At 49.5% G+C, this 52201-nt stretch carries 52 protein-coding genes; 26 read left to right on the top strand and 26 right to left on the bottom strand.

Features of this window, described 5'->3' with window-relative positions:
* Positions 1-701, top strand: a 701-nt coding sequence (locus AB7C91_RS09750) for a TRAP transporter large permease (RefSeq protein ID WP_428591030.1), incomplete at its 5' end; no start/stop codon positions are given.
* Between the two features lie 450 nt (positions 702-1151).
* Here the strand turns inward: AB7C91_RS09750 and AB7C91_RS09745 are convergent.
* From AB7C91_RS09745 to AB7C91_RS09730, 4 genes are all read right to left on the bottom strand, one after another.
* Positions 1152-1649 (bottom strand): RNA polymerase sigma factor, encoded by a 498-nt coding sequence (locus tag AB7C91_RS09745; RefSeq protein ID WP_428591027.1) that lies wholly within the window; start codon positions 1647-1649, stop codon positions 1152-1154.
* Between the two features lie 417 nt (positions 1650-2066).
* Positions 2067-2261, bottom strand: a complete 195-nt coding sequence (locus AB7C91_RS09740; RefSeq protein ID WP_428591024.1) for a hypothetical protein — start codon at positions 2259-2261, stop codon at positions 2067-2069.
* 147 nt (positions 2262-2408) lie between these two features.
* Positions 2409-3125, bottom strand: coding sequence for an ImmA/IrrE family metallo-endopeptidase (locus AB7C91_RS09735; protein ID WP_428591021.1), 717 nt, complete (start codon positions 3123-3125; stop codon positions 2409-2411).
* A 6-nt stretch (positions 3126-3131) separates the two neighbouring features.
* A complete protein-coding gene (locus AB7C91_RS09730; protein WP_428591018.1) occupies positions 3132-3515 on the bottom strand; it encodes a helix-turn-helix domain-containing protein in 384 nt (127 codons plus the stop codon).
* 487 nt (positions 3516-4002) lie between these two features.
* Here AB7C91_RS09730 and AB7C91_RS09725 point away from each other — a divergent pair, with 487 nt between their 5' ends.
* The 4 genes from AB7C91_RS09725 to AB7C91_RS09710 all read left to right on the top strand — a co-directional run bounded on the left by AB7C91_RS09725 (position 4003) and on the right by AB7C91_RS09710 (position 10173).
* A complete protein-coding gene (locus tag AB7C91_RS09725) occupies positions 4003-6210 on the top strand; it encodes an N-6 DNA methylase (protein ID WP_428591015.1) in 2208 nt (735 codons plus the stop codon).
* The gene (locus AB7C91_RS09720; RefSeq protein WP_428591012.1) at positions 6210-7595 is read left to right on the top strand and encodes a restriction endonuclease subunit S; all 1386 of its coding nucleotides are present in this window, start codon (positions 6210-6212) and stop codon (positions 7593-7595) included. The genes AB7C91_RS09725 and AB7C91_RS09720 overlap by 1 nt, the downstream gene beginning before the upstream one ends.
* Before the next feature lies 1 nt (position 7596).
* Entirely contained in the window at positions 7597-9210 is a 1614-nt protein-coding gene (locus AB7C91_RS09715) for a hypothetical protein (protein WP_428591009.1), read from the top strand.
* A 165-nt stretch (positions 9211-9375) separates the two neighbouring features.
* Positions 9376-10173 carry a hypothetical protein gene (locus tag AB7C91_RS09710; RefSeq protein WP_428591006.1) on the top strand — a complete coding sequence of 266 codons (798 nt, stop codon included), beginning with the start codon at positions 9376-9378 and terminating at the stop codon, positions 10171-10173.
* Positions 10174-10424: 251 nt separating this feature from the next.
* Here AB7C91_RS09710 and AB7C91_RS09705 read toward each other — a convergent pair whose 3' ends face one another.
* On the bottom strand, positions 10425-10934 hold the full coding sequence (locus AB7C91_RS09705) for a JAB domain-containing protein (protein WP_428591003.1): 510 nt from the start codon (positions 10932-10934) through the stop codon (positions 10425-10427).
* 56 nt (positions 10935-10990) lie between these two features.
* On the opposite strand from AB7C91_RS09705, the gene AB7C91_RS09700 reads away from it, so the two are divergent.
* Positions 10991-11440 carry a MerR family transcriptional regulator gene (locus AB7C91_RS09700; protein WP_332446994.1) on the top strand — a complete coding sequence of 150 codons (450 nt, stop codon included), beginning with the start codon at positions 10991-10993 and terminating at the stop codon, positions 11438-11440.
* Here the strand turns inward: AB7C91_RS09700 and AB7C91_RS09695 are convergent.
* From AB7C91_RS09695 to AB7C91_RS09675, 5 genes are all read right to left on the bottom strand, one after another.
* Positions 11424-12236: a sugar phosphate isomerase/epimerase family protein gene (locus AB7C91_RS09695; RefSeq protein ID WP_332446995.1), complete on the bottom strand. Its 813-nt coding sequence runs from the start codon at positions 12234-12236 to the stop codon at positions 11424-11426. The two genes, AB7C91_RS09700 and AB7C91_RS09695, sit on opposite strands and share 17 nt — an antisense overlap.
* Positions 12233-13573, bottom strand: coding sequence for an ABC transporter substrate-binding protein (locus AB7C91_RS09690; protein WP_428590999.1), 1341 nt, complete (start codon positions 13571-13573; stop codon positions 12233-12235). The genes AB7C91_RS09695 and AB7C91_RS09690 overlap by 4 nt, the downstream gene beginning before the upstream one ends.
* A gap of 3 nt (positions 13574-13576) precedes the next feature.
* On the bottom strand, positions 13577-14383 hold the full coding sequence (locus AB7C91_RS09685; RefSeq protein ID WP_428590996.1) for a carbohydrate ABC transporter permease: 807 nt from the start codon (positions 14381-14383) through the stop codon (positions 13577-13579).
* The gene (locus tag AB7C91_RS09680) at positions 14380-15246 is read right to left on the bottom strand and encodes a sugar ABC transporter permease (protein ID WP_332446998.1); all 867 of its coding nucleotides are present in this window, start codon (positions 15244-15246) and stop codon (positions 14380-14382) included. Before AB7C91_RS09680 ends, AB7C91_RS09685 begins: the two co-directional genes overlap by 4 nt.
* A 175-nt stretch (positions 15247-15421) precedes the next feature.
* Positions 15422-17083, bottom strand: a complete 1662-nt coding sequence (locus AB7C91_RS09675; protein ID WP_428590992.1) for a hypothetical protein — start codon at positions 17081-17083, stop codon at positions 15422-15424.
* Between the two features lie 114 nt (positions 17084-17197).
* Between AB7C91_RS09675 and AB7C91_RS09670 the strand changes: the two genes are divergently transcribed.
* Positions 17198-18952, top strand: coding sequence for a hypothetical protein (locus AB7C91_RS09670; RefSeq protein WP_332447000.1), 1755 nt, complete (start codon positions 17198-17200; stop codon positions 18950-18952).
* On the opposite strand, the gene AB7C91_RS09665 is transcribed toward AB7C91_RS09670, so the two are convergent.
* From AB7C91_RS09665 to AB7C91_RS09640, 6 genes are all read right to left on the bottom strand, one after another.
* Entirely contained in the window at positions 18940-20358 is a 1419-nt protein-coding gene (locus AB7C91_RS09665) for a sodium:glutamate symporter (RefSeq protein WP_332447001.1), read from the bottom strand. The two genes, AB7C91_RS09670 and AB7C91_RS09665, sit on opposite strands and share 13 nt — an antisense overlap.
* Positions 20355-21545 carry a lysophospholipid acyltransferase family protein gene (locus tag AB7C91_RS09660; protein ID WP_428590988.1) on the bottom strand — a complete coding sequence of 397 codons (1191 nt, stop codon included), beginning with the start codon at positions 21543-21545 and terminating at the stop codon, positions 20355-20357. The genes AB7C91_RS09665 and AB7C91_RS09660 overlap by 4 nt, the downstream gene beginning before the upstream one ends.
* 136 nt (positions 21546-21681) lie before the next feature.
* A complete protein-coding gene (locus tag AB7C91_RS09655) occupies positions 21682-22413 on the bottom strand; it encodes a glycerophosphodiester phosphodiesterase (protein WP_428590985.1) in 732 nt (243 codons plus the stop codon).
* A 21-nt stretch (positions 22414-22434) separates the two neighbouring features.
* The gene (locus AB7C91_RS09650) at positions 22435-23730 is read right to left on the bottom strand and encodes a TRAP transporter large permease (RefSeq protein ID WP_428590983.1); all 1296 of its coding nucleotides are present in this window, start codon (positions 23728-23730) and stop codon (positions 22435-22437) included.
* Positions 23727-24266: a TRAP transporter small permease gene (locus tag AB7C91_RS09645; protein WP_428590980.1), complete on the bottom strand. Its 540-nt coding sequence runs from the start codon at positions 24264-24266 to the stop codon at positions 23727-23729. The genes AB7C91_RS09650 and AB7C91_RS09645 overlap by 4 nt, the downstream gene beginning before the upstream one ends.
* Positions 24267-24302: 36 nt before the next feature.
* The gene (locus AB7C91_RS09640; protein WP_332447006.1) at positions 24303-25319 is read right to left on the bottom strand and encodes a C4-dicarboxylate TRAP transporter substrate-binding protein; all 1017 of its coding nucleotides are present in this window, start codon (positions 25317-25319) and stop codon (positions 24303-24305) included.
* A 243-nt stretch (positions 25320-25562) separates the two neighbouring features.
* Here AB7C91_RS09640 and AB7C91_RS09635 point away from each other — a divergent pair, with 243 nt between their 5' ends.
* A complete protein-coding gene (locus AB7C91_RS09635; protein WP_332447007.1) occupies positions 25563-26624 on the top strand; it encodes a LacI family DNA-binding transcriptional regulator in 1062 nt (353 codons plus the stop codon).
* A 45-nt stretch (positions 26625-26669) separates the two neighbouring features.
* Complete coding sequence (locus AB7C91_RS09630; protein WP_428590977.1) at positions 26670-27932, top strand: MFS transporter; 1263 nt, start codon at positions 26670-26672, stop codon at positions 27930-27932.
* On the opposite strand, the gene AB7C91_RS09625 is transcribed toward AB7C91_RS09630, so the two are convergent.
* Positions 27892-28224, bottom strand: a complete 333-nt coding sequence (locus tag AB7C91_RS09625) for a P-II family nitrogen regulator (protein WP_332447009.1) — start codon at positions 28222-28224, stop codon at positions 27892-27894. The genes AB7C91_RS09630 and AB7C91_RS09625 overlap by 41 nt on opposite strands.
* 141 nt (positions 28225-28365) lie before the next feature.
* Between AB7C91_RS09625 and AB7C91_RS09620 the strand changes: the two genes are divergently transcribed.
* Entirely contained in the window at positions 28366-28629 is a 264-nt protein-coding gene (locus AB7C91_RS09620) for a hypothetical protein (RefSeq protein WP_332447010.1), read from the top strand.
* A 173-nt stretch (positions 28630-28802) separates the two neighbouring features.
* Here AB7C91_RS09620 and AB7C91_RS09615 read toward each other — a convergent pair whose 3' ends face one another.
* Complete coding sequence (locus AB7C91_RS09615; protein ID WP_428590974.1) at positions 28803-29564, bottom strand: helix-turn-helix transcriptional regulator; 762 nt, start codon at positions 29562-29564, stop codon at positions 28803-28805.
* Between the two features lie 58 nt (positions 29565-29622).
* Between AB7C91_RS09615 and AB7C91_RS09610 the strand changes: the two genes are divergently transcribed.
* Together AB7C91_RS09610 and AB7C91_RS09605 are read left to right on the top strand one after the other, a co-directional pair.
* Positions 29623-30078 carry a hypothetical protein gene (locus AB7C91_RS09610; RefSeq protein ID WP_332447012.1) on the top strand — a complete coding sequence of 152 codons (456 nt, stop codon included), beginning with the start codon at positions 29623-29625 and terminating at the stop codon, positions 30076-30078.
* 71 nt (positions 30079-30149) lie between these two features.
* Positions 30150-31070 (top strand): DMT family transporter, encoded by a 921-nt coding sequence (locus AB7C91_RS09605; RefSeq protein ID WP_428590970.1) that lies wholly within the window; start codon positions 30150-30152, stop codon positions 31068-31070.
* Here the strand turns inward: AB7C91_RS09605 and AB7C91_RS09600 are convergent.
* Entirely contained in the window at positions 31015-31365 is a 351-nt protein-coding gene (locus AB7C91_RS09600) for a DUF3147 family protein (RefSeq protein WP_332447014.1), read from the bottom strand. The genes AB7C91_RS09605 and AB7C91_RS09600 overlap by 56 nt on opposite strands.
* A gap of 333 nt (positions 31366-31698) precedes the next feature.
* Here AB7C91_RS09600 and AB7C91_RS09595 point away from each other — a divergent pair, with 333 nt between their 5' ends.
* The gene (locus AB7C91_RS09595; RefSeq protein WP_332447015.1) at positions 31699-32262 is read left to right on the top strand and encodes a DNA-3-methyladenine glycosylase I; all 564 of its coding nucleotides are present in this window, start codon (positions 31699-31701) and stop codon (positions 32260-32262) included.
* Here the strand turns inward: AB7C91_RS09595 and AB7C91_RS09590 are convergent.
* The 6 genes from AB7C91_RS09590 to AB7C91_RS09565 are packed head-to-tail and all read right to left on the bottom strand — an operon-like array spanning position 32256 to position 37530.
* On the bottom strand, positions 32256-32978 hold the full coding sequence (locus AB7C91_RS09590) for an ABC transporter permease (RefSeq protein ID WP_428590967.1): 723 nt from the start codon (positions 32976-32978) through the stop codon (positions 32256-32258). The two genes, AB7C91_RS09595 and AB7C91_RS09590, sit on opposite strands and share 7 nt — an antisense overlap.
* Positions 32975-33724 carry an ABC transporter ATP-binding protein gene (locus AB7C91_RS09585; RefSeq protein WP_332447017.1) on the bottom strand — a complete coding sequence of 250 codons (750 nt, stop codon included), beginning with the start codon at positions 33722-33724 and terminating at the stop codon, positions 32975-32977. Before AB7C91_RS09585 ends, AB7C91_RS09590 begins: the two co-directional genes overlap by 4 nt.
* Positions 33724-34641, bottom strand: a complete 918-nt coding sequence (locus AB7C91_RS09580) for an ABC transporter substrate-binding protein (RefSeq protein WP_332447018.1) — start codon at positions 34639-34641, stop codon at positions 33724-33726. Before AB7C91_RS09580 ends, AB7C91_RS09585 begins: the two co-directional genes overlap by 1 nt.
* Complete coding sequence (locus tag AB7C91_RS09575) at positions 34638-35213, bottom strand: UbiX family flavin prenyltransferase (RefSeq protein WP_332447019.1); 576 nt, start codon at positions 35211-35213, stop codon at positions 34638-34640. The genes AB7C91_RS09580 and AB7C91_RS09575 overlap by 4 nt, the downstream gene beginning before the upstream one ends.
* Positions 35210-36073: a 4-hydroxybenzoate octaprenyltransferase gene (locus tag AB7C91_RS09570; RefSeq protein ID WP_332447020.1), complete on the bottom strand. Its 864-nt coding sequence runs from the start codon at positions 36071-36073 to the stop codon at positions 35210-35212. Before AB7C91_RS09570 ends, AB7C91_RS09575 begins: the two co-directional genes overlap by 4 nt.
* Positions 36070-37530, bottom strand: coding sequence for a menaquinone biosynthesis decarboxylase (locus AB7C91_RS09565; protein WP_332447021.1), 1461 nt, complete (start codon positions 37528-37530; stop codon positions 36070-36072). The genes AB7C91_RS09570 and AB7C91_RS09565 overlap by 4 nt, the downstream gene beginning before the upstream one ends.
* Before the next feature lie 143 nt (positions 37531-37673).
* On the opposite strand from AB7C91_RS09565, the gene AB7C91_RS09560 reads away from it, so the two are divergent.
* The 8 genes from AB7C91_RS09560 (at position 37674) to AB7C91_RS09525 (ending at position 45561) form a co-directional block, all read left to right on the top strand.
* Complete coding sequence (locus AB7C91_RS09560; RefSeq protein WP_332447022.1) at positions 37674-38066, top strand: MGMT family protein; 393 nt, start codon at positions 37674-37676, stop codon at positions 38064-38066.
* A 103-nt stretch (positions 38067-38169) separates the two neighbouring features.
* Positions 38170-38718 (top strand): DUF2975 domain-containing protein, encoded by a 549-nt coding sequence (locus AB7C91_RS09555; protein ID WP_332447023.1) that lies wholly within the window; start codon positions 38170-38172, stop codon positions 38716-38718.
* A 9-nt stretch (positions 38719-38727) separates the two neighbouring features.
* Positions 38728-38937, top strand: a complete 210-nt coding sequence (locus tag AB7C91_RS09550; RefSeq protein ID WP_332447024.1) for a helix-turn-helix transcriptional regulator — start codon at positions 38728-38730, stop codon at positions 38935-38937.
* A 481-nt stretch (positions 38938-39418) separates the two neighbouring features.
* Positions 39419-41209 (top strand): adenine deaminase, encoded by a 1791-nt coding sequence (locus AB7C91_RS09545; RefSeq protein ID WP_428590959.1) that lies wholly within the window; start codon positions 39419-39421, stop codon positions 41207-41209.
* 158 nt (positions 41210-41367) lie between these two features.
* Positions 41368-42774, top strand: coding sequence for a xanthine/uracil/vitamin C permease (locus AB7C91_RS09540; RefSeq protein ID WP_332447026.1), 1407 nt, complete (start codon positions 41368-41370; stop codon positions 42772-42774).
* A 12-nt stretch (positions 42775-42786) separates the two neighbouring features.
* The gene (locus AB7C91_RS09535; protein ID WP_428590956.1) at positions 42787-43050 is read left to right on the top strand and encodes a hypothetical protein; all 264 of its coding nucleotides are present in this window, start codon (positions 42787-42789) and stop codon (positions 43048-43050) included.
* Entirely contained in the window at positions 43047-44780 is a 1734-nt protein-coding gene (gene ade / locus AB7C91_RS09530) for an adenine deaminase (RefSeq protein ID WP_428590953.1), read from the top strand. The genes AB7C91_RS09535 and ade overlap by 4 nt, the downstream gene beginning before the upstream one ends.
* Before the next feature lie 148 nt (positions 44781-44928).
* Positions 44929-45561: a GyrI-like domain-containing protein gene (locus tag AB7C91_RS09525; protein ID WP_332447029.1), complete on the top strand. Its 633-nt coding sequence runs from the start codon at positions 44929-44931 to the stop codon at positions 45559-45561.
* Positions 45562-45569: 8 nt separating this feature from the next.
* On the opposite strand, the gene AB7C91_RS09520 is transcribed toward AB7C91_RS09525, so the two are convergent.
* Positions 45570-45959, bottom strand: coding sequence for a VOC family protein (locus AB7C91_RS09520; protein ID WP_332447030.1), 390 nt, complete (start codon positions 45957-45959; stop codon positions 45570-45572).
* A 192-nt stretch (positions 45960-46151) separates the two neighbouring features.
* Here AB7C91_RS09520 and AB7C91_RS09515 point away from each other — a divergent pair, with 192 nt between their 5' ends.
* From AB7C91_RS09515 to AB7C91_RS09495, 5 genes are all read left to right on the top strand, one after another.
* Positions 46152-47156 (top strand): LacI family DNA-binding transcriptional regulator, encoded by a 1005-nt coding sequence (locus tag AB7C91_RS09515; protein WP_332447031.1) that lies wholly within the window; start codon positions 46152-46154, stop codon positions 47154-47156.
* A 278-nt stretch (positions 47157-47434) separates the two neighbouring features.
* Positions 47435-48751 carry an ABC transporter substrate-binding protein gene (locus AB7C91_RS09510; RefSeq protein WP_428590949.1) on the top strand — a complete coding sequence of 439 codons (1317 nt, stop codon included), beginning with the start codon at positions 47435-47437 and terminating at the stop codon, positions 48749-48751.
* Between the two features lie 72 nt (positions 48752-48823).
* Entirely contained in the window at positions 48824-49717 is an 894-nt protein-coding gene (locus AB7C91_RS09505) for a carbohydrate ABC transporter permease (protein ID WP_428590946.1), read from the top strand.
* The gene (locus AB7C91_RS09500; RefSeq protein WP_332447034.1) at positions 49707-50540 is read left to right on the top strand and encodes a carbohydrate ABC transporter permease; all 834 of its coding nucleotides are present in this window, start codon (positions 49707-49709) and stop codon (positions 50538-50540) included. The genes AB7C91_RS09505 and AB7C91_RS09500 overlap by 11 nt, the downstream gene beginning before the upstream one ends.
* 41 nt (positions 50541-50581) lie before the next feature.
* A partial coding sequence (locus AB7C91_RS09495) for a TIM-barrel domain-containing protein (RefSeq protein ID WP_428590943.1) occupies positions 50582-52201 on the top strand: 1620 nt, incomplete at its 3' end.

The raw sequence follows: 52201 nt of genomic DNA, 5'->3' as shown, positions 1-52201 counted from the left end.
TCAAACACAACATAATTGTTAAGAAAGAAAAAAAATCAAGAAAGGAGATAATCCATATCTTCATTGACAGCCTCTGGGCGATCTTGATGCCTGTAATAATACTTGGGGGAATTTATTCCGGTATCTTCACTCCTACAGAATCCGCAGCTGTTGCTGTTGTTTATGGTGTCATAGTAGGGAAATTCATTTACAAAGATTTGGATATCAAATCTTTGGTGAAAATTCTTGCGACTTCTGCTGCAGGAACTGCAGTTATCATGCTCATCATGGCTACCGCTGGCTCGTTCAGCTGGGTACTAACTAGCCAGAGGATTCCTCAGCTTATCGCATCTACGCTACTTGGATTGACAACAAACAAATTCATATTATTGTTTCTTTTCAACATCGTGCTCCTAATTGCAGGTTGCTTCCTGAATCCCTCTGCAGCAGTCATTTTGCTTACACCAATCCTTCTTCCGGTACTTACTCAGGTCGGTGTTAGCCCTTATCTTGTAGGCATCATAATGATTGTAAATCTTGCAGTAGGCCAGGTGACGCCACCAGTGGGTTCTTGCCTCTATGTAGCGTGCAATATCGCGCATATAAAGCTGGAGCCTTTGGTAAAAGCAATCGTTCCCTACATAGTGATATTGATTCTTGTGATTCTAGCGATCACTTATATTGAGCCTATTTCTCTGTTGCTTCCAAATCTCTTGGGATAACCCAACTTGAAAACAGTATACCTGCATCGTAATTAATCGGTGCAGGGCTTTTACATTTGCGCAGACTCCCAATACCAATACTGTTGCTGGTATCCCTGCTAATTAAAACGTTTTAATCATGGCCATTCATATTGCTGATGATTAAGATTGTTGGCGTCGGGCGGAAACAACCAGGTTCAATCCGCCCGACCCTAACAAGATTATTAATATGAATCTAAATAATCGCGTTCCTTACCTAATTCTTCTGAACCCGGCAGAACCCTGAATACATGGATAGTACCCAGAATAAATATGTTCCCTGGTAATTCTCTGTAATTCTTTCATACTGTCCTCAGTGGGATAAAGCATCTGAAGCTCTGAAACTCGGTCATGTCGTTTGATATGTAAAATATCCGGCCATTGGCGGAAGAGTGGTTCTTCACACCAATGCCAAAATTGAAATCTCGCTTCTCAACCCTCATAGAAGGATCGGAAGTCCTCCTTGATCTTCTTGAGCCTCCGATGAATCGTATCTTGTGATACTCCCATCACAGCTGCAATCTCATCCTGCGACTTGCCTTCCTCATGGAGGTCATAGATCCTTCTCAGCTCCCCAGTAAGCAAATGAAGGAATGCCTCGGCTTTCTCCCTGAATTCATTTCGCTCTGCGGCAGCCTGGGGTTCATGAGTCTCATACCTGCTGCTGTTCATAATCTCAAGGTCATAGTATAGCTGGGCTAGGGTATCCTGCTCCGGATCGCGTGCCCAGTCGCAAACATTGCAATCGCCGCCGCACAGCCACCATTTGCGGCAGGCGCATTGGTGGTGACGCTTTGCGAATGCATAGACGCGGTGGATGGGACGGTAGTACTCCCTGAACTGGCCCTCGGTGACGATGATCTTCTTCTCGGTGATCGGATCGAAGATGTAGAATTCCCTGGTTTGCTCGTGATTGTCTGATTTTGCCATGTGCCCCTCCTCGGGGTTCGGGCAAAACGGAGACGGGAATTCGGGTATGCAGCGACGAGGGCATGCTGGCCGAAATCAAAACGCATCTCCGTTTTGACCTTCGGCCGGCGCATTCCCTGCTGCCGGCTTTCAATGTTTGATGTAGTGCATCCTGGTGGGGAATCCCGGCCTGGCACGAGGATGCTGTCGTTCGGATCCAAAGGAGCCGATGGGCTGTGACCATCCTGCCTCGGCCTAGGAGGCGGACGGTCCTGGTTGTTCTGTAAGAGAGAACCTCCGGGCAAAAAGAAAGCCGGATGATTACAAGACGTGTGTCCTGTGAATCATCCGGCCATTCGGTGGCTCGCCATGCGGCCCCATTGCTCGGTATGTCCAAGTAGCAGTGTGGATATTCAGGGAAGGGGAGTTCCCTTCCGGCTATCTGTTCATGCTTTGAGCACGGCTTCCTCCTTTCCTAACCGGCAGGCGCATGTCCTGTGCAATCGGGACTTCCACGAACCGGCCGCACTGCGGGCACTTGAGTGTTATCACGATCGGCTGGTTTCCTTGGTGGAAGCCGGAAGTATCGAATGCCCGCTTTCCACAGGTGGGGCATCTCATGGGAATACTCATCGCAACTCCTTTTTGTGTTCAATGTTAACCAAATGGTAAACATGCAAAAGAAAAAGAAACCTGCTGGCAAATGCAGTCAGGCAATCTTTGAGATATACGATTCACAGGCAGCTGTTTTTAAGCGCCTGGTGAATAAGGTTCCAGAAATCAGGTGGGGAGAAACCCCAGTGAGGCTAGTCGGACCCTTGCTGCCTCCTCGGACACATTGAATACCTCGACCATCTTGCAAATCAGTTCAATGTGCCAATAGCGGCTGCCTTTTGGCTCGATCTGGTCTTTGAGCATCTTGACGGCAGATTTGGGCATCAGCAGGACTGCAGCCAGGTAGTTTGCCTGCCATTCGAGCCAGGCTTCACCCTGGAGCCGTCTGCCGCTTGCATCAACACCGCTCAGGTCAGGGACACTGGGTCTAGAGTAGATGCCCACGCTGGTATCACTATACCCGGCAAATTCGGCCTTGCGTCTGTAATACTCAGCGTGTATCAGCCCGTGTGCCGCTTCATGACCCAGCGTGAAGCGTTCACGATGCTCATAGGCGGGATTCTCTGCAAGCGTCCCCTCGATGATGATGGTGTTCTTCTTCACCGAAATGAACTCAGCCCTGTTGAGTACTGGATTGTACACGGGCAGCATATCCGTATCATCGAATACCGTCAGCCCCAGGTACACCCCGTTGTGGGAAAGATACTGGTACTCCTGATTGAATCCCATTTCTCTGATGAGTCCATCCAGATCCGTGGGTTGCGGATTTACCAGTACTGCAGGGGAGAAGGCGTGAAGAATCCTCTCCCCGTGCCTATCAAGCTGCTCCTTGCTCAAAAGCGGAATCCCATTTGAGTCCAATTTACTTGCACATTTTACCATGCTGCCCTAGTTATCCCCGCTTTTCCTCTTGATCAGTTCCTCAATGAACATCTTCCAATCATCCTCGTTTGCTTCCAGGTTCCTTGCGGTCCTCAGGGCAGCGTTCACATAGGGTCTGTCATTGACATACGGATTCAGATCAGGTGCAAGCAAGCCTTTCTGATGCCCCACGATGTCATACATCTCGGCTTTCTCAGCCTCACTCAGGTTCAGCACATCAGCCAGCGTTGCCAGACGTTCCTCCGTCAAAGGAGCGCGTCGGTTGTTTTCAACGTCGCTTAGGAAAGGTGCTGATACTTCCAATCTTCGCGCCAGTTCCCTCAGGCTAATTTGCTTTTCCTCTCTCTTCCTTTTCAGGAACTCCCCAAAATTCGCGGTAGTCTTGTACATGGTGGTTTTATCCTTTCAGTCTGTTTACTAAAAGACTGACAAGCTAACGATACATAGAAAGGATAATGTTGGTCAATGGGGTTTTTGTAAAAAATGCCAAACAAGTGTGTAGTTGTTGTAAAGCATTTGCTGAAAATATCGCAACGTAGGAATACTGTCAATGACATCTGCCTAACCAGCTTGCTACACAAAGTAAGGGAAATTGCAGAGAGTCAATTTTTACAGAGTTTGTAATAAAATAGGTACTGAGATTCATACAGAAACATGTAATTTGGTCATTTTTCTTGCAATTTCTCTTAGGAAAGAGGTATCCTACATAAGTATATGCATACAAATATCTCACCACGAGGAACTCTTTTGATCATTAAGTTGTTAAATTCAATTTGATATGTTGCATAACCGTGCAAAGTAGATTTTCACTGGAAAATTGGAACGGGAATAATCGTAGAGAAAATTTGAATGGATATACAAGAGGGAGCTCCGAATTATGGACAGACTTGAATTAAAGAGGGATGAGAAGAGAGGAAGAATCTGGAGCCATGTTCGAAACAAATGGCTATTGGAGACACCCGAGGAAACAGTTCGTCAAGAATATTTGCTGACATTGGTCAACGAATACACTTTTTCAATTGATCAGATATCCGAAGAGATGGATTTAACGGGTCGAGGTTCTGCTTCCGCCCGTGCAGATTTTGTCATCTGGCGCACACCTCAGGACAAATCTGATGACAACGCACCTTTTATAATTGTCGAATGCAAATCCGATAGTGTGACTATCAAGCCACCTGATTATGGGCAGGGTGAAAATTACGCTCGTATTTGCGGAGCCCCATTTTTTGTTACTCATAACACACGAGAAACTAAATACTGGCGGGTTATTAAGGACAAGGTACCTGGTTATACTGAAGAACTTGAGAATATTCCTCATGGTAATGCCTCTGATCAGGACATTGAAGAACTACTTTCAAAACTTCGCGTCTTCAAAGAAAAGGAATTCGCAGACCTTTTGCACAAATGCCATAACATTATTCGTAATAGGGAAAAAAAGGATCCAGCAGCAGCTTTCGATGAAATAGCAAAAGTGTTGTTCATCAAGGTATATGTGGAACGTTCCTTGCTCACACGACGCAATAAGACTAATCTCTTCACTGTCGATGTGCTGAAAAACCAGATCGCTGAAAATCCGCTAGACAACCTGTTTCAGGAGACAAAAAGGGCCTATGTAACTGACAATATTTTTGAGGATGATGATCGTATCAATCTCAAACCAGCTACTGGTGAGGCTATCGTCAAGGAACTAGAGAAGTATAATCTTTCAGACACCAGCGAAGATATAAAAGGCGTTGCCTTTGAAAGTTTTCTTGGCCGTACTTTCCGCGGAGAGATCGGCCAGTTCTTTACTCCACGTACTATCGTCGAATTCATGGTGCATATGGTTGATCCTAAGGAGGGTGAGATTGTCTGCGATCCGGCCAGTGGCTCAGGTGGATTTCTGATCCGGGTATTTGAAATCATGCGAGAAAAGATCCTCGCCGATGCCGACCGCGAGTACAACGACTTTAAAGCTGAGGTTGAAAAAGACAATTCGCTCACCGATGAGCAGCGGGCGAAAAAGCTCCAGGACAAGTTTATAGGAGTACAGGCACTCATCGACCAGAAACGCGAGGGTTCCCGTCTATGGAAGCTCTCCAACCGATGTATCTATGGCACCGACGCTAATGATCGCATGGCACGTACCAGTAAAATGAACATGATCATGCATGGTGACGGCCACGGTGGCGTTCACCACCATGATGGCTTTTTAAACGTTAATGGTATCTTTGAGGGGCGGTTCGATATAGTTCTGACCAATCCTCCTTTTGGATCCAATGTTGAACCCTCCGATAAAGTACTTGAGGTTGATATACAGGTAAATCCGGCAGCTGAAGAGCGCTATCTCATGGAATACGGCAATCTCTATCGTGAAGCTCAATACCGAGTAAAGGCTGCAATCAACAAGCCTATTGCCAGCCTATTCGACCTACCGAAGAGCGACAAGGCAAAGATAAAGACTGAGGTTCTCTTTATTGAGCGTTGCCTCGATCTACTCAAACCAGGCGGTCGCCTTGGCATCGTATTGCCCGAAGGTATTTTCAATAATCCCTCACTTTCCTACGTACGCGAGTTCACTGAAGACCGAGCCTTTCTCCGCGCTGTGGTCAGCTTACCCCAAGAGACTTTCGTCAGTTCCGGGGCCAGTGTGAAATGCTCATTGCTCTTTTTACAAAAGTTTACCGAAGTGGAACAGCAAGAGTTTGAAAAAACCTACGCGAAGACCCGCATGGAGATCGAAACCCGGTATGCCGATAAACTCAAAATGGAACAAGATCGAATAGAAAGCGAAATCATGGCTGCCAAGCAAGACAAGGACTCAGAACGGCTCAAAGCTCTGCAGAAGGAGCTCAAAGAGTATCTTAAGATGATGGAGGTTCGGCAAGTCAGCGAGACCCGACAGCTGCTCAAGGAGCGCTTCGACTACCCTATCTTTATGTACGAGGCTGATAAAGTCGGAATTACTGCCACCGGCGAGGAAGACCAGAACGAGCTGTACCCAAACGCCAACCAGCCCGCCGGCTGTGAAAAGACGTGTTTGGAGTGGTATCAGGAGTTCCTGGCCTTCCCAAACGCTTTTGTTGTGGCGGGAGGGGGGAAGTGATGGATGAAATAGCTCAAGCCAGACTAAGGGCGTTTAGAGTAAATTTCAGACGATTGCAGACCTGGAGCGTTGCAGCTCAATTCACTGTTGATTGGAACTGGCCCGATGAGGTCATCAGACCTTTAGCCAGTATCCTCAGACGACGGAACGAAACCGCTCTGGAGTCACTAACGCCGGATTCTAAGGTTACCCTGCTGACTATCCGGTTTGATGGATCGATTGAGCCTCGCGAGCCAGTCCGTATAAAGGATATAAAAGGAAGGCTGTTTAGAGTTTACCCTGGTGATGTGGTTTTTTCAAAAATTGATGTGCGTAATGGGGCAATCGGGCTTGCTCCAGATGGCATTGACTGTATGTGCGTCACCTCTGAATTTCCTGTATATTCTGTCAATTTCCAAAAAACAGATTCAGGCTACGTGAAACTACTGTTCCGAACAATCACGTTCAAGAAACAATTAAATTCAATGATCAGCGGCACATCGGGCCGTAAACGGATTCAGCCAACCCAGCTTGAGGGTGTAAAAGTGCCTGTTCCGCCGTTGTTGATTCAGCAGAAAATTGTTGCACATTGGGAAGCGGCGCAAGCCTCCTCGGTTGCAGCCAAGGTACGTGCTGCTAAGATAGAAGAGGAGATGCAGAAGCAGTTTCTAGCAGACTTGGAATTGTCAAACCCAAAGCGTTCTATCCCCCCCAAATACTTTGCAGTAAATTGGAAAGGTTTCGAACGTTGGAGTGTGAGTTACAACCAGGCAGCAATGTCGGTGATTGATTTGACGCTTGGCAGGTATTCGGTTGTGGAATTGGGTTCCATACTTGAGATGGTCCAATATGGAACCAGTGAAAAGGCTAACACGACTGAAAAAGGTATACTGGTATTAAGAATGAATAACATTAAGAATGGCTACCTAGATTATACAAATTTAAAACATGTACTCCTTTCTGAAAAAAGCCGAGAATCTCTTTTACTTATGGATGGTGATATTCTCTTTAACCGGACCAATAGCAAGGAACTGGTCGGAAAGTGTGCTGTTTTTCATAGTTCTGATGAATATGTTTTTGCCTCTTATCTTATTCGAATTCGATTGGAAAAAGATCAAGCGATTCCTGATTACGTTGCTTATTGCATAAATTCTGTAATTGGTCGTAAACAGATTGATGTATTAAGTCGCCAGATAATTGGACAAGCTAATATTAATAGTCAGGAATTGTGTAGTCTGCACATTCCTCTTCCGCCGATTGATATCCAAAAAAAAATCATGGAGCGTATCGAGTCAGACCGAATTAAGATTGTTAAGCAGATGGAAACGGCTAACCATTTACATAACAATACTCAGAATGAAGTCGAAAAAATGATACTCGGTACTCTACCGGTTGAGGAGGATTGATATGTCTCGAGGGCGACAATATTTTGAATTTGAAGGTCTTTTTTCAGAAAGTGTTTTAGGAATTTTTCGTATAATAAGGGGCTTTGCAGATCTTCGTGATTTGGCTGCCATCTCAGTTCCATACAAAATGGAAAATGGTGATCAGGAATATCGGGTTGTTGGACATCAACGACCGGAGTCTGTAAAACATGCAGAAGATATTAAAAGATATTTAGAACAGAGTGAAAATCGCTTTATTCCGGAAGTTATCCTTTCGGTTCGTTCTCCAGTACATTTATTTGTTAATCGCGGAGTAATTGAGCCAGACGACCTTGGTTTTGGAGAGACTGTCTTCGGAGTTGAAAGCACAGATAGAACTCTTTTAAATATCTCTCGTCGTTACTCTAGCTCGACGATGCGAATGCAACGGATACGTATTCGGCGAGATAATCTTGAACAAATCAAACAAGGCAAAATCATCCGTAGAATAGATGGAAATCATCGATTATTTCTTGCAGAACAACTTATTGATGATCCAAATACACCGACAAAATATAATGCGCCTTTTTGTATGGTATTACTTGGTTCATCAGATAACGATGCAGACAACTATGCTGAATCATTGATTTTTCACACAATCAATAGTACTGCTTTACCGCTAGAATCCGAGCATAGTCTACAGCTTCTACTTAGGCAGGATCCGATACATACCATGACACCTGATAATGAATTTTCTTATAATCCCGTATTACACCTTACTCGATTGTTATCAGATCGTTTGCAAGGACTCCCATCCCCAGCACGACAACGTTTTGGAAGTCAACCGTTGACAGCTTTATGGAATACTGCTCGGAATTTGATCAACATGGATGTCTCTATTTCACAAGATAGACAGACTTTAACAATGTTTGCTGATAATCTCTTTGCAGCATTAACAGATATATCAACTAGATTAACTGTAAATTGCCCTTCGCTTTGTGGCACTTATGGATTTATTGAGCTGGCATCGAGAGTCTGGCGTGAAGCAGTTGGTGAAAACCACGAGCAAAAAGCTTGTTGGTCTGTGAATTACCTTGATCGTCTTGGTCACTGGCTTGGCGAGCAAGGGATTACAAACTTGCTAAACCCTCTTTCTCCAGCCGAACAGTTGCTTCAGACTTTTAAAGCATCACAATTACGCATACCCAAAAGGGTGTTTCTTGCTCGATGGTATCCCCCACTGAATGCACCGGATCAGGCATCTTTGAAGGCAAATCTTCGATTGCAACAACTCCGTCAAACTCTGATGAATATTAAGCAAAATCATGAGATTGATTTGGAACTAATCGACATGGGGACAGAAGAAGGTGGGACCTTTCCAATTCATACAAAGATGTATGAAGCTATTGCTTCATCAGACATTATCATCTGTGACCTGACAGGCCAACGCCCAAATGTCTTTGTTGAGGCTGGTTATGCTCTGAAACACCATGAGGGTAATCGGTTAATATTTCTATTTGAGCCGAAAGATTCTGAAGATAAAGTTCCCTTTGACCTAAATACATTTAAATATGTGGCTGTTACTCAAGCTGCAGAGATACCGAACCGTTTAATGCCCGAACTTGAGTCAATACTACGTGATGCTGGAGCTTTTTAGCATATTAGAAAGGCAAACTAGATACTTTTATATGGTTTATGGAGTCAAAGGATTTAACAGAGATCTATAAAGTGTAATCACTAGGTAGTATTTCTTGAAACTGAAACAGAATTGCAAAGCACCACTGATACATTTTACATAGAATATTATTAGGAGCTTACACATATGAATCCAATTTTGAATTTATGCTTATCAGGGATAATTTCATTTATTGTCGCAATCATAACTGTAAAAATCGAGATAGCTTTCGAAAGAAATAGTCGGTTACCGAAATTAATATTGGCTCAATCAGAAATTGGTTTTAATCCATCCTTGAAGAAAAAATCTCAAGATGCGGCAGAGCTTGATGGGTATTTCAGATTCCAGCGTAAACTGGATGACGAGTTCTATAAGTTCTTACAGATAAATGGTGTTGAAATTGAGGTTAAACAGCAGCACTTCTTAGAAAGTGTGATGAATAGTCTCAGAGAAAAAACTTATATTTCTGGAGATTCAGGTACGAATAAGTTAGTAAAAAACTTTATTAATAACCCGGAGTTTCTGCGACTTGTTAAAATATTTCAGGCCTACTATGAGCGTTCTTTATGGGAAATAACGATAGAAAATGTGGGAGAATCAGTAGCTAATCATATGCGAATTGATTTTTTTAAAGAGAATAATTCCGGAGGAGCCAATATCCCAATCAGAAAGAATCTTCATCCAGGAGAGAAACAGGAAGTTGCTTTGATTTATTTAGATACATCAAAGAAAATTGGTATGTATAAGAGTCGGCAGAACGGGGTTTCCTACTCACTTGGACCTTCAAAGAAGTGGATGACCTTTTATCTGGTAGAGAAACCTCGATATAATCATATTGATGAAAGGTTGTTTTGTATAAGCTATACAGACTTGTATGGGAAAAAGCACCAAATATATTGTTGCTCAAAACCTAAAAAGAAGAAGGACTTTTTTGGCCTGGACTGATACATAGTGGTATGAATGGCTTATGTTGGTGTCGAGGGAAACTGAGCAATAAATATCACTTATGAGAAAACGATAATATTAACTGTCGCACAATTGGATTATTCCTTGTGTGCCAATCCAAAGGTTTCAATTTACACATTAGCTTTGGCTCTACAACTTTTCGCAGCTAATAAATATCAGATTACAGCCCCTTCTACGCTGAGCAAACCTCAAAATGCTGCATTCCAGTGCGTTTTTTGGCCCTTTTTGCCCTAATACGATTGTATCAAAGTTGAGGCTAAGACATCCCGGGGATGAACCAAGGTACGGTTCACCAATCCAATCGAGCATACATTGACCGAGAGTACTTCATGTGCCCCGTTGAGACAAACTGAAAGAAAGTGTTCCTGCATCCTGGTGGCATAGTGCCTGATCAAGGGAAAGATGTCCGAAGGGGTGGAGATCTGCCTCCGTTTTGCCGGAAGCCTTCTCCTTCCCAGTTCCAAGGATGCTGCAATGAGGGTTGCCTTGGCCATTCCCAACCCGGGGATGCCCAACAGATCCTCGTTGGAGATTGATGCTTTGGTATCCAGGATTTCCATCAGGTCCTTGGCAATTGCATTGACCGACCGCTCCCGATTCCCGCTGCCGATGAGAATGGCAAGGAGTTCCTGGTCGGACAATGATTCCGCTCCCCGGCTGAGCATGCGTTCCCTTGGTCGGTCGCAGACCGCCATTTCCTTGATCCGTTGTTCCGTTGGTTGGGTAATGAGGTATTTCATACTCAGCTAAGATGGGAACATTGGCACTTTGCTTGTGATATGGTACAACCTTGACTATGCAGGAACAAACCTACCGCATCGGAGAATTGGCAAGAAAATGCAACGTGACGGTTCGTACCATTCGGTACTACGAATCGCTCGGACTTTTGAAGACCAATCATCGCTCCGAAGGAGGCCAACGCTATTATACCGACGCTGATGTCGTGTATCTGAACCGCATTGCGGAACTCAAGGAACTCGATTTCACCTTGCAGGAAATCCGGACCATCATCCTGATGGGAAGCGAGGATTCCACCGGAGAGAAACGGCGCAATGAATTGCTCAGACAATACCGAAGCAAGCTCAGCACCGCCTTGGAACGGCAGACCTCCCTGCAAAAGCGGATCGATGATCTTTCCTGGCATGTCCAGCAACTGGAGACCAACGATGACTTCCAGCAATGCCCTGGTCTCATGTGCAAAAGCTGTACCTTCAAAAACCGCTGTCGTTTCAGGGAACTAGGCTGAGCAGGTGCTTGCCCACCGCCTGGGCAAGATCAAGTGCCTGACTTTTCAACTCCAGGGGAAGATGGCGGTTGAAGAACATGCATTCGAAGGTCAGATATCCTGCATAGTTGGCCGTAGCGAATGCTTGTACCACTGCCTTCCAATCGATGGTACCGAAGAAAGGAAGCAGATGTTCATCCGTTTTCCCGTGGTTGTCTGCAATATGGGTTGCCTTGATGCGTTTCCCCAGACACAGGATATCCTGTACCAAATCATGGCCGAGCATATGGGCGTGTCCGGTATCGTAGCATACACCGGCCGATGGGGCATTGAAACCATCGACCAACTCACATAATTGATTTGTCGTCGTAAGTTCATCACTGTCGGTCAGGTTTTCGAAAGCGAGTATCAGCTTCTGCTGTTCCGCCTGCCGGATGTATGGTGTAAAACAGGCAATATTCTCCGCAATCGTCCCCTTGATCGGGTGCACGACAAGCACCGCAATATCCAACATTTGACAAAGCTCCATGGACCGGGAAAGGAAGTCCCCCAATACATGCCCATCCTTTGCATAGGGAGCATGTGCCTGGTGAAACACCAGCTCATGTGCCTGCTTCAGCTCCAACAGCCGGCGCCCATACTCCCGATAGGCATTGCCGGCCAACTTGCTTCCTGGATTCAGCATCTCGCACAAATTGACATCAAGCGTCCTAAAGCCCTTCCTTGCATAGAAGGGCAACAGGTCGATCAATGTCATCTTGCTGCCGTCGGCATTGAAACTGATCAAATTCGTATTGGTGGCAAGATGCATGCTCATTGCATTCTCAGATAGTCCGCCAGATATCCATCGATCTCAGCAGCCAAAGCCTTGCTGGTCTCTTCTGGGCTCTTGTCCTCACTGAGCATTTTGAGAATCCCGCTTTGGAATGCATAATAAATCTGATATGAGGATGGGATCCACAGCCCCTGCAACTTCGGATTGCTTTGCATCAGTTGCTCGATCGCAACCCCATACAGCGGATTGTTCTTCATATGTTCCTGGAACGACGGCAGGTCATAGGTTCCCGTATTAACCGGAAAATACCCGGTAGCGATGTGCCAGGCAAGCTGTTGCTCAGCCTGGGTCGCATATTTGACGAATTGCCAAGCCGCTTCACTATGCTGCGAACCATTGTCCAACGCATACAATGCTCCGCCTCCTACGTTCACCCCTCCGGTAGCCTCGGCGTTCACCATCGGGAAGTTCGCCACCCCGACCTCGAATCGGTCCCCGACCAGATTGAGGATGGTGGTGAGATTACTGGTCGAAGCAACGATCATGGCAACCCTTCCGCTGGCGAATGCTCCGTTGAGATCGCTGGTAAGATTCTCTACAGCTCCACTCGCATAGAGTTGCTTCCACTGCTTGAGGAAGGTGACCATTGTCCCATTCTCATCGAACAAAACCTTGGTGGGGATTCCCGTATGCCCGTTTTCTTCATCGGTGATGTAACTCAGACCATGTTGCTGTCCCAACCATACGATCAACTCATAAGTCGTCGGTACATTGGCAAACCCGTACCGAGTCACCTTATGATTTGCATCCTGCTTGACCAAGGCTTTCGCGGTATCGGCAAGTTCGGTGAGTGTCTTGGGCGGAGTTTTGATACCCGCCTCCTCGAATGCAGTCTTGTTGTAATACAGCATAATGGTTGAGCTGTTGAAGGGCATGCCGATCATCTTTTGTTTGTAAGTGACCGAAAGCCTTGCCGCTTCCAGGATCTGACTCAAATCATATCCGTCATTGACGGCAAGTGTTTCCATCGGGATCAACTGGGGAATATCCCGAATATCCAACACAGCCTGAGCATCGAGCTGCACCAGATCAGGAAGGTCGGTATTGACCGATGACTGCCAAATGCCCTTTGCCTTGGTCAACACATCATTTGCCTTGCCTTGGTACACCGCCTCCACACGGATGTTTTTCTGTGTACCGATGGTGGCGTTGAATCCCTCGACCAACGCATCGGCGGCTTTGCCTGCCATCCCACTGTTGGAATGCCACCACGTGATGACTACTGGTTGTATCGCTTCGTTCGATTCCACACGAGCTTGTGCGAACAAACCATTTCCTGCCAGAAGGGCAGCCACTGTGAACAAAAGAATGCGTTTCATATCTTATCTCCCTGCAAAGCGTGTACTCACGCTGGTTTGGATCGGTTTATGCATCGCGATAAAGGCGATGAGTATCGGGGTGAGCAAGACGGTAATAGCCGCAAACTGCGGACCGTAGTCGAGATTCTCTGAAAAACCAAGCATTGTCAGTCCGACCTGGACGGTACGCATCGATTCCTTGTTGGTCACCAAGAGCGGCCAAAGATAGTCGTTGAACAATGTGCTGAAACTGTGAATGGCAAGGGTGATGATCACCGCCTTGCTGATCGGAATCAGTAAGGTTGTGAGGAAACGGGTATCCGAACACCCTTCCAGGACTGCAGCTTCCCGGTACTCGGTGCTCACCGTCTTGAAGTATTGCCTGAGCATGAAAATGTGGGTGGGTACCAGCAACGAGGTACTGATGATGCCTATATAGCTGTCAGTAAGCCTGAGCGCACGGATGGTGGTGTAGTTTGCGAGCAACAGGGCGTCTGAGGGCAGCAGCATGGTTGCAATGATACAAAGCAGCAATGCATCCCTTCCCTTGAAGTTGAAAAAGGTGAACGTATATGCGGTGACGATGCTGATGCTCATCCGTAGGACGGTACCCAGCAGAGAAACCATGAATGAATTGAAAAGAAACCGTTGGAGATTCGATTCACTGAAGGCCCGAAAATAATTCTCCAAGGTGGGAATGGAGGGAAACAGGCGGGCAGGAATACTGGTGAAGTCGGAGGCAGGAAAGAACGAGGCACTCAGACTGTAGATAATGGGGAAGATTACCACCAGGGATAGCAGGGTCGCGAATAGGGCGGTCAGCTTTTTCATGAGTAGTAGACCCTCCTTCGTTCCAGATGCAGCAAGGCAAGCAGAATGAGGAAGGTCAACAGGAATACGATCGTGGCAATTGCCGAACCAACGGCGTAGTTGCCGCTTTTGAATCCTTCCAGATACATCTGATACACCAACGTCTGGGTCGATCGGAACGGGCCCCCTTCGGTAAGAATCAAGACAGGAGAGCTGATGAGCATTGCATCCTTGATGCTGGTGACCAAGATGAAGACCACTGTGGGGGCGATCAAGGGAGCCTGAAGCATGCTGAATGTCTGATACCAGCCGGCTCCCTCCAATTTGGCAACTTCCACCAATTCCTTGGGGATGTTGCGAAGGGCGGCATGCAACAACAGAAAATCGAACCCAAGGTCGAGGTACACCCCCGCCATGACCAACAATGCCATGGCAGCCTTACCGTCATTGAACCATTGGACGTCCAGGGAGAAGAGCTGGTTGATGATTCCGATGGAAGGGTTGAACATCATCTTGAAGATCATCATGGTGCTGGAAAGGCCGACCGCCATCGGAAGGAAAAAAAATACTTGGTTGAGGGTGGCCAATTTGCCTTCCCGGTTGGAGAGCAACGCTGCTGAAAGACAGAAGACCAGGTTGACGGGCACAAAGAACAGCGTGAAACGAAGGGTATTGGAGAGGCTGGCCTGAAAACTCTGGCTGGCAAATAACCGCCCATAGGTTTCGAGCCCGACGAAGTTCATGCGCGTTCCCGCCATATTGACGGTGTACAGGCTGTTGAGCAGCGTAACCAAGAATGGACGATACGAGAACACCACTGCCAAGGCAAGGGCGGGTAAGATGAGAAGGTAGGGTTTGAGTTTCTGTGTGTTTCGTATCTGCATCGGTTGTCTATCCTCTGCTGATACTACCGTCTGGTGGGGAAGGAACTCAAGAGCAATTTGGTATGTAATTGTTGTATTTAGAAAGAAATACCTAACGTACGCAAGCCGAACGTTAGGTTTCCTTCCCCAAAAGCTTACCTTGGAAAAACGTGGGTAAGGTTTTTGCCTGTTCGCCTCAGAAGGTCAGACTCATCCCCACTACGAGTTGCAGATCCTGTGCATATTGGTCACTTGTCGCAGTCTCAGGATAGTAGTGCCGTCTTCCGATCCAGTTCGCCTGGCTGTAGATGGTCAACCCGGCGAGTGTCGTGTCATACGATGCCTTCACCCCGAAGATGAGCCGTTCGGTGATGTCATCTCCGGAAGGAGAGGGACCCTTGATCGTTGAATTGTATTGATTCCCATCAGGATTATGAAGTCCGAACCGGTCGACAGCGCCTTGTCGATGGACCAAGGCGGACAGGTCGAGTTGCAACCCTTTCAGGGATTGGTAGGAGAGCTTGAGCGCATATACCTTGCTGTCCGAACCGTATTGGTAGCCGAGGTAATCGATGATGACCGGCGGCCAATTGTTGTTCAGTCCCCGGGCAAGCATGAAGTCAATGTTGTTGCGCCGGTAGAAGGATGGGTCGGTACTGACATACTCTCCCAAAAGCGTCCAATATCCATCTCCCTGTTTCCAGGAGTAGGCGCTCTGCAACAACATACCCGTTGCATTCGCCTCTGATCCTGTCTCATTGGCCAGTTGGAATTGGTCGAGGGCGAATTGGGCGTGCAAGGAAACCGAGGGAACGACGACAACATCAAACTCGATGCTGGCGATGGAGTTCAACCTGCTCCCATCGTACAGATTGTGGTAGATATAGGTGGGGTTGAAGTAGAGCAGCAGCAGGGAATCATTCTTGTACATGACATTCTCGGTGACGGTGAAGCGTGCCCAGGAAACGGGGTGCGTTTCCAACCGGTGTCCGAGAAAGATGCGTTGGTCCCCCGACTCAGAGGGATCCGGCATGAACAGATACATGAATTGCAGTTTGGCTGCATCGCTGATGACCGACCCCATCAAGTAGGTATGCCCGTTGATATGGTCACCGATGACCAAATTCCCGGTACTTCCGTTGCCCCAGCGAATTCGGCTTCGTCCCACCGAAAGATACCACCAGGGACCTCCCAAGGAAAGTTGGGCCTCCTTCGGCCAGTCGGCCTGCATATTGTCCAGGGAAGGCAGGATCAGATTGGTGATGAATGCATTCTGGTACCGATAGGCGGTTTCAAGTTGAGAGATTCCATCCGCTACGGTGAACAACGCGCCGATATCGGTGGTAAAATCCGTTGTTTTTCCCTTATCTTTCAACGAATACGAAGCAGTTCCAACCTCCACCCCGGTGGCAAAGTAGAAATGATTGGAGAAAAGAAGCTCCATATTGGCTTGTACCAAAGGTCTGCGGTCGTCATAGCTGTAGATCCAGTCATAGGTGTTTACAAAGTCAGTGGTATTGGTATGGGTGTAGGCCTCCAGATCTACGGTGGTGGAAAGCAGGTAGGAAAAGTCCTGCGACTTTTCCTTGAGCCGGCTGGTTTCGACCAATGCTTTGGTCGCATCCAGAAGCTTTTGATGGGCCGTATGAGCTGGAACCGCATCCAGAATGGCTGCAGCCTCGGCGGTGCTCCATGGCTTGGATCCGGAAGGAAGGGCAAGACCGTTCAGTCTATAGAGCAGCTCGGCCTGCGCGTAGACAGGCGAGGAGAGGGGGATCATTCGGGGAGGATACTGTACCTGGGCCGAGAGAAGCGGGGAAACAAGCAGAACGAGCAACAACCAAACACGAATCTTCATACCTTCATCCTACAACGGGTTTTTCTTCATTGTGGAATAAGTTTGGCGTGTTGTAAAGCAAGTTTCGAGGGAACGATACGTGCTCGAATACGGATTTTATGACATAATGGATCCATGAATACTCATCATGACCTCAAAGCACGAACCACGCTGTACAGCACCCAATTTGCCAGCATAGCAAAGCTTTTGGAACCATATTTGGCTTCTGATGCCCAGATCCAAAAAACCTTGCGCTCCTTGTCCTCATTTTTGGGTAAGAAGATGCCTGATCGGGATGATTACCGAGAAACGATCATTCAACAATATCTTCTTCATTCCGGCCTTTCCCATCCGAACATGCTATCACGCCTTCTCGACGAGCGGCAGGCCTCGTTAGGCGATCCCACGAAGGAAGTACTTGCCTACTGGGTCTCTCACCCTGCATTCTATGCGTTCTTTACCATTACCAAAACCTTTTCAGACGATATGTTTGAAATTCATGACCTGGTGACAAAAGAGCATCATTTGCTGCTTTCCCCTGCGCTTAGAACCATGCAAAAGCGAGGCGAATCAAGGAATGTGACGTATCTGGCCCTGCTTTTGGACAACGGGGAATGCCTGCAAACTGCAGGCATGCTGCATTACAACCATCTGGTTGGGGATGATATCGCCTACTTCGCCCGAACGGTGGATGCCGCTCAGTTTACCGACGGCGGCCTGGATGCTGTCCTGCATTCCCACCCCCAGGCCTTGTATGTACTGGATCAACTCTCCAACATCCCGGCCATACAGAACAATCAATCTGAGATGCGGCTGCATACCGCTGAGGTGAAAACCGTCTCGTATACCTTCGATCCTGCATATTGGGATACAGATAAACGGGGCGACGTTGCGTGCTACATCCTGCGTGAGGCTTCCTCGGCAATGCAGCAGAAGCTTGGATCATCTCCTGTTTGGCAGGAGCTCGGCATGGCCAACCTCCGGGTTTTCAAACTCCGCGATCGTTGGATGTTGGCAGCCTTTTCCAAGGAAGCCTTTCACGTGTTGGTCTCTCTGATGGGATTCCCTTCCCTGCAACCACAGCAGGCAGTCAATCTGGCTTTGGTCTTCTTTCTTGAGAAGGAAGGCTATCGTGCTCCTTGGTTCCCTATCACCTTCGTACCCGAAAAACCACAGGAAGAGCCGGCTGACATGAAATCGCTCAATGCTTTCATGCAGGAATTCCAACAAGCGTACAACACGGGGAAGACCTTTGATGTTGAGCGAGCTGCTGCGAAGCATGGCATCGGGGTGGAAACAGCCCGACAAATCATGGAAAGCCTGCAGAAGACCGTGCAAAAGCGTGATTTTGTTGTTCCTGAACAAGAAAAGGTGTATGAACGTGCAGACTGGCCTGTTCCTCCTCCTTCCTTGAGACGGTCGTTCTCGAACGATCTCTATGAATCAGGACTATTCTTCATACAGGAATCTGATGCGATTGAGAACACGTTCAATGCCCTCAGCGGCAATCTGTTTGTAAAGGAAGTGGAACAACTGGGCATCATAGGCTTCATGGAAGAAACCTTTGAGGATGTATTCGAGGATGAAAGTCTTGCCTACCTAAGTCTGAATACGTGTCTTTGGATTCTGCTCCATCTTCGCGATACACCGGTATTGGTACGTTCCCTTGCTCTGGAAACGATGCGGCTCTTCCCCTTGCTGGCCGAGGATTTTACCGTGGATAGCTATGCAGAGTTGCTCAGTGAAGCGGTGTTCACCGTATTCTGCAGATCCGGGTTGTGTGCGATACCAGCCCGCCCGAAAGCCGAGGTCCGACGACGTGCACTCTATACTATTCAACCGTCGCTTTTGCTGCAGACCATCTTCGTAGTCAGACCTTACTCCGTGTAGAACAGACTTCCCGCCTTGGCGAACGATCGTTTCTTCGCGATCAGGAGGTAGCTGACAAACGAGGCGAGCATATAGAAGCCGCTGATCAGGATTGCCAGGGTGAACAGGGCGGGGTTGTGCTTGGACACGCTGAACGCTGGAAGGTTGACGCTGAGAATGATCGGAATGGCCAGGAAGAATACGATACCCACCGAATAGAGGTAATCGGTCGCGACCGGAGTTTCGAATTCGCGGTCGACGACCCTCAGCAGGGCAAGCCCGGTGGGAAGCGTTCCGGTCGCCGTGCCGTAGATGACCAGCATCCTGAAGAACTGATGGTCATCGTAGATGCGCGAACAATACCAGGGCAGTACGATGACGGTAATGAACAGACCGGTCAACGTAAGGATGAGGATTGGCAGCCAGTATCCCTGGACGGTAACCAAGGAGATGGCTCCCAGAGAGGACGCTACCGTCAGATCGACGGCCAAGCCTCCGAGACGGTTGCAGGTTGCATTGTCTATGGTGGTTTCCACCTTGAACTTGCGCATGACCAATTTCACGGCGATGGCACAGAATGCACTGAAGATGAAGTTGATCCCCCACAGGCTTTCGGCCAATTCGACGCCCAAGGGACCGATGAGGGCCAGTAGAGCGGTTAGGCCGGTAAGGAATCCCCAGCTGATCAAGTAGGTTCCCATAATCAAGGCGACATGATAGGTCAACGAATCAAGGGCTTCCCCATCGGTGGAAAGATAGGCACCGACCGGCCGTTCGGTCTCCAGACGGCTGAAGAAACCGGTACGGACGCTGCGGTTGTTGATGCGGTTCGCATGATCCTTGCTTATCCAACCGCGTTTGAGCCCTTGGTTGATCAAAACCACTCCGCCGAAGCTACCGATCAAAAATCCGATGGCCGCCATGGTTAATCCGACCGATGAAGCTCCCCGAAATCCCATGGGTTCCCAGAGAATGGCAATCGAGTATGCCTGGCCTGGTCCAAGTTCAAAGCCCAAAGGAAGGGTGAAGCCGAACGCAGGAAATAGATCCGGTTTGAAGGTATGGATTATAAGTGCAGTCACGACCAATCCAAAAAAGCATTGCAGGCCGTACTGTCCCATGACTGCAGTCACATTGGCTGCCAAGGTCCGTTTCCCTTTACCGTCCTGCTTCTCCTTGGGAGTCACCCGAAGCAACATGGCAATGAAGGACAAGTTGAGCAGATGGTAGACGATTTCTCCGAGGAAATCATTTCTCAAACCCCAATGGGGGGCGATGAAGTTGTAGAACAGGAGAAGCAGGATGCCAGAGATGATGGAGACGGGGATCAGAAAGCGTTGGAAGAACCGGATTCGGGCCCGAAGCAGAGCCGCGATGAGGATTGCGAACGAGATAATGCCGATGTGGAAGAAGAAATTCCAGTTCATAAAGTACCTCCTTGTAGTGTTTTTCGTTTAGCCTGATACATCTCCACATATTTGAGAATGGACCCTCGCTTTTGAATCCGTATCCGGTACAACGTATTGTTGTGATAGAGTTCCACGGTGTTCTTTGCGTTGATGATCATCGATTGTATTGCATCGAAGGGGAAATACTGGAACGTGTTGTCCGGCAGCGTAACCTGCATACCCCCTTTTTCCATGCTCAGCCGAAAGCGTTTTGCCAGAACGATGAGCTTGGTGTAGTCGCCGGTTTGGAACAGTACCCCTTCATCAGGGGGGAACGTCAATGTGGTGCCTTCCGGCCCGGTCATGTATGATTGTTCCCATGCATGCCAGTTCGCCACATCTTCCAATGGATGCTTTCCATGTAAAAGGTGCAACCGGTCATACTGGTCAAGCTCCATCGTGAAATTGCAGGAGGAACACGTGATCTTTGTGCCTTGGGTTTTCATGGTGCTCACCCCATGGCAGTCGGGACACAGATAAAGCACCTGCTCCAACCCTTCTGCGGCATGCGTGCTCTGGTAAGGTATATGGTTCTGTTCCTGCCATTTGCGATAGGAGAATCCAATATCCTGCTGCAATCTTGCATACAGTTGCGAGATGGTCATCTGGCTGATCTGGTCGGGATAGAGGGGAGGAAGACAGCGGAGGTAGGCGTTCCCTTTGCGTCGTTTTTCGGACCATCTCGGTTTGAGCCCGTAGAATCCTTCCAGATTGAGGACGACCACCGGGACTTTGAACATCCTGATCAGTTTGGCGATCGCTTCGTCGAACCCCACAGGTTCCCCGTCCCAGGTGCGGGTTCCTTCCGGGAAGAGGGCTACGATATCCCCTTGTTTCAAGGCGTCAGATATGGCTCTGATGGTAAACAGGTCACTGCGTCCCTGTTGTTTGCTGATGGCCCCGACCCAGCGTTCCAACAGCGGCCGAAGCCCGAAGAGCTTGAAAAGATACGCCCCTGCAACCCAACGGACATGTACCGGCAGCGCTGCAGAAACAAAGAAGGAATCGAGAGTATGCGCATGGTTTCCGACAACCAGATACGGAGGCTTCAGTTGCGATAGATAGTGCAGATCCACACCCGTAATATGGTTGCGTTTCAGCAAAAAGGCTCCATAAGTAGGTTGGGCCAATCGTATAAACAGTGGTTTTTTGGACACTACTCTCATCTATGTAAAAATATACTCTACGCCTATGAGGGTTGTCCACCGTCAAATAGGGAGAGGAGTATGAAAAACCTTGGGCATTGTATGAAAAATCACCCACAGTATTATTCTGCGGGTGATCTTGGACGCTTCTGAAAGGTTATTGTTGCTTCGCTTTCACGTAGGCTACACACACCTCAGGATAGTTGGTGAAAATGCCATCACATCCCCAGGCATAGCAATCTTCCAAGGCCTGCATCGAATTCACCGTCCAGACGTTGATGCCGACTTGGTAGCGGTGGCATTCATCGACTGCCGCCTTGTCCACCGTACAATAAGCGGGGTGGTAGTATTCGAATCCGAACGAATGAGCGCAATAGCCGGCATTCACCAAGCCCGTCTCGGGAACCAATGCTCCGCAAGGCATGGCTGCATCGAGTTTCTTGATCGCCGAGAGGCTGAGATGATTGAAGGAGGAGAAAAGCACCCTGTGTTCAAGGTGGTAGCGTTTTACAAACGCAAGGGTCTTGGCCTCAAGCTCAGGATAGTAGATGACGCCGGTTTTCAGTTCAATATTGGTGATCAAATCGGTGGACGCAACCCATGCGCAGTATTCTTCGAAGGTCGGGATGGTAAGTTTTGTCTTTCCATCCTTCCAATGTGCTGCAGCATTGCACGTTTTCAGTTCTTCAAGCGTGTAATCATAGACACGTCCGGTGCAATCCGTGGTGCGGTCGACCGTCTCGTCGTGGATGATTACCACCTCACCATCCTTGGTGAGCTGTACATCCAACTCGATGCCGTCGCAACCTGCGCTGTGAGCTTTTTGGAACGCGAGCATCGTGTTCTCCGGATAGGCTCCGCTGTAACCTCGGTGTGCATAAATCTTCATGGTACTACTACCTCTCATATATTAAGCCGCTCCATAGAGGAGATTGGGCAGGATAAGACTGATGGTCGGGATATACGTCACCAAAAGCAAGGATATCAACAAGGCGACAATGAAGGGAATCACCTCGCGTACGAAATCCTGCAAGCTGCACTTGGTAATGCTGCAACACGTGAACATCATCGAGCCGAACGGAGGAGTCAGTCCCCCGATCATGATGTTCACGATACAGATCAATCCGAAATGCACCGGATCAACGCCTAATTTGGTTACCACGGGAACCAACAAGGGTGCAAGGATGATCAGGGCGGCTCCTCCTTCGAGGAACATGCCCATTACCAAGAACAGTACATTGATGATCATGAGCATCAAATATTTGTTCTGGGTGAAGTCGAGCAGCATACTCGTCAATGCTTGGGGAATTCGCTCCCAGTTGAGGTAGTAGCCGAACACCGAGGCAGAAACGATGATCAGTACCACACCGCTGGTACCGAAGATGGTTTCCCGCAGTACCGGGATGATATGCTCCTTTCCTAATTCCTTGTAAATGAACTTGCCGACGATGATGCAGTAGAATACGGCCACTGCCCCTGCTTCGGACGGAGTGAACATGCCGATGCGCAATCCTAGAATGATGCCGAAGGGAAAGAGCAATGCCCACAGGGAGTCGAGCGATTGGTGCAGCAATTCCTTCGGGCTTGCCCTCTTTTCCCTGACCGGAAGATAGCCGCGCTTCTTGGAAATAAGGGAAACAGTGACCATCAGGCTGAGCGTCATCAGAATACCTGGAAGATACCCGGCCATGAACGTGCGCCCGACCGAGACATTGGCGATCAGGGCATAGATGATCAAGTTGATACCAGGAGGAATGACCGGTGTGACCGCCGATGATGCTGCGGTGATTGCGGTGGAGAAGGCGCGATCGTACCCGCGCTTTTCCATCTCGGGAACCAGCATTTTGCTCTGCATGGCCGCATCGGCATTCGCCGAGCCGGAAACACCGCCCATGAGCATGCTCAACAATACATTGACCTGGGCCAAGCCCCCAGCCATATGCCCGGTCAAGACATCTGCGAACTGCATCAATTTCTTGCTGATCCCGGCGTAGTTCATGATCGAACCTGCCATCACGAAGAAGGGGATTGCCAGAAGCGGAAAGGATTGGGTGCTCGTCACGAATTTCTGGAGAATCAGATCAACGGGTGAACTGGTATCGATGACTGCAAAATAGAACAGTGAGGAACCGAAGAGGGCATAGGCGATGGGAATACTTGAAAAGTACAGGATGAAAACCAAAATGACGGGAAGGAATGCGATCACAGGCTGCCTCCTTGGGATTTCGTCCGGGTGTCCTGAATGAGGAAATAGATGGAATAGCACGTCATCAATGCAAAGCTGACAAGAATGGAAGAGCTGATGTATGCAGTTGACATGCCCAGAACCGGGGTCGGTTTCCGATAGGAAAGCGAAATATAGATGACCGCGATATACGTGATGTAACCGTTGATGAGCAAGAGGATTGCATCAACGATGATGACGATCACTTTCTTGATCCGGGGAGGACACAGGTTCACCAGCATATCCACCCCTACGTGGGCTTTGTGCTTGTATCCGGCGGCAGCACCGATGAACACCGACCAGACAAAACAGGCGGTGGCGACTTCTTCTGACCAGTAGATGCCGGTTTTGAGAAAATACCGGAAGAAGACGTTGAGCATGACCAAGCCGGTGGTGACAATGATGCAGGCACTGGCAAGGATGAGTTCGAAATTGAAAAGGAATTTCTTGAGCGATTGAGGCATCGAGGCTTTCTCCTTGAAGGAAACGAGGAAAGACCGAAGGTCAGCTCGTAGCATACGCTGAACCTCCGGTCTTGAAAAGCGAAGGTGGACTTAGCGAGGCATTTTTGCCAGTTCGTCCTGCAGGATCTGGTAGATGCCGGGGGTTACTCCCTTCATGTTGGCATATACACTTTCTACGGTCTTGGCAAAGGCTGCGCTGTCAACTTCGTTGAACTTATTGCCCTGGGCTTCCAGTCTTGCCTTGGTCTTTTCGTAGTTGTTGGTGATCTCTCCGATCATCTGCTTTGCACCAGCTGTGAACTCCTCTTGGATGATCGTCTGGTACTCAGCGGGGATTGAGTTGAAAAGATCTGCGTTGATGTACACGCCGCAGGTCCCGAGGAAGTGCTGGGTGAGCGCCATGTTCTTGGCGACCTCTGCACTGCCATTGGAGCCGTATGCATCCATCGTGCCTTCCAAGCCATCAACGACGCCCTGCTGTACGGCGGAAAGCGTTTCGCTGAACCCGAGCGGGGTGGCTGTTGCGCCCATTGCATTGATGGTATCGATGAACAGCTGGCTGCCAGGGGTACGGATCTTCATACCTTTCAGGTCGGCGGGGGTGGTGATCACCTTGTTGGTCTTCAGGTTGCGGAAGCCGAAGATGTAGTCGAGCGCCAGCACCTTGATGCGGTACTTGTCTTCCAGCTGCTTGAGCATGCCTTTGACCAGATCGGTCTGGATCATGTACTCATACTCATCGAAGCTCTTGTAGAGCATCGGGCCGACCAGTGCATTGAAGTCGGGGACATAGTCGCCAAGGTAGGAAGGATCTTCCACCGAGATGAACTTTGCACCTCTGACAACCTGCTCGACGCCGTCCTTGTAGACAGCCAGCTGGCTCTGCGGATACTGCTGGATCTCGATTGCACCATTGGTGCGGTCATAGATTTTCTTGACCACGATGTCCAAGGACTTGGTCAACTGTTCATTGGGTGCGAATACATGGCTCATTTTCAACACGAGCTTGTAGTCTTCCTTGTTCGCAGCTTCCTCTTTGGATCCCTGGGCGAACATCGGTAGAGCCACGAGAGCCAGGAAAAGCAGGACGCACAATGTTTTTTTCATTCTTTCCTCCTGAATGTTTTATGAGACTGTAGAATAAAATTTCAGCATATTTAACAAGAAAGTAATCAGATTCTACAACGTCTTTTTGTGCAGTGTACGGGAGGATTTCTCAAAAGTCAAAATTAATTTTCACAGAAACATCACATTTTGAGAAATATTTTTGGGTTTCTCCAACGTTTTTTCTTGCAAAGTATGTTTAACAATGCTTAATATTTAACTATCCGATTTTCATGAGGGTGTACCATGCGAAAGAAAAAAGTCACGCTGCAGGATGTAGCGGACAAAGTGGGTATCTCAGCAGCCAGTGTATCGATGATTCTTGCGTCCAAGAGCCTTTCCCGATTCTCCGATGAAACCATCGATGCCGTGTATATCGCCAGCAGGGAGCTGGGCTATGAAAGCAAGCATGCCAAGCAGGACCGAAGGATGATCCTGATCGTTTGCCCATCGGTCATCAATCCCTATTTTGCCACCATCATCCAAGGTATGGAGCAGGAAGCCTCGCTCAGAGGTCTGGGAACCATGCTCTTCACCACGTATTGGGACACTGAGAAAGAAAAGCATATCTGCGAATTCGCCATGGATCCCATGATCGGAGGGGTGATCTTTGCCATGATACCCCAGCAACCGGAACTGGTCAGGCAATTGAACAAGACCGTACCGGTGGTGGCTGTAGGGGACAAGCAGAATGAAGTGGGTCTGGATACTGTGGATGTGAACAACTTCAACGCAGGGACCTTGGTCGCCCGTCATCTCCTGAATCTCGGTCACCGAAAGATTGCGTACCTCTGTACCAGCCTCAACAGCGAACACAGCGCCCGGGTTCGACGGTATGAAGGGTTGAAAGCCGAAGTGGCCCAATTCGGGCAAACTGCCAAGCTTTCCCTATTCACCTCGGAAATTTCTTCCTCAACGGAAATGAATACCGTGGATATCGAACATCAGACCGGTTACAACCTGGCAAAGCGTTGCCTCAAGGAAGCAAGTGATGTCACCGCCTTGGTGGCCATCAATGATATGGTTGCCTACGGAGTGATCGACGCGATCAAGGACGCCGGCTTCCGCATCCCCGAGGATTACAGTGTCTGCGGGTTTGACAACATCTATCCGTCCGCTTTCCATGGGGTGAGCCTTACCAGTGTGGAGCACTACATCATCCAAGGGGGCAAAAGTGCGGTACGACTGTTGTGCGAGAAAATGGAGAATGCCGAAAGTCGTACCCTCGATGCCGGGGCAGTCACCCGGGTGGAGTATCAGAATCGTCTGATCATCCGCTCCTCGACCGGGAAACCCCCGCTTCGTTGACTTTCCCCACCGTCCGTGATACACCCCCAACAGGGAGAACGGGAGATGAAAGAGAACGGTTTTACACGCAACCTTCAGTATGCCAAATTCTGTGCATATGGGTTTTTGAAAAACCTACGGTTCTATGAACCGTTCATGATGCTGGTCTTTTTGGATAAAGGACTCAGTTATCTTCAAATCGGGAGTCTGTATGCTGTGCGGGAGATTTTAATCAACATCACCGAGATTCCCTCAGGCATCATCGCAGACACTCTGGGCCGCAGGATGACGATGGTGTTTTCCTTTCTCGCCTACATCCTGTCATTCGTGCTTTTCTTCCTCGCGGACCAATATGCGATCTTGCTGTTTGCCATGGTTGCCTACGCATTCGGCGATGCGTTCAGAACCGGAACCCACAAGGCGATGATCTTTGATTATTTGAGGCTCAACAACTGGGAGAATCAGAAAACCCATTATTACGGGCACACCCGGGCATGGTCCCAACGGGGATCCGCTGTTTCTGCCTTGATCGCAGCCCTTCTGGTTTTTTACCAAGGATCCTTCGCCCCGATCTTCCTGTTCACCATCATCCCCTATGTGATCAACCTCTTTCTCATTCTTTCCTATCCCAAGAATCTCGATGGTCCGAGACATTCGAGCGACCAACGGATTCGGGATGCCTTTGCCGATGTCCTGCGTTCCCTGGTCAAGACCATGAAGAGTTTTTCCATGTTCCGTACCATCTCGAGCCAAGCTTTGTTGACCGGATACTACAAGGCATTCAAGGATTACCTACAGCCCATTCTGCAGACCTTTGCCTTGAGCCTGCCAATCCTGCTTGCCTATGACGACCAGAAGCGGACCGCTTTGATCGTCGGGGTGGTCTACACCATCCTGTATGCAACTACGGCCTTTGCTTCCAGCAAGTCCGGCAATTTCGCCCAACGGTTCGATGACCTTTCCACGCCGTTGAACCTCACCTTGGTGATGGGCATTGCACTCGGTCTGGTCAGCGGACTGTTGTTGCATCTGCAAGCGGCGCTTGTCGCCGTCATCCTCTATCTGGGAATCTATGTTTTGGAAAACCTGCGCAAGCCCATGGGCATCGCCTACGTAAGCGAACGGATGGACCAAACCTCATTGGCTTCTGCACTCTCGGTGGAGTCGCAGGCCGAGTCCTTGTTCGCTGCAGCCATTGCATTGCTTTTGGGGTGGTTCAGTTCCCTCTTCGGGGTGGGGATGGGAGTTCTCCTGGTTTCAGCAATTTGTCTGGTATTCGCCTTTCTGCTCAAGCTTCCGAAGGATCAGGCTCTTTCCCAAACGACATGAACCGCTGGACATCCACGCAGAAGGCGATGCCTGCACCGGGTTCTGTCAGGGAAGGTACCGCTCGAATTGCTTCCAGAACCTTGCCGGTCACATCGGAACCGACCAGAATCAGAAGCATTTCCTTCTCGGGCACCAAGGGATAGCCGAAGAATTTGACATCCTCCTCCTTGCCCGTTCCCCGGGCAGGAAGAATGGTCCCCCCGGTGGCTCCTGCCTTTCGGGCAACATCCATGACTGCTTCAGCCATGCCTTTGTTGATGATGCACGTTATGAGGGTATGGGGTGTATGCAAACCGAGCCTCCTGATGCGTAGTATCGCGTAAATCACCGCAGAAGGGAAGGGCTTGCGTCTATGCACAATACAGAGAATTTTTTGGTGTGACACGATACGTCATAGCGAAAGGTATAGACTGCGGTTGTACAGGAGGCCGCAATGCATACAGCTTGGAGAAAAGACCAGCAGGAACTCACACGGCAGATCATCAGCCGTGTCGATATCATTGCATTTTCAATATCATTGATCGGAAGGAACAAAGGCTGTTATTTGGATCATCTGGATGGTCGTTTCGGGTATATTACCTTGGAGGACGCCTTGGCAAACCGGTATCGTGTCTTCAACTATGAAACCGATGAGCTGGAAGGAACGTACGAAAGCCTTGATGCCCTGATTGAAGCAGGATGGAAGGTAAGCACCTGATGGAGTATCCTACAGATTTGATCGAGCAGGTCCATGCGGCGATGTTCGTCAATAGGAACTGTCTTCCCACATCCGAACGCTGCAGTGTCCGAAGTGTTGCATCGATTGCATCATCGGTTTGGCAGAATATGATGCAATGCGAGGATAGATGGGATATCGGATCAGTATCAGACTCAGCACAATCCGATGCAGCGAAGGTAATATGCAGCTTGGGCGATGGATTTGGTCCTGGTCTTTCTCAGGATGTTCTGTCGATGGTTGTTGACCGTATGCAGACTGAGGCAGAGTCTGTCCGCAATGCTTTGGCTGTCCAGTCCTCCGGCGATCAATGAAAGAATTTCCTTTTCTCGTGCCGTCACCAGATGATCGGCTATCTGGTTCTCCTCGTTGAACAGGCACACCTTCTGGTTCTTGGTATTGATCAAGAACCTTCGGGGTTCTTCATTCTCAGGGAATTGGGAGAGAATGTCCGAGACGATCAACATGATCCAAGCCCGATTCTCCCGGTCACAGGCAAAAATGGCCATCTGATGGAGAAAACGGATGTACCGGCCGTCCTTCGCCCGTACCCGGTAGTCATAGACAAGTTTGTAATCCTTCTTGTCCTTATCCCGTTTGGCAAGGAAATCATACATCTTCAGCTCGGCGTCATAGAGAAACACTACATCCTGTGGATGAATCATGGCATGGTAGTTCCCAATCGAGATGTCCTGTGGTTCATATCCGAGCAGTTCCAGATGTTTGTCGGTCTTCAGCAGAAAGGACGCCCGATTGATGTCATACAGGGATATTGAACGATTCTCCACCCCGGCGAGTTCCTGAAGGCTTGCAAGCTGCGGTTGCAAGCGCTCATAATCGCGCTCGTCCACCTTGCAGGAAAGACAGTTGGTGAGCGCTTCATATTTTCTTCGTACACCATCATCAGATTCTGCCATGAAATGATGATTTCTCCCTATGGTTCAATCATGCATCAAGGGAATAAACTTAGCAACCATGGAAGTCTTGAAGCATCCTTTGTACCATCGATTTCCTCCCTCGGAAAGCTGTTCCTGCCGTATCTGCCGTTCCTTTTGCCAACGTCCCGGTTGGCCGTTGGTTGAAGAAGCCCGGCTGGCGATGCAAGAAGGTCTGGCTGACCGCATGATGCTGGAGTTTTCCCCGGACTTTTCCTTCGGTATCCTTGCGCCGGCATTCAAGGGCAACGAAGGCAGCTTCGCTCTCCAGATATTAGCCGCACATTCCTGCACCTTTCTCGGTGAAAGTGGCTGTACCATCTTCAACTTTCCCTATCGTCCTTTGGAATGCCGTTTTTGTCATCACAGTAGGATGGGAGAAGGGCTGGTCTGCCATCTTTCCATCGCCAAGGATTGGAATACCTCGAAAGGGAAGCGGCTGGTGAAACGGTGGCTGCAGGTAATGGGTTTGGAATATCCGTTGCCTTTGCGGTGAGATGACGAACGTTGGCTTGACAACCGAAGACGAACACGATACTCCTTGGCCAATGGGCAAAGGAGGGGGGGATGAACGATTCGGGAACTTGGGTGGGGTATGCATTGACTGCACTTTCTGCATGCTGTTTCGGTTTCATGCCGGTTTTCGCCCGCATCGCCTATGCTTCCGGTTGTGATACCTCAACCTTGTTGTTGATTCGGTTTTCTCTCGGTGGGCTGTTCCTGGCGGCTATATCAGCAGCCAGGCATGCCGCTTTGCCTCCCCGTCCGACTTGGCCCGTGTTGTTCCTTTTGGGGTTTTTCGGCTATACCGGAACATCGTTCTGCTATTTTACTGCGCTCAAGTACGCCTCTGCATCACTGGTATCCTTGCTGTTGTATACCTATCCTGCCCTCGTGACGTTATTCTCATTGGTATTCACCGGCGAGCGACCGACTCTTAGTACGCTTGCCTCACTGGTCTGCGCCCTTTCAGGGTGTGTACTGGTCATCGGACTCGACGGGCAGGGAGAACCGAAAGGGGTGGCTCTGGCACTCACGGCGGCATTGGTCTATTCGCTGTACATCATTATCAGTTCCCGGATTGTGGGAAAAAAGACGGCAATGGCCAGTTCTGCGAGTATCATTCTCTCAAGTTCGGTCGCATATGGTCTGATGTCGGCAATTACGGGAACGTTGCAGCTTCCCAAGACCCTCAGCGGAGTGGCGGCTGTAATAGCAATCGCCTTGCTTTCCACGGTTATCGCATTCTGGTCCTTTTTTGCCGGGATGGGGCGCATCGGCGCGACCAAAGCATCCTTGGTTTCGACCTTGGAGCCATTGGTCACCGTCCTCAGTGCCCTGTTGTTTTTGGGAGAGCGGCTTGCTTTCTCCACCTTGGCAGGAGGTTTCTTGATCATAGCCGCATTGGTCGTCTCTGGTTTGGAAGGCGTCCTTAAAGCGAAATATGGAAGGCTTTCAGAACCCAGAGCATCAGAAAATACAAGATGACTGTGGCGCACGTGGATAATCCAAGACTCGTCCAGAAGGATAAGCCGCGTTGCAGAAGGGCGGGGAAAAGCAGAAAGAAGGCAAGCGAAGGAAGCACCAAGTAGAAGATCGACTGGGAGAGGTCGGCGATCTTTTGTTGTTCCACCCGTTCCCAATGCATCCATAGTATTGCCAGAAGGCTGGTCAGCGGCAACGAGGCAACCAGGGCTCCGAACAACGAACTGCGTTTTGCGATTTCACTGACCATGACGATGACACCGGCTGAGATGCCGATTTTCATAATATAGTACCCCATGTGTTCCTCCGCATCCAGTTAAGCAAACCCACGGGATTTTGTACAGGAGTTTCTGCAAAAAAACGCCCCCATCCTAGGAAGGGGGCACTTGAGATGAGCCTTGTTTTGATTACCGTGGTTGCGCTCTACAACCACTCCTACCTATAGGATACACCTGGTTCTGCAATCCGTAAAGAGAACGGGTTGGATCCATTATTTCCTCATCCTTCTCCCTTGTCGACCGTATTTGAGGCAAATTACCACATCCATGGGTTGCCCCGCGGCCTCCGGTTTTTCACCAGCTTTGCATCTTTGTATGCTATGGTGATACCCAGATAGGAATGGGGAGGAATGATGAGACGATGTGCATGGGCAGACAGCAATCCGTTGCTGGCCGAGTATCATGATCAGGAGTGGGGGACGCCCTTGCATGATGACCGAAAACAATTTGAATTCATATCCTTGGAAGTGATGCAGTGCGGTTTGAGTTGGTTGACGGTTCTCAAAAAACGGGAGGTGTTCAAAGAAGCCTTCGCGGATTTTGATGTTGCATCAATTGCAGGCTTTGATGAGTCGAACGTGGATGCGATCCTTGGCATGGAGCACATGATCAAATCACGAAGGAAGGTGGAAGCCATCATCAGAAATGCCCGATCGTTTCTGAAGATCCAGGAGGAATTCGGATCCTTCGACCGATATATCTGGCAGTTCACCGAGGGAAAGACCCTCGAATATCCCGGTCATGCCGAAGGCAGCGTAATCATCGCCCGTAATGAGCTTTCCGATGCGATCAGCGCCGATCTGAAGAAGCGTGGATTCTCATTTCTGGGTTCCATCACCGTCTATGCACACTTGCAGGCTGCAGGCATCATCAACGATCACCTGGCCTATTGTTTCCGGTACCAGCAGGATCATTGATGGTTCTGGGGACAAAACAGGCGATCCAGCAAGGAATACAGGCCGAACAGCAAGGAAGCCAGGATACTGAGTGCCGTCATGGCACTGTACATATCCAGATAATTCATCCTGGCCCAGCTGTCCATGATCAAATACCCCAATCCTGAGGTGGTGGCGAAGGTTTCTGCAAGGAACAGAACCGCCGTTGCGGTTCCCGTCGATACCCGTAGTGCGGTGAAGAACGAAGGAAGCACTGCCGGAACCACCACATGACGCAACAGATCGAGCCGATGGGCTCCGAGGCTTCTGACTGAATCCAGATAGCGTGCATCGATCGCCTTTGCTGCATCCCTGACGACAAAATAAAGTTGGAAGAAGATGATCAGGGAGATCAGGAAGATTTTGGAGAGGTTGCCCAACCCCAGAAACAACATGATGACCGGAAGCAATGCAACCTTGGGTATGGGATACAATACATAGGCGAAGGGAGATACCAGTTTGTCCATCCGAAGGCTCCTGCCGGATCCCAGCCCGAGTATGACCGCCGGAATGACGGCGGCGATGGTTGCTGCGGTGATGCGGAAGGCAGAGATAAGAAAATGCAGGGGAAGCGGACGTTGCATCGACATGGTGAAAAGATGGATGAGTACCAGGTGGGGATAGGGCAAAAATGGCTTTGCCACCAGCACGGCGAGCAGGTACCAAAGGCCGATGAGCAGCAGCAGGGCTTTCTTCATCCTCTTCCCCCTTTCCCCAGCAATTGCCGGGTTTGGACGCAACAGGAGAAATACGCCTCGCTCAGCCGGTATTCGGGATTTCTGGCATGCAGATTCTCAATGACGGGGAGAAACTGTACCGCCTCTTTTCCCGTCCGTTCCATGACATGGATGTAATCGGCAAGGTAGGCTGCTTCCTCAATGCTGTGGGTGACCAACAGACAGGTCATTGCATGGCGGGTGGATAGGTCGAGCAGGAGTTCCTGCATCTGTTCACGGTTCATGGCATCCAATGCCGAGAAAGGCTCATCCATCAGCAGCAACTTCGGTTCAAGGACCAAGGAGCGGGCGATTGCGCACCGCTGCTTCTCTCCACCGGACAAGCGGGCGGGAAAGGCTGATCGCAACGATGCGATCCCCAATTCCTCCATAACCGTTTCCGTCTTTTGCCGTACGATCGTTTCGGGTGTATGGCGAAGTCGCAGCGCAAGGGCGATGTTGTCGTATACCCGTTTCCAGGGAAGCATTCCGAAATCCTGAAGGATGATGGCACGGTCGGGAACCTGATCGCTCAGGTTCCGGCCATCGAAGGAAACACTGCCTTGTTGCGGTTGCAGCAAGGCGGCCAAAAGATAGAGCAGTGTGGTTTTTCCACACCCGGACCGCCCGATGATCGCATGAATTGCGTGGTCGCTGAAGGTGTGGTCGCAATGCTCGAAGAGCATAGTGTCCTGGTATTTGAATCCCAGGTTTTCAAGCGAAACCATTACAGGGCCTCGATGACCGATGCATCCGTCAGGCTTTCGTAGCTGATGTCAGTGGTGAGCAGACCCCTGTCCTTCAACCATGCTTGGACTGCCTCGACCGAGGAGGCGAGCGGAAGGCGCGGTGCTTCATAGTGTACAAACTCGAAGCTGTCCTTGATGGCGAGCGGCACATCGGCTGCTTCCACCAGTAAATCCCTGTAGGCATTACTGTCGGCATTGATGCGTTTACATGCACTGCGATAAGCCCGGTAAAAACCGATGAGATTCGCTTTTTGTGAATCGACGGCTTTCTTGGTAAAAATCATGACTCCGGGAACTTCTGAAAGCTGCCGGCTGTCTGCGATCGGGACGGCTCCCTGGGAGACTGCCAGAGCATAGAACGGCTCGGGAAGACAAGCTGCATCCAAGCTGCCGTTGAGCAGCATCTCCATACGTACCGGAATTTTGGGAATAGCCATCATGGTGACCTGGGTGGGAGAAAGCAAGGTGTCGGCAAGATATTCAATGATGGTATTGCTGCTGACGGCAACCGACTTCCCGACCAATGAGGTACGGTCCCGACTGGTTGTCCGGGGACTTGCCGCGATGCCATACCGACCGTTGGTAATCGAGGTGATCACCCCGTCGAATCCTGCCTGCCGGAGGAATAGGGCCCCGAGGGTGTCTCCGACCATACCGTCGAGTTTCCCTGCCTGAAAGGCGGCGTCGCGCTCCACCGGGCTATGGAAGAGTACCAGCTCTACCGCCGCTCCTTCTGTTTGGTATAATCCGTCACGTTTGGCAAGCTGGATGGGCAACGAATCGACATCGGGCATGATGCCGATGCGAAGCGTCTGCTCTTCCTGTACCGGTTGTGCGAAAAGCAGCATCGTGCTGCAAGCCAATACTGCCAAAACGGCAAATCCTAATTTTCTCATGTATCTCTCCAACGTTTTGCATTCCCATCGTCCAGATCGATGGCGTCAAGGATCCGGTCGATGGTGGTATCTACAATATCCTCAATGGTGGAAGGGTGGGTATAAAAGGCGGGAACGGGGGGCATGATCATCGCCCCGGCGTTGCTGAGGGTCAGCATCTGCTGCAGATGGATGGAGCTGAGCGGACTTTCCCGGGCGACCAGAATGAGACGGCGGCGCTCCTTCAGGCATACCGAAGCTGCGCGTTCGATCAGATTCGAGGCAAGACCGGCTGCGATCGCACCAAGCGTACCCATGGAACAGGGAATGATCACCATTGCATGGAGGCGGAAGGAACCACTGGAAGGAGAAGCGGCCAGGTCGTTGTGTGCATGGACGGTCACCCCCCTCTGCTGCAAGTCGGCAAGCCAGGCTTTGCTGTGCACGGTGCATTCGCTGTCCATCACTTCCTTTGCCCAATCGGATAAAACCAGATGCACCGCAACATCTTGCTGCGTAACCAAACGCTGAACCAGACGCATGCCATACATCGACCCGGAAGCTCCGGTCATTGCCACAAGGACGCGTTTCATCGGATATATACCTCCAAAATCGTGAAGCAAAGAAACAATACACTTACGATTTCGTTGATATGATAGGCGGCAGTCGTAACATGTTGCAAGCGTCCGGGTAAAACCAATGCATGTTCGGCTATCAACAGCAATGCTACTGCACCACAGCCGAGGTAATACCAAATGCCCACATGGTACGAGAAACCCCAGATGAGCAGCAGCCCCCATGCAGCCAGGTGGGAGAGCGCAGCGATTACCAACGCCTTGTGCAATCCGAACCGTGCTGGAACGGAATGTAATCCCTGCGAGCGGTCGAAATCGATATCTTGGCAAGCATAGATGATATCAAAACCGGCGACCCACAACGCCACCGCCGCGTAGATGAAAAAATAATCAAGGCGGAAGAAACCGTTGAGAGCCAAGAGCGTTCCCATCGGGGCAATGGCCACCGTGGCTCCCAGAAAGTAATGGCAGAGCCAGGTAAAGCGCTTGGTGTAGGAATAGAGGCCGATCATGGCCAAGGCCACAGGAAGCAGGGCGAAGCATAGCGGGTTGAGCAAAAATGCACTGACGGACAGCAGCAGCAGGCATGCTGCGGTGACGATCCAAAGGTCGATGCGTCGCAATCTTCCTGCCGGGAGATGGCGGTTTGCCGTTCGTTGGTTTTTGGCATCAATGTGATGATCCACCAGACGATTGAGTGCATTGGCTCCGTTCCGTGCTCCGAATACGGCAAGGAAGATCAAAAATACTTTCCGATACGGCAATACCCCTTGGGTTTCCAGCAGCAGGGCGCTGGCCGCAAAGGGCAAGGAGAAAAGGGTATGCTGGATCATGACAGCCTGGCCGATGCGGATCAGTTTGGGTGAATCGTCTGTCATGCGTTGCCCGATCCCAAGCCAAGGCTGTCCCAGATGGCATCTACCTTTTCTTTGACTGCCTGGTCCATGACGATGTCATCCGGCCAAGGGCGGGTGTGTCCGTCCAGGGCCCCTTTCTTTGTAGCGTCGATACCCAATCTGGTACCGAAGAGCTTTCTTGGTGATGCATGGTCGAGTGCATCAAGTGGTCCGTCGGAAAATGTGATATCCCGTCTTCCATCGATGTTGTTGAAGACTTTCCATGCCACCGTCTCCAGATCATGCACATCCACCGTATCATCAACGACGATGATCATCTTGGTGTACATCATCTGACCCATTCCCCATAAGGATGCCAATACTTTCTGTACCTGGCCGGGATAGCGCTTGTGGATCGAAACGATGGCGCAATTATGGAACACCCCCGACAACGGCAGTTCCAGATCGATGATCTCAGGGATGACGAGTTGCAGCAAGGGTAAGAAGAGACGCTCGGTGGCCTTGGCCATATAGCAGTCCTCCATGGGAGGTTTTCCTACTACGGTTGCCGGGTATATCGGTTTCTGACGGTGAGTGATGCACTCGACGTGGAAAACAGGATACTCGTCTGTAAGGGAGTAATACCCGGTATGGTCTCCGAACGGTCCTTCCAGATGAAGCGGCTCGGACGGGTCCACATATCCTTCCAGTACGAATTCTGCGTCGGCGGGGACTTTCAGGTCATTGGTGATGCACCTGACCATGTCGACGGGTTTGCCTCGGAGGAATCCTGCGAAGAGCATTTCGTATACTCCCTCGGGAAGCGGGGCGGTTGCTGCATAGGTGATGGCAGGGTCGCAGCCGAGGGCGACCGATACCGGCATCCGCTGCCCTTTCTCCCTGTACTTGGCATAGAAATGCGAACCGTCCTTATGGATGTGCCAGTGCATGCCGGTTGAGGTGGCATCGTAGCGTTGCATGCGGTACATCCCTGCGTTCTGTGCTCCGGTTTCCGGGTCGCGGGTGAATACGATCGGGAGGGTGACGAATGGTCCTCCGTCCTGCGGCCAACAGGTGAGGATCGGAAGCTTGAACAGATCTACATCCCGTTCGATAACTTCCTGACAGGCGGCACGACGAACGGTTCGGGGAAAGAACGAACGGACCAAGGACAGTTTTCCCATGATGGAGGTAATGTCCAGAGCCCGGGTCTGGGAGAATGCCCAGGAGATCAGGTCACTGATCTCCTGCTTTTTCTCCTCGAGGGTTTTGCAGCCGAGGGCCATCGCCATACGCTTATAGGAACCCATGGCATTCATGAGCACTGGGTATGCACTGCCTTTGACCTGTTCGAAGAGCAGGGCCGGGCCTCCTGCCTTGCTTACCCGATCGGTGATCTCGGTGATTTCCAAATAGGGATCCACTTCCGTTTTGATGCGAACCAGCTCACCTTCCGCCTCAAGGGCTTCGATGAATGCCTCTAGATTCTTGTATGCCATATCGGTAGTGTAGCAAAAATGCAATCAACCCACAATCTGGTACACGCATTTCGTCGGTATTTGGCCTGCATCGGGGTAAATTGAAACAGGTTGGGTATCTGCGGATGCAAGAATACTCATCGGATTTACCATAAGACAGGAGAATGCATATCCGATGGTGGGGCGGTTGGAAGCAACATGTCGAATGGGGTGTGCTTCTCTTGTATTTGTATGGTTTCAGCCATAAAATACAAGCAATTATGGATTCCTTTTTTGATGCTGTTCATGCAATTGTGGCAAAAATACCGTATGGAAAAGTCGTTTCCTACGGCCAGATCGCCTGTATGCTGGGTTCTCCATTGCGTGCCCGTACCGTAGGTTGGGCGATGCATCAGTGTCCTGATGATCTTCCCTGGCAGCGGGTGGTCAAATCCGATGGGAGTCTGGCGGGCGGTGACCATGCAGCCATCCAGAAGGCCATCCTGCTCTCCGAAGGGGTTCAGTTCATCGGCGAGTACCGTGTTTCGATGCAAGCTTGCCAATGGGACGGGTGTTGATCAATGAAGTGAAGCGCACATGTTTCAGTTCTTTGTATTCAGCTTGACAGATTTATCGAATTACGATAAAAAATAATCGTAATACGATAAATAGGAGCTGAGTATGCATGCATCCATTCCCTCGTATCTGAAGTTGTTGAAACTCATTGTCCTTCTTTCCCTGCTCATCGGTTCTGTTGCGTTGGCAGTCGTCATGACCTATAGCATAGTCGTTGCACTGCAAAGCGGCGGTACACACTTGCCGCTCATCCTGATGTCTGATGCCTTGCGATTCCAATTGGATCTTGAAGCTGTATCATGGATGGTCTTTGTCGGATATTATCTTCTCTTTCTCGCCATAGGATTGTCTGCCTTGTTTTTCTTGTTCTGCCTGTATCGTACTTTGGCATTGGTGAAAGCGAATGCCCGATTTGTTGCAGATCTTTCCCCTCTGGTCCGGGATATGGGCTTTGCAATCCTTGTTATTGCATATCTGAAACAGGGGCTTTGGTTTTTGGCTGTCGAGCAACTTCCTGTTGCGTATACACCGCTTGTTTCCTTCTCATTTCAGCTGATTCCTGAACAAGCCATCTATGCAGTATTGCTCTTGGTCCTTTCCCGCCTGTTCCGTTATGCACAACTGCTTCAGGACGAGCAAGATCTGACGGTGTAGGAGGCGAGTATGAGTATCATCATCCGTCTGGACAGGGTGCTGTCCGACCGAAAAATGTCACTTACCGAGCTCTCCAGCGCAGTTGGCATCACCATCGCGAATCTCTCAAATCTCAAGACAGGCAAAGCGAGTGCCATTCGTCTCAGTACGATGGAAGCAATCTGCAAGGCGCTCGATTGTCAACCGGGGGACTTGTTCGAATATCAGATGGATGACTGACGGTGGTTTGTTCGTTGCACCGTGTATATGCAAATTAATTGATAGGTGGTAAAATATTCCTAAATAGGTATGAAATTGATGTAAATATCTGAATTCTACTGGAGATATGGGGAAGAAAATTGCTGTTTGCATCACATTTTTTCCTTTACAAATAACAAAATCCGTCCTAACACTATATCTATAATTCCGTGGCAGCGGAGATGCAGGACGGGAAGCCTGGTCCATGTCGTTGATATGAAGCCGCTGTTTCTCAAATCCAATACACAACGTATCAAGCAGGTAAGGAGGCCTGGTTCGTGGCTGTATGTCACCTTGTGCGGCCAATCCACAAAATTCCACAAGTGTTGGAGCAGGACGGGAAGCCTGATTTGTAGTAATACCTCCACCTTACCCTATTCGTCTGGATACGTACTGCGGGACGGGAAGCCCGGTTCGCCGAAAGGCCGGAGTATCTGAATTTTGATCGATTGGAGGATTCACGATGAAACGAACAATTGAGAACTTGAGGCAGGTAATCCGTGCAGGTCGTGCACAAATTCCTGCCCAAACAGTCATCCTACATGGAACGTTGGTCAATGTCATGACCGCGGAAATCTATCCTGCGGATGTCGCAATCTATCAAGACATGATCGTTGGAGTAGGGGATGTGTCATCCTATATTGGGGAAGACACCGCCATCATTGATGCTTCGGGCCGCTATCTGGTTCCCGGACTCATTGACGGACATATTCACAGCGAGTGCAGTAAACTCAGTATCACCAGTTTCGCGAAGGCGATTGTCCCTTCAGGTACCACAAGCATGATTTCAGGCTTGGATGAGTACATCTCTGTTGCCGGATTGGAAGGGTTGCAGGAAATTTTCAAAGAAATCGAACTGAGTCCCCTGAAAGTTTTCTGGGGTGCACCGTACAAGACACCGTATACCTTTCCTACCTCAACAATCGCCTGCAATATCACGAAAGACGTGCATGCACAGGTGCAGACGTGGCCGCAGTGTTTTGGTGTTTGGGAGACTGTCCGGGAAGCAGTGCAGGAGCTTGATGAGGATACGCTTGGCGCTCTTTCTCTTTCCTTCAAGAATCGGCTCCCGATTTTTGGATGCGCCCCGATGGCCAGAGGAAATGATTTGAATGGATATCTTTGCAGCGGAGTGAGGCTTGATCATGAAAGTTATGATCATGAGGAAGTGGTGGAAAAACTGCGCAAAGGTATGCATATGGTTATCCGAGAATCTTCGGTAACCCATTTTCTCAAGGAAAACATCCGTTCGGTCACTGAGGTGAATCCGGCTCTTGCCCGACGGGTGAGTTTCTGCACCGATGATGTGACGGCAAAAGACCTGGTGGAAAAAGGGCATGTCGATCACTTGGTACGACTTGCGATAGAGGCTGGAATTGATCCGATTACCGCCATTCAGATGGGTACGATAAACAGTGCGGAAGCCTATCGGATCGACCATCTTGTCGGCTCCATCTCGCCGGGACGAATCGCCGACATTCTATTGGTTGATGATCCAGCATCGTTCAACGTGAAAACCGTAATTGCCAACGGTACATTGGTGGCACAGGACGGAAAGCTGACGTATGAACTCAAAGCCCCAAAACGGAGCAGCCGTTTGTCCAGTCCTCTTAGGTGCAGGATGACTACTGCCCAGGATTTTGAATATCGGGTAGATATTGCCAATGGGAAGGCAGAAGTCCTTTCCATGGATGTGAAAGGCCCCTTTGTGCGTAAGCGAAGAGATGTCATGCTCGATGTTGTGGACCACGTGGTCCAACCTGACAGAGAGCAGGATGTGTCGATGGTATCGGTTTTGGAGCGATTCGGGATCAATGGGAACAAGTCGCTTGCCTTCTGTTCCGGTTGGAAATTGAAGGCTGGAGCAATGGCATCTTCTGCGGCTCCTGATGACAACAATCTCATTGTTCTGGGTACCAATGCCCTCGATATGTCGATTGCCGTCAATCATTTGATAGCAGAAGGCGGCGGGCAGGTGGTGGTGAAGGACGGAAAAGTAATCGATTTCTTCCCGCTGCCGGTGGGTGGCATCGTCTGTGATCTCGATCCGAAGGAGGTGTCTGATCGGGAAGAACAGATGGATTCGGCTGCGCGTTCACTTGGATGCACCTTGCCCGAACCCTTGATGTACATGTTCTTCCTGCCGATCACGGCAATTCCAGATTATGCGATTACCGACATTGGTCCGATTGATTGTATTGCCTTGGCAACTTTTAATCCGATTCTTTCTCTTCATGAACACACAAAAGGATGACAAATATGGAACGAACTCTTGGATATTCTGGATTGTTCCGGCCGGGAGATCTCGGCGGAGTTGTGTACTCGTATTTTGGGAACTTAATCAACTTCATTATTATAGCCTATGCACTAAAAGGTATAGGTTGGCCTGATTCCATTATTTTTGGGAGGGTCTTGCCCGGGCTATCGGTCGGGTTGATGGCGGGCTGTCTTGCCTATGCTTGGCAAGGGTATCGGTTGGCGAAGAAAACAGGGCATCACGATGTGACCGCCCTCCCTTCAGGGGTCTCCACACCGGCTATGTTCGTCTATCTGTATGGGGTTATCTATCCCTTGCATTATTCCGGGCTCTCCCCTGAAGTTTGCTGGATGGCTGCTACCGCCGCCTGTTTCCTTGGCGGGTTTATAGAGATGATCGGAGGATTCGTAGGCCCCTTTATCCGGCGCTTGATCCCTCGGGTAGCCATGCTGGGAACGGTGGCTGGCATCGGTTTGGTCTGGATGGCTACGGCTGGTTTGTTCGAGGTGTATCATGATCCGATTCTTGGTATGCCGGTGGTGATCATCGCCATCATTGGATTGATCGGAGGGTATGTATTCAAACGTAGGATTCCAATGCTTCTGGTTTCGGTGGTGTTCGGTATCGTCTGGGCGTTGGTGCTTGGACGAGTCCAGGTGGATACCTCGACTTTGGGTGTTTCGCTTCCTCTTCTTTCCGTCACCGCAGTGCTGAAGGGCTTTCGCTACATCATTCCCTTCTTGAGTGTCATCATCCCCATTGAGGTCTACAATTTCATAGAAACCATGGACAATGTGGAGTCGGCTATTGCCGCCGGGGATGAATACAATGTAGGACATACCCAGATCATTGACGGTGTGTGCACCATGATCTCCGCCCTCTTCGGTTCCATTGTTCCGAATACCGTGTGGTTGGGGCATGCAGGATTGAAGAAAAGTGAGACCGGGATTGCGTATTCCTGGATTTCTGCAATCCTGTACGCGTTGTCATCGGTTTTCGGTCTGTATGGTTTGATGAATTCCTTGATGCCTGCTGTTGTTGCTTCCATTACGTTCCTTTGGTGTGCCATGCTGATGTTGGTCCAGGCATACACGGATGTCCCGCGTCGGTATGGGGCTGCATTGGCCATTGCACTGATCCCCCATGTTGCCGATGTGCTGTTCACCTATGTTCGGGATGCGTTGGGAGCATTCGGCATATATCTGGAAGAGACCATGACGATGAACAGTACCGATGAGATTTCCCAGGCTATGATCAACTACGGTGTGGTGTGGAAAGGTGTGGTCGCCATGCATAGTGGGGCCATCATCACCAGCATTCTCTGGGCTTCTGTAGTCGCCTTCATCATCGACCGGCGGTTGGACAAAGCGGCACTCGGTTTTCTGGTTGCTGCACTGCTTGCATTCTTCGGTTTCATCCACTCCCCGGCTTTGGTGATGGGAATGGGTACGATGAGTTTCCCGTATGCCGTGGGGTATGTGCTTGCAGCTGCAGTATGTTATGCGATTCATCTCAGTCATGAAAAAATCATGGATGTGCCTCGTCGGTACGACTACGTCTAAGGAGAAAGTAGTATGGATGTTAAATGCGTGCGTGTCTTGCGTTCCTACGAGGATGTTCCTCTTGATGAACATTCAATTTATATCGATGAGTCTGCCCGGTATGCTTTGATCAAGCAATTTGGGGATCGGGTGATGGTACGTGGCAGAAGGGATGTCAAGGATGTGGAGATCAAGCCGTTGCGCCCTCTTGATCAGGACGGGTTCATCGCCCGTGCCGGTCAGGCGCTCATCGATCAACTATTTATTGAATATGGGGAGGAGGTCCAACTGCTGTGACGGATACCGAGAAATTGAAACGATTGGTTGATGTCGCCGCAGGTCGTCTTCCTGCTGATCTTGTCATCAAGCAGTGCAAGGTTGTTGATGTATACAGCGGCGTCATCACGGAGACGGACATTGCCGTTTGTGACGGTGTCATCGCGGGCTTGGGCTCATATTCGGGTATCGAGGAGTTTGATGCCCAGGGACTGTATGCAGCCCCTGGGTTCATCGACAGCCATATTCATATTGAATCGTCCTACGTTACTCCTGAGGAGATGGGGCGTTTGGTGGTCCCCTACGGAACCACCACCATCATTGCCGATCCACATGAGATCGTGAATGTCTGTGGGATCCCCGGGCTTTCATATATGCTGGATGCGGCGAATGAAACGGCATTGGATATTCGGTTCATGATTCCTTCCTGTGTACCGGCGACACCATTTGAACACTCCGGAGCCCGGATTGACGCAGATGCAATGCGAAAACCCATCGTTGATGATCGCATCCTCGGGGTGGGGGAATTCATGGATTTCCCCGGAGTAGTGTCTGCTCAGGAAGGAGCGCTTGAGAAACTTCTGCTCGCCCGAACGGTAGGCAAGCTGGTGGATGGGCACAGTCCTGGATTGTCGGGAAAAGATTTGAATGCCTATGCCGCCACCTTGATTCATACCGATCATGAGTGTTCGACTGTTGATGAGATGCAGGACCGCATTGCACGGGGCATGTATGTCCTGCTTCGGGAAGGCTCGGCCTGTCATGAGCTTTCCAAGCTTATGAAGGGTATAACCCCATACAACAGTAAGCGTTGCTTGCTCTGTAGCGATGACCGCCAGCCCAAAACCATCTTTGAGAAAGGCCATCTGGATGAACATCTGCGGATGCTGGTGCAAGGGGGGATCAGCCCGATTGTTGCTCTGCAGATGGCTAGCCTGAATGCAGCGGAATGCTTCCATTTGTATGATCGTGGTGCCATCGCGCCCGGACTGAAAGCGGATATCGTCCTGCTTGAGGATCTTGGGGAATTCAAGGTAAGGTCGGTTTACATCGGGGGAAAATGTGCTGCCAAAGATGGTGTATATCAATTGCCGGTGCATCGACACAGCATCGAAGCAGTGCGTGGCAGTTTTCATGTGAAGGATTTCTCGAAGCAGAAATTGGAGTTGGCTCTGCATTCTGATTTGGTGCATACCATCGATATTCTTCCTGGAAGTGTCGTCACAGCAAAAGGACAAGTACGGGTGAAACGTGATCCAATGGGTCGGTTTCTGTACGATCCAACTCTGGATGTCGTAAAGGTGGCTGTAGTTGAGCGTCATCAATCCACGGGAAATGTTGCCCTTGGTTTGTTGCGTGGGTATGGGATCAGGGAAGGGGCCATTGCGATCTCCATTGCACATGATTCGCACAATATTATCGTTGTTGGTGTCGATGACGATGATATGGCCTATGCGGTGGAGACCTTGATCGAGCAAAACGGCGGAATGGTATTGGTAAAGGAAGGATCCACACTTGCCGCAATGCCGATGCCGGTAGGCGGTATCATGAGCGACCAGAGTGGCGAGTGGGTGGATGCGAAACTTACCGAACTGCATGAGGTTGCCTACCGGCAATTGCATGTCAATTCGGATGTGGAGCCGATTATGACCTTGTGTTTCATGTCCTTGGCCGTGATCCCTGAGATCAAGCTGACCGATATGGGGCTCTTCGATGTGACAACCTTCTCATTCATTCCATTGGAAGTCTAACACATGGGAGGGGCAGGGATTCCTATCCCTGCTTCTCCGATTCACAAAGAAGTTTCGTTTTTTTCTTCATTTGTTCTTCAAAGCTTGCGATATTCCATACATGAGAGTATGCTGAGCTTACTGTGGACGTACAGGAAGGAGTGGGTGTATGGCCTTTGATTTCAAGAAAGCATACAAGGAATTCTATCTCCCCGCCCGCAAACCGGAAATCATCAAGGTTCCTGCCATGCAGTATCTGGCATTTCAGGGAACCGGTGATCCCAACGAGGAAGGAGGCCCCTACCAGCGAGGCATCACCTTGTTGTATGCCGTTGCCTATACCTTGAAGATGAGTGGTCGCAGTGATCATCCGATCGAAGGATTTTTCGAGTATGTGGTTCCTCCTCTGGAAGGATTCTGGTGGCAGGATGGTATTGCCGGGATGGATTACCAAAAGAAGAACCTGCTTTCGTTCATCTCGCTGATCAGACTTCCAGAGTTTATCCGGCAAGAGGATGTAGCGTGGGCGAAGACGGAAGTGCTGCGCAAGAAAAAACTCGATTGCTCAGAAGTAGAATTGCTGCAGTTCGAGGAAGGACTATGCGTACAGGCCATGCACATCGGCCCGTTTGATACGGAACCCGAGACAGTAGCGATCATGCATGCATTCATGGATGCAGAACAGTATACTTTGGATTTTACTCAGACACGCAGGCATCATGAGATCTACCTATCCGATCCTCGCAAAGTTGCCGGTACACAGCAAAAGACAGTTATCAGGCATCCGATCAGGAAATGCTGATACGCAGATCAAAGATATTGTGAGAACTCGATTTTTTCCTTGTTCGGACCTTCTATGGTGAAGAACTTGACTCCATGCGCAAAGAAGGGAAGTGATTGGATGCCGTTCTCAAGTTCAGGGTAGCCGAGGTCCCGTACCAATGCAAAGACGGCATCAATATCGCTTACATTGAGGGCAACGTGGTCGATCGCCCCATGCTGCATGTTCGCCTGGTTGTTCTCATACGTCTCAATCACCACATTCCCCAGTTTGAGAAACGTGACTTTTTCCTTATTGTGTTCCGTGGCATACAGGACTTCAAACCCTAATGCTGTGTAAAAAGCTTTGGTTTTCTCCATGGAATTCGTGGGAACTCCGATGTGCTGAAGGCCAAGTACCAGACTTTTTATTGATTTCATGGTGTATCCTCCCGTTTTCTCGACAAAAGCTTGCCGATCATCGGTTCCAGTCTGGCACCGTACTGCTGATTTTGCAAGATTTGCCGGATACAACGGGATCAGAACCGCTCAATTTTCAATTAAACCGGTTGACGAATTGAATTATTCACCTTAAACTCATTTAAGCGTTTAACAATTCGTTGAAAGGAATATATGAAAAAAGTAACCATTGAGACAGTTGCACAAAAAGTCGGAGTTTCTGCGGCAACCGTTTCTTATGCGCTATCTGGGAAACGAAAAATCAGCCAAGAGGTGACGGACAAGATTCTGAAGGCTGTTGAAGAATTGGATTACCGTCCAAGTATTACCGCCCGGAATCTGGCAAGCAACAAGACGTGGACAGTAGGCCTGTATGCTTCCCCTTCGCAGAATATCCGTGAGGATTATTTTTTCAATAATATCCTGGCAGGGGTGCTTGATGTCCTCCATGTCAAGAAGTATCAGATACACCTCTATGCCGATTACCTGAATGAAAAGACAAAAAATCATCCTGATCTGAACCTGACGCAGCCGATTGACGGGGCTTTGATCATGAATCCACGCATCAATGATGTCTATATCAATCACATTCGGCAAAGGAACATACCGTATGTGGTCATCGGTACACCAAATGAGCGGGAAGATTCCTTCTATGTAGATGCTGATGTGACTGCAGGTTACTATGCAATAGTGAATTACCTTATCAAAAAAGGGCATAGGAAAATAATTCTGGTCAACGGATCGATCGAATATACGCAAAGTGAGAAGCGTAAGATCGGGTACATGATGGCATATCATGACAACAATGTACGGTATTCGGATGCATGGATCATCAATGTTCCCATGCTGGAGGAAGAAGGGTATCGTATCTTCATGCAAACCATCAAGGATATCCCCGATTTTACCGCTGTCGTCACTTTCAACGATACCATTGCCGTTGGTGTTCTCCGGGCTCTGAAGGAGAACAACCTCCAGGTGCCTTCCCGGGTTGCCGTGGTAAGTGCCGGCAATACCATGATTACCCGTATTCATTCCCCTGCCATTACAAGTTTGGATATGGGAGCATACGAGATAGGATCGAAAGCAGCTGAATTGTTGGTTGATGTCATAGAGAAGAGACGTATCCAGCCTTCCCATGAGATTATTCAGACCCGGCTTGTCGAACGAGAGAGCAGCTGACCCTCCGTATCCGCTCTGTTCAGCTTCCGGCTAAAACGTGTTGAATTATCCTTGACAGATACAAGATAGTACCCCTATAGTAATTTAAGCGGTTAAATTAAAAATGCATAAAAATAATGTTTAGCGTTTATATTGCATTTTTCATGATAGGCCGGATCCCTTCCGTTTTCATGCAATGCAAGCCCTGATGGGAGGATGGGATATACTGGCTTGATGTGGGGGCGAACGTGAACAGTAAAGCATTCAACATCCATGTTGATGTGCAATAGGAGGAATGTATGAGAGTCCGAATCAAGGTTGTGTGTCTCGTTCTTTTGGTTTTGCCGTCCCTGATGCTCTGGTCTGCAGGAACCAAGGAGGCAGGTGCAGCGCAGAATGCGGGTAACGCGGTGGTTACCATTTGGGACTTCAAGTATGGTGATGTCCAAGGTGTGCAACCTGCAATGAAAAAAATCGATGATCTGATCATGCAGAACAATCCCGGGCTTACGATCAAGCATGTTGGACAGCCGAACGACAATTATTACCAATTGGTCCGCGCGGCGGTACAAGCAGGAGAAGGCCCTGATGTGGTAATGTTCCATGGTGGAGTCCAGGCGTATGAGTTTGATGACTATACCATCGCCTTGGACAAGTATATCGAGCCATGGAGATCAGAAATCTCAGAGTTCAGCTGGGCATATTGCTCTTCAGGTGGTGATGCCGCCAAACCCGTTCACATGGTCCCGTTGACGACCCAAGGTTTTGGCATTTATTACAACAAGGCATTGTTCAAACAGGCCGGTCTGGATCCTGACAAGGCCCCCACTGATCTCGATGCCTTCTTGGCAGCTTGCGAGAAGCTGAAAAATGCCGGCATCGTACCTATTGTAGCTGGGCTGCAGGGAAGCCCGTATTCCATTGACTTTCTGTTCCGGTGTTTTGTTGCTAACATCTATGGTCCCGATGTGAAGGACCTTGGAACAGGAAAGCAAAATTTTGCAGGCAATGCAGCATTCAAGCGGGCTGCAGAGATTGTGCAGGAATTGTTCAAGAAAGGCTATATCGATCCCGCGGGTACGTCGACCCCCTATTTCATGGATGCCGCCAACAATTTTGCTGCTGGAAAGGGCGCCATGTTCATTGGTTTGCTTTCTGATGTATGCCATTGGAAAGTGTTCGGCGATGCATTGGGAAAGGATGGGGTCGGATATTTCCCGACCATCAACTTCCCCCAGGCGAAGTACAAGGACCAGCAGGTCGGCCAGCCGGCAGGAATCGGCTACAGTGTGATGAAGTGGTCGAAAAATCCTGAAGCAGCCATGAAGGTGGTGGAAGGATACGCTCGTGGCGAAGGCAATGCCATTTGGATGGGAATGACCGGAGCATTGTCCCCGAACAAGAATGTTGACATCAAGAGTTTGGGATATCCCTTGGTGGCTGAAATCTTGCAGAGGCCGTTTGTCTTGGATTTCAATACACTCTTGTTGAACGAGGATGCGAATGGCAATTTCGACCGATATTGCGCTCAAGCGTTTGTCTCCAATGAGATCAGTCTCGACAAGTTCATTGAATCTTCCCAAAAGATGTTGAATAACGTTCAGAACAGCAAGTAATTGGTTATACGATGGGTTGCTTGGAATTGAAATTTGTATTCCGGCAACCCATACTTTTGCAAGGGGCAGCATGTGAGAACTCAACCATCCAAAATAAAGAGCGAGTTGTTGGAACCGTATATGCTTGTGGCGCCATTGCTTGTGCTCTTGCTGGTATTCATCCTTTATCCTGTGGTTGCCAATGTGTACCTTAGTTTCTTCAAATGGAAAGGAATGGGGAAGGCGACCTTCATCGGGTTGGAAAATTATACAGCCATGTTCAAGGATGAAACGTTCTGGACCTCCATCAGGAATACGTTGACCCTGTTGCTCTACATCCCGCTGGGGGTCATGCTCCCCCTCCTTATTTCTGCAGTGTTGCGGGAAGGTTTGAAAGGGTGGTCGTTGTTCAGGGCGATCCTCTATATTCCGAACATTCTCGGGTATGTAATCATGGGAATGATTTGCAGCATCATGTTCAGGAAATTGGGTCCGTTGAATAATGTCCTGTCAGGTCTGGGCTTGCATTTCCTTGCCCTTGACTGGTTGAGCAACCCGAAATTGGCGCTCAATACGCTCGGTTTGGTGTATGGGGTCTGGCTGCGTCTGGGCTTTGGATGCATCTTCTTTCTGGCAGCGATGAGCAGCATTGATGAGGCATTGTATGATGCCGCGAAAATCGATGGTGCTCTTTGGTGGTGTACTTTTTGGAATGTCACCGTTCCTTCCATCCGATTTTCCATCGAGTTCTGGGTGGTTCTGTCGTTTATAGAAATTCTCGCGCGTGCATTCTCCTTCATATATACCTTCTCACGTGGAGGTCCTGGTTTTGCCACATTCACCTTGGAATATGGAATCTATAATGAAGGCTTCATTGCGTTCAACATGGGATATGCGAGTGCCTGGGCGAGTGTTTTGTTCCTGGTCTGTGCAGTCATCGCATTCTTTCAGGTCGCGCTGATGAGGAAGAATTCAGATGTTCAATAGATACCAAAGAACCGTCAAATCGATCATGTATCTGGTGCTGGGGATATTTGCCGTATTGGCTCTTTACCCGTTGTTCTTCATCTTGATCACCAGCTTGAAAGATGCTTCAGAATACGTAAACAACAAGTTGTTGCTCCCACAGGCCCCGACACTCGGCAACTTTTCGTATGTTTGGGTGAAAGGGCATATGCTCAAATATTTTTTGAACAGTTGCCTTCTCATCCCTTCCGGGTTGCTGTTGTATCTATTTGTTTGCATTACCGCAGGTTTTGCGTTTGGAAGATTGCGGTTCCCATTCCGCCTTCCTTTGTTTCTTGCTGTTTTGTTTCTCATGATTTTCCCCCAGATGTTGCTTTCCATCCAAATTTTCCAAATTTGCCGGAAATTGCATCTGGTCAATAATTATCTCGGATTGATCTTGGTTTGGGTGGCATATTTCGGGCCGTTCGGGACCTATATCATGACCACATATTATGCCACCGTGCCCATGGAAATAGTCGAGTCAGCCCGATTGGATGGTACCGGTGTATACCGGATGTTGTATTACATCATGGTTCCCATAGCAAAGCCCATGCTCGTAATCATCATCATCATCGGAACCCAATCCATGTGGAATGAGCTGCCGTTCTCTTTGCTGTTACTCCAAACAGAAGGGTTACGGACGATTACCCAGGGCATCGGGATGCTTCAGGGGCAATATGGGCTTGATGATACCATCTTATCCGCCGCCATTTTGTCTGCTTCCCTGGTTCCTTTGCTCTTGTTTGCTTTTTTTCAACGGCAGATCACCATGGGAGCGTATGGTGGTGCGGTCAAAGGATGACGTCTCTTTGAATCTCGATGCAAGAAAGGTTGAATACTCGTATGAAACAAAAGAATCGGTTTGTATTTGATATGTTGGACCAGGATGCCCCGGAGGCACAGAGGGAGTCGATCTACCGATCCGGCATGCCGTGTTCAGTCCGGGATTCGGAAGCGGGCACAGTCATTGAACTTCCTTTTTTCCAACAGGAACTGAAGAATCTGTTTCTTCACCTAAAAACTCCCGAAGTTGTAAAAAAAGCTTATATGGTGGTACGTGCATATGGCCCCTCCATTGTTCGATTGACGGTTTCGAAGAACGGGCAACTCCCTGATGACCAGAAGAACCCAATGTTTGCATGGGACCCCTCACTGAAACGAGAATTGCTTCATGCAACGAAGACGGATGCAGGGTGGGAATTGTTTGACTCACAAGACGACATGCGAATGCGCATCAATACCAAGCAACGTCCAATACAGGTATGGAGTACGCTGCAACCTGAGCCACCGCAGACCTTTGATGCACAGGTGCTGGCCGATGGCAAGGTGTCGGTACCCTTCATAGCATATGACGATTTTTTCCCTACACAATCGGAATCCTTCAGTTTGGCGTTCGTTGAACGGGATGCTGCTGTTCATCGATGGGCATATTCATTACATGCTGGACAGAATGAAAAATTTGCCGGCACCGGCGAACGTTTTGCGTCCATGAATCTCTCTGGCAGGACGTTTGTTCTGGAAAATACTGATGGACTCGGGGTGAACAGCCGTCGCGCGTATAAAAACGTGCCCTTCTACCTCTCCAGTACAGGATATGGGCTTCTGATCATGACTTCCGGTTCTGTGAGACTCTCCTTGGCAGATATCTCGAGTCGTGCCGCCCAAGCGGTGGTGGAGGATGACGTATTGGATCTGTTCTTCATCGGAGGGGGGTCGGTTGAGCGGATAGTCAACAGTTATCGGATGATCACGGGATTCCCTGCCGATGTTCCTTTCTGGTCGTATGGGACGTGGATGAGCCGGATGAGCTATTTCTCCTCTGATGAGACCCGGGTTGTCGTGCAAAGGATGCGCGACGGCAAGTTCCCTTGCGATGTAATTCATATCGATACCGGTTGGTTTGAGAAAGATTGGAAATGTGAATGGGAATTCAGTCATACCAGATTCCCGGAGCCCGAATCGTATCTGAAAGAAATGGAAGCACAAGGGATCAAGATAAGTCTTTGGCAACTTCCTTGTATTGCAAAAGATACCAAGCATTATGCGGTAGCACAAAAGAACCGTTATATAGCTGAGAAAAGTGAGCATGTCGTGTTGGGATCAAATTTCAGTGAAGTGGAATTCGATGGAAACATTGACTTTACCAATCCAAAAGCGGTGCGGTGGTACCAGGATTTGCTTGCCCGTCTCCTCAAGCTCGGGGTTGCGGTAATCAAAACTGATTTCGGTGAGGTGATCGAAGAGCATGCCGATTATTATGGTTTGCCGTATCGGCTGCTCCATAACCTGTATGCGTTGTTGTATCAGAAGGCTGCCTATGAGATCAGTAGACAGGTGAAAGGGCCTGGACAGGCGATGATTTGGGCAAGGGCAGGCTGGATCGGGTGTCAAAGGTACCCGGTGCACTGGAGTGGTGACAGCGCATGTTCCTGGGATGGGATGGCAGGATCGCTTCGGGGCGGA

This window comes from Sphaerochaeta sp., from assembly GCF_050256055.1.
In the GTDB taxonomy this organism is placed as follows: domain Bacteria; phylum Spirochaetota; class Spirochaetia; order Sphaerochaetales; family Sphaerochaetaceae; genus Sphaerochaeta.
Note: the sequence above shows the minus strand (reverse complement) of the source record. Positions and strands in the feature narration are given on the sequence as shown.

What these genes read in the sequence shown, in the direction of transcription:
- AB7C91_RS09745 (WP_428591027.1), bottom strand. Translation starts at nt 1,649, where the DNA reads ATGGCAAAATCAGACAATCACGAGCAAACCAGGGAATTCTACATCTTC.
- AB7C91_RS09740 (WP_428591024.1), bottom strand. Translation starts at nt 2,261, where the DNA reads ATGAGTATTCCCATGAGATGCCCCACCTGTGGAAAGCGGGCATTCGAT.
- AB7C91_RS09735 (WP_428591021.1), bottom strand. Translation starts at nt 3,125, where the DNA reads ATGGTAAAATGTGCAAGTAAATTGGACTCAAATGGGATTCCGCTTTTG.
- AB7C91_RS09730 (WP_428591018.1), bottom strand. Translation starts at nt 3,515, where the DNA reads ATGTACAAGACTACCGCGAATTTTGGGGAGTTCCTGAAAAGGAAGAGA.
- AB7C91_RS09725 (WP_428591015.1), top strand. Translation starts at nt 4,003, where the DNA reads ATGGACAGACTTGAATTAAAGAGGGATGAGAAGAGAGGAAGAATCTGG.
- AB7C91_RS09720 (WP_428591012.1), top strand. Translation starts at nt 6,210, where the DNA reads ATGGATGAAATAGCTCAAGCCAGACTAAGGGCGTTTAGAGTAAATTTC.
- AB7C91_RS09715 (WP_428591009.1), top strand. Translation starts at nt 7,597, where the DNA reads ATGTCTCGAGGGCGACAATATTTTGAATTTGAAGGTCTTTTTTCAGAA.
- AB7C91_RS09710 (WP_428591006.1), top strand. Translation starts at nt 9,376, where the DNA reads ATGAATCCAATTTTGAATTTATGCTTATCAGGGATAATTTCATTTATT.
- AB7C91_RS09705 (WP_428591003.1), bottom strand. Translation starts at nt 10,934, where the DNA reads ATGAAATACCTCATTACCCAACCAACGGAACAACGGATCAAGGAAATG.
- AB7C91_RS09700 (WP_332446994.1), top strand. Translation starts at nt 10,991, where the DNA reads ATGCAGGAACAAACCTACCGCATCGGAGAATTGGCAAGAAAATGCAAC.
- AB7C91_RS09695 (WP_332446995.1), bottom strand. Translation starts at nt 12,236, where the DNA reads ATGAGCATGCATCTTGCCACCAATACGAATTTGATCAGTTTCAATGCC.
- AB7C91_RS09690 (WP_428590999.1), bottom strand. Translation starts at nt 13,573, where the DNA reads ATGAAACGCATTCTTTTGTTCACAGTGGCTGCCCTTCTGGCAGGAAAT.
- AB7C91_RS09685 (WP_428590996.1), bottom strand. Translation starts at nt 14,383, where the DNA reads ATGAAAAAGCTGACCGCCCTATTCGCGACCCTGCTATCCCTGGTGGTA.
- AB7C91_RS09680 (WP_332446998.1), bottom strand. Translation starts at nt 15,246, where the DNA reads ATGCAGATACGAAACACACAGAAACTCAAACCCTACCTTCTCATCTTA.
- AB7C91_RS09675 (WP_428590992.1), bottom strand. Translation starts at nt 17,083, where the DNA reads ATGAAGATTCGTGTTTGGTTGTTGCTCGTTCTGCTTGTTTCCCCGCTT.
- AB7C91_RS09670 (WP_332447000.1), top strand. Translation starts at nt 17,198, where the DNA reads ATGAATACTCATCATGACCTCAAAGCACGAACCACGCTGTACAGCACC.
- AB7C91_RS09665 (WP_332447001.1), bottom strand. Translation starts at nt 20,358, where the DNA reads ATGAACTGGAATTTCTTCTTCCACATCGGCATTATCTCGTTCGCAATC.
- AB7C91_RS09660 (WP_428590988.1), bottom strand. Translation starts at nt 21,545, where the DNA reads ATGAGAGTAGTGTCCAAAAAACCACTGTTTATACGATTGGCCCAACCT.
- AB7C91_RS09655 (WP_428590985.1), bottom strand. Translation starts at nt 22,413, where the DNA reads ATGAAGATTTATGCACACCGAGGTTACAGCGGAGCCTATCCGGAGAAC.
- AB7C91_RS09645 (WP_428590980.1), bottom strand. Translation starts at nt 24,266, where the DNA reads ATGCTACGAGCTGACCTTCGGTCTTTCCTCGTTTCCTTCAAGGAGAAA.
- AB7C91_RS09640 (WP_332447006.1), bottom strand. Translation starts at nt 25,319, where the DNA reads ATGAAAAAAACATTGTGCGTCCTGCTTTTCCTGGCTCTCGTGGCTCTA.
- AB7C91_RS09635 (WP_332447007.1), top strand. Translation starts at nt 25,563, where the DNA reads ATGCGAAAGAAAAAAGTCACGCTGCAGGATGTAGCGGACAAAGTGGGT.
- AB7C91_RS09630 (WP_428590977.1), top strand. Translation starts at nt 26,670, where the DNA reads ATGAAAGAGAACGGTTTTACACGCAACCTTCAGTATGCCAAATTCTGT.
- AB7C91_RS09620 (WP_332447010.1), top strand. Translation starts at nt 28,366, where the DNA reads ATGCATACAGCTTGGAGAAAAGACCAGCAGGAACTCACACGGCAGATC.
- AB7C91_RS09615 (WP_428590974.1), bottom strand. Translation starts at nt 29,564, where the DNA reads ATGGCAGAATCTGATGATGGTGTACGAAGAAAATATGAAGCGCTCACC.
- AB7C91_RS09610 (WP_332447012.1), top strand. Translation starts at nt 29,623, where the DNA reads ATGGAAGTCTTGAAGCATCCTTTGTACCATCGATTTCCTCCCTCGGAA.
- AB7C91_RS09605 (WP_428590970.1), top strand. Translation starts at nt 30,150, where the DNA reads ATGAACGATTCGGGAACTTGGGTGGGGTATGCATTGACTGCACTTTCT.
- AB7C91_RS09600 (WP_332447014.1), bottom strand. Translation starts at nt 31,365, where the DNA reads ATGGGGTACTATATTATGAAAATCGGCATCTCAGCCGGTGTCATCGTC.
- AB7C91_RS09595 (WP_332447015.1), top strand. Translation starts at nt 31,699, where the DNA reads ATGAGACGATGTGCATGGGCAGACAGCAATCCGTTGCTGGCCGAGTAT.
- AB7C91_RS09590 (WP_428590967.1), bottom strand. Translation starts at nt 32,978, where the DNA reads ATGAAGAAAGCCCTGCTGCTGCTCATCGGCCTTTGGTACCTGCTCGCC.
- AB7C91_RS09585 (WP_332447017.1), bottom strand. Translation starts at nt 33,724, where the DNA reads ATGGTTTCGCTTGAAAACCTGGGATTCAAATACCAGGACACTATGCTC.
- AB7C91_RS09580 (WP_332447018.1), bottom strand. Translation starts at nt 34,641, where the DNA reads ATGAGAAAATTAGGATTTGCCGTTTTGGCAGTATTGGCTTGCAGCACG.
- AB7C91_RS09575 (WP_332447019.1), bottom strand. Translation starts at nt 35,213, where the DNA reads ATGAAACGCGTCCTTGTGGCAATGACCGGAGCTTCCGGGTCGATGTAT.
- AB7C91_RS09570 (WP_332447020.1), bottom strand. Translation starts at nt 36,073, where the DNA reads ATGACAGACGATTCACCCAAACTGATCCGCATCGGCCAGGCTGTCATG.
- AB7C91_RS09565 (WP_332447021.1), bottom strand. Translation starts at nt 37,530, where the DNA reads ATGGCATACAAGAATCTAGAGGCATTCATCGAAGCCCTTGAGGCGGAA.
- AB7C91_RS09560 (WP_332447022.1), top strand. Translation starts at nt 37,674, where the DNA reads ATGCATATCCGATGGTGGGGCGGTTGGAAGCAACATGTCGAATGGGGT.
- AB7C91_RS09555 (WP_332447023.1), top strand. Translation starts at nt 38,170, where the DNA reads ATGCATGCATCCATTCCCTCGTATCTGAAGTTGTTGAAACTCATTGTC.
- AB7C91_RS09550 (WP_332447024.1), top strand. Translation starts at nt 38,728, where the DNA reads ATGAGTATCATCATCCGTCTGGACAGGGTGCTGTCCGACCGAAAAATG.
- AB7C91_RS09545 (WP_428590959.1), top strand. Translation starts at nt 39,419, where the DNA reads ATGAAACGAACAATTGAGAACTTGAGGCAGGTAATCCGTGCAGGTCGT.
- AB7C91_RS09535 (WP_428590956.1), top strand. Translation starts at nt 42,787, where the DNA reads ATGGATGTTAAATGCGTGCGTGTCTTGCGTTCCTACGAGGATGTTCCT.
- AB7C91_RS09525 (WP_332447029.1), top strand. Translation starts at nt 44,929, where the DNA reads ATGGCCTTTGATTTCAAGAAAGCATACAAGGAATTCTATCTCCCCGCC.
- AB7C91_RS09520 (WP_332447030.1), bottom strand. Translation starts at nt 45,959, where the DNA reads ATGAAATCAATAAAAAGTCTGGTACTTGGCCTTCAGCACATCGGAGTT.
- AB7C91_RS09515 (WP_332447031.1), top strand. Translation starts at nt 46,152, where the DNA reads ATGAAAAAAGTAACCATTGAGACAGTTGCACAAAAAGTCGGAGTTTCT.
- AB7C91_RS09510 (WP_428590949.1), top strand. Translation starts at nt 47,435, where the DNA reads ATGAGAGTCCGAATCAAGGTTGTGTGTCTCGTTCTTTTGGTTTTGCCG.
- AB7C91_RS09500 (WP_332447034.1), top strand. Translation starts at nt 49,707, where the DNA reads ATGTTCAATAGATACCAAAGAACCGTCAAATCGATCATGTATCTGGTG.